This window comes from Paraburkholderia sediminicola (assembly GCF_046030555.1).
In the GTDB taxonomy this organism is placed as follows: Bacteria; Pseudomonadota; Gammaproteobacteria; order Burkholderiales; family Burkholderiaceae; genus Paraburkholderia; species Paraburkholderia sediminicola_E.
Map to the genome: position 1 here is coordinate 114812 of NZ_JAQQCH010000010.1, position 56467 is coordinate 171278.

At 62.4% G+C, this 56467-nt stretch carries 54 protein-coding genes (2 of these 54 cut by a window edge); 29 read left to right on the top strand and 25 right to left on the bottom strand.

The window, feature by feature from the left end; genetic code table 11:
* A protein-coding gene (tssB, locus tag PQQ52_RS16275) for a type VI secretion system contractile sheath small subunit (RefSeq protein ID WP_408213068.1) crosses the window boundary here: on the bottom strand, positions 1 to 146 show its beginning. 403 nt of this gene lie to the left of the window's left edge; the window shows 146 of its 549 coding nt (coding positions 1-146); its start codon is at positions 144 to 146; its stop codon lies beyond the left edge, outside the window.
* Positions 147 to 181: 35 nt separating this feature from the next.
* The gene (locus PQQ52_RS16280; protein WP_408213071.1) at positions 182 to 868 is read right to left on the bottom strand and encodes a tetratricopeptide repeat protein; all 687 of its coding nucleotides are present in this window, start codon (positions 866 to 868) and stop codon (positions 182 to 184) included.
* A 364-nt stretch (positions 869 to 1232) separates the two neighbouring features.
* On the opposite strand from PQQ52_RS16280, the gene tssJ reads away from it, so the two are divergent.
* The 3 genes from tssJ to icmH all read left to right on the top strand — a co-directional run bounded on the left by tssJ (position 1233) and on the right by icmH (position 4090).
* Complete coding sequence (gene tssJ / locus PQQ52_RS16285; RefSeq protein WP_408213387.1) at positions 1233 to 1859, top strand: type VI secretion system lipoprotein TssJ; 627 nt, start codon at positions 1233 to 1235, stop codon at positions 1857 to 1859.
* A gap of 108 nt (positions 1860 to 1967) precedes the next feature.
* Positions 1968 to 3314 (top strand): type VI secretion system baseplate subunit TssK, encoded by a 1347-nt coding sequence (tssK, locus tag PQQ52_RS16290; RefSeq protein ID WP_408213074.1) that lies wholly within the window; start codon positions 1968 to 1970, stop codon positions 3312 to 3314.
* A complete protein-coding gene (gene icmH, locus PQQ52_RS16295; RefSeq protein WP_325045182.1) occupies positions 3311 to 4090 on the top strand; it encodes a type IVB secretion system protein IcmH/DotU in 780 nt (259 codons plus the stop codon). The genes tssK and icmH overlap by 4 nt, the downstream gene beginning before the upstream one ends.
* 120 nt (positions 4091 to 4210) lie before the next feature.
* Here the strand turns inward: icmH and zwf are convergent, their stop codons facing one another.
* From zwf to PQQ52_RS16320, 5 genes are all read right to left on the bottom strand, one after another.
* Positions 4211 to 5698, bottom strand: a complete 1488-nt coding sequence (zwf, locus tag PQQ52_RS16300) for a glucose-6-phosphate dehydrogenase (RefSeq protein WP_408213078.1) — start codon at positions 5696 to 5698, stop codon at positions 4211 to 4213.
* Positions 5699 to 5899: 201 nt separating this feature from the next.
* Complete coding sequence (gene lhpI, locus PQQ52_RS16305; protein WP_408213081.1) at positions 5900 to 6835, bottom strand: bifunctional Delta(1)-pyrroline-2-carboxylate/Delta(1)-piperideine-2-carboxylate reductase; 936 nt, start codon at positions 6833 to 6835, stop codon at positions 5900 to 5902.
* Between the two features lie 189 nt (positions 6836 to 7024).
* The gene (locus PQQ52_RS16310; protein WP_408213084.1) at positions 7025 to 8128 is read right to left on the bottom strand and encodes a potassium channel family protein; all 1104 of its coding nucleotides are present in this window, start codon (positions 8126 to 8128) and stop codon (positions 7025 to 7027) included.
* Positions 8129 to 8310: 182 nt separating this feature from the next.
* Positions 8311 to 8562 (bottom strand): hypothetical protein, encoded by a 252-nt coding sequence (locus PQQ52_RS16315; RefSeq protein ID WP_408213086.1) that lies wholly within the window; start codon positions 8560 to 8562, stop codon positions 8311 to 8313.
* Positions 8563 to 8658: 96 nt separating this feature from the next.
* Entirely contained in the window at positions 8659 to 9291 is a 633-nt protein-coding gene (locus PQQ52_RS16320; RefSeq protein WP_408213089.1) for a cysteine peptidase family C39 domain-containing protein, read from the bottom strand.
* A 207-nt stretch (positions 9292 to 9498) separates the two neighbouring features.
* Between PQQ52_RS16320 and PQQ52_RS16325 the strand changes: the two genes are divergently transcribed.
* The 3 genes from PQQ52_RS16325 (at position 9499) to PQQ52_RS16335 (ending at position 12235) form a co-directional block, all read left to right on the top strand.
* Positions 9499 to 9753, top strand: a complete 255-nt coding sequence (locus PQQ52_RS16325) for a helix-turn-helix domain-containing protein (RefSeq protein ID WP_408213092.1) — start codon at positions 9499 to 9501, stop codon at positions 9751 to 9753.
* A 2-nt stretch (positions 9754 to 9755) separates the two neighbouring features.
* The gene (locus tag PQQ52_RS16330) at positions 9756 to 11096 is read left to right on the top strand and encodes a type II toxin-antitoxin system HipA family toxin (protein WP_408213095.1); all 1341 of its coding nucleotides are present in this window, start codon (positions 9756 to 9758) and stop codon (positions 11094 to 11096) included.
* Positions 11097 to 11380: 284 nt separating this feature from the next.
* Positions 11381 to 12235 (top strand): helix-turn-helix domain-containing protein, encoded by an 855-nt coding sequence (locus tag PQQ52_RS16335; protein WP_408213097.1) that lies wholly within the window; start codon positions 11381 to 11383, stop codon positions 12233 to 12235.
* Positions 12236 to 12306: 71 nt separating this feature from the next.
* On the opposite strand, the gene PQQ52_RS16340 is transcribed toward PQQ52_RS16335, so the two are convergent.
* Positions 12307 to 14166: an ATP-binding response regulator gene (locus PQQ52_RS16340; protein WP_408213100.1), complete on the bottom strand. Its 1860-nt coding sequence runs from the start codon at positions 14164 to 14166 to the stop codon at positions 12307 to 12309.
* The gene (locus PQQ52_RS16345; protein ID WP_408213103.1) at positions 14136 to 14678 is read right to left on the bottom strand and encodes a putative pterin-binding protein; all 543 of its coding nucleotides are present in this window, start codon (positions 14676 to 14678) and stop codon (positions 14136 to 14138) included. The genes PQQ52_RS16340 and PQQ52_RS16345 overlap by 31 nt, the downstream gene beginning before the upstream one ends.
* A gap of 288 nt (positions 14679 to 14966) precedes the next feature.
* On the opposite strand from PQQ52_RS16345, the gene PQQ52_RS16350 reads away from it, so the two are divergent.
* Positions 14967 to 15914: a phosphoribosyltransferase gene (locus PQQ52_RS16350; RefSeq protein WP_408213106.1), complete on the top strand. Its 948-nt coding sequence runs from the start codon at positions 14967 to 14969 to the stop codon at positions 15912 to 15914.
* Between the two features lie 7 nt (positions 15915 to 15921).
* Here the strand turns inward: PQQ52_RS16350 and PQQ52_RS16355 are convergent, their stop codons facing one another.
* Entirely contained in the window at positions 15922 to 17628 is a 1707-nt protein-coding gene (locus PQQ52_RS16355) for an ATP-binding domain-containing protein (protein ID WP_408213109.1), read from the bottom strand.
* A gap of 153 nt (positions 17629 to 17781) precedes the next feature.
* Between PQQ52_RS16355 and PQQ52_RS16360 the strand changes: the two genes are divergently transcribed.
* Together PQQ52_RS16360 and PQQ52_RS16365 are read left to right on the top strand one after the other, a co-directional pair.
* On the top strand, positions 17782 to 18408 hold the full coding sequence (locus PQQ52_RS16360) for a glutathione S-transferase family protein (protein WP_408213112.1): 627 nt from the start codon (positions 17782 to 17784) through the stop codon (positions 18406 to 18408).
* Between the two features lie 135 nt (positions 18409 to 18543).
* Entirely contained in the window at positions 18544 to 19122 is a 579-nt protein-coding gene (locus PQQ52_RS16365) for a Fur family transcriptional regulator (protein ID WP_408213114.1), read from the top strand.
* Between the two features lie 101 nt (positions 19123 to 19223).
* Here PQQ52_RS16365 and PQQ52_RS16370 read toward each other — a convergent pair whose 3' ends face one another.
* Positions 19224 to 19736, bottom strand: a complete 513-nt coding sequence (locus PQQ52_RS16370) for a response regulator (RefSeq protein WP_408213117.1) — start codon at positions 19734 to 19736, stop codon at positions 19224 to 19226.
* A 418-nt stretch (positions 19737 to 20154) separates the two neighbouring features.
* Entirely contained in the window at positions 20155 to 20931 is a 777-nt protein-coding gene (locus PQQ52_RS16375; protein ID WP_408213120.1) for a TetR/AcrR family transcriptional regulator, read from the bottom strand.
* A 111-nt stretch (positions 20932 to 21042) separates the two neighbouring features.
* On the opposite strand from PQQ52_RS16375, the gene PQQ52_RS16380 reads away from it, so the two are divergent.
* From PQQ52_RS16380 to PQQ52_RS16390, 3 genes are all read left to right on the top strand, one after another.
* Positions 21043 to 22542 (top strand): MDR family MFS transporter, encoded by a 1500-nt coding sequence (locus PQQ52_RS16380; protein WP_408213390.1) that lies wholly within the window; start codon positions 21043 to 21045, stop codon positions 22540 to 22542.
* Positions 22543 to 22970: 428 nt separating this feature from the next.
* Positions 22971 to 24041 carry a hypothetical protein gene (locus PQQ52_RS16385; protein WP_408213122.1) on the top strand — a complete coding sequence of 357 codons (1071 nt, stop codon included), beginning with the start codon at positions 22971 to 22973 and terminating at the stop codon, positions 24039 to 24041.
* Between the two features lie 189 nt (positions 24042 to 24230).
* A complete protein-coding gene (locus PQQ52_RS16390) occupies positions 24231 to 25310 on the top strand; it encodes a TAXI family TRAP transporter solute-binding subunit (RefSeq protein WP_408213124.1) in 1080 nt (359 codons plus the stop codon).
* 24 nt (positions 25311 to 25334) lie between these two features.
* Here PQQ52_RS16390 and PQQ52_RS16395 read toward each other — a convergent pair whose 3' ends face one another.
* Positions 25335 to 26774, bottom strand: a complete 1440-nt coding sequence (locus PQQ52_RS16395; RefSeq protein ID WP_408213127.1) for an aminotransferase-like domain-containing protein — start codon at positions 26772 to 26774, stop codon at positions 25335 to 25337.
* A gap of 116 nt (positions 26775 to 26890) precedes the next feature.
* Between PQQ52_RS16395 and PQQ52_RS16400 the strand changes: the two genes are divergently transcribed.
* On the top strand, positions 26891 to 27778 hold the full coding sequence (locus PQQ52_RS16400) for a DMT family transporter (protein ID WP_408213129.1): 888 nt from the start codon (positions 26891 to 26893) through the stop codon (positions 27776 to 27778).
* Positions 27779 to 27896: 118 nt separating this feature from the next.
* Positions 27897 to 28802 carry a sap1 transcriptional regulator SapR gene (gene sapR / locus PQQ52_RS16405; RefSeq protein WP_408213131.1) on the top strand — a complete coding sequence of 302 codons (906 nt, stop codon included), beginning with the start codon at positions 27897 to 27899 and terminating at the stop codon, positions 28800 to 28802.
* Between the two features lie 158 nt (positions 28803 to 28960).
* Here sapR and PQQ52_RS16410 read toward each other — a convergent pair whose 3' ends face one another.
* From PQQ52_RS16410 to PQQ52_RS16425, 4 genes are all read right to left on the bottom strand, one after another.
* Positions 28961 to 29701 (bottom strand): ABC transporter ATP-binding protein, encoded by a 741-nt coding sequence (locus PQQ52_RS16410; RefSeq protein WP_408213134.1) that lies wholly within the window; start codon positions 29699 to 29701, stop codon positions 28961 to 28963.
* Positions 29702 to 29719: 18 nt separating this feature from the next.
* Entirely contained in the window at positions 29720 to 30562 is an 843-nt protein-coding gene (locus PQQ52_RS16415) for an ABC transporter ATP-binding protein (protein WP_408213135.1), read from the bottom strand.
* A gap of 10 nt (positions 30563 to 30572) precedes the next feature.
* Positions 30573 to 32396, bottom strand: a complete 1824-nt coding sequence (locus tag PQQ52_RS16420) for an ABC transporter permease (RefSeq protein WP_408213136.1) — start codon at positions 32394 to 32396, stop codon at positions 30573 to 30575.
* Positions 32397 to 32465: 69 nt separating this feature from the next.
* Positions 32466 to 33662: an ABC transporter substrate-binding protein gene (locus PQQ52_RS16425; RefSeq protein WP_408213139.1), complete on the bottom strand. Its 1197-nt coding sequence runs from the start codon at positions 33660 to 33662 to the stop codon at positions 32466 to 32468.
* Between the two features lie 350 nt (positions 33663 to 34012).
* On the opposite strand from PQQ52_RS16425, the gene PQQ52_RS16430 reads away from it, so the two are divergent.
* The 12 genes from PQQ52_RS16430 (at position 34013) to PQQ52_RS16485 (ending at position 45694) form a co-directional block, all read left to right on the top strand.
* Positions 34013 to 34999 carry a LysR family transcriptional regulator gene (locus PQQ52_RS16430; protein WP_408213142.1) on the top strand — a complete coding sequence of 329 codons (987 nt, stop codon included), beginning with the start codon at positions 34013 to 34015 and terminating at the stop codon, positions 34997 to 34999.
* Positions 34996 to 36474, top strand: coding sequence for an NAD(P)-binding domain-containing protein (locus PQQ52_RS16435; RefSeq protein ID WP_408213145.1), 1479 nt, complete (start codon positions 34996 to 34998; stop codon positions 36472 to 36474). The genes PQQ52_RS16430 and PQQ52_RS16435 overlap by 4 nt, the downstream gene beginning before the upstream one ends.
* A gap of 15 nt (positions 36475 to 36489) precedes the next feature.
* Positions 36490 to 37050: a CMD domain protein gene (locus PQQ52_RS16440; RefSeq protein WP_408213147.1), complete on the top strand. Its 561-nt coding sequence runs from the start codon at positions 36490 to 36492 to the stop codon at positions 37048 to 37050.
* The gene (locus PQQ52_RS16445; protein WP_408213150.1) at positions 37047 to 37661 is read left to right on the top strand and encodes a peroxidase-related enzyme; all 615 of its coding nucleotides are present in this window, start codon (positions 37047 to 37049) and stop codon (positions 37659 to 37661) included. The genes PQQ52_RS16440 and PQQ52_RS16445 overlap by 4 nt, the downstream gene beginning before the upstream one ends.
* A 155-nt stretch (positions 37662 to 37816) precedes the next feature.
* Entirely contained in the window at positions 37817 to 38110 is a 294-nt protein-coding gene (locus PQQ52_RS16450; RefSeq protein WP_408213152.1) for a hypothetical protein, read from the top strand.
* 241 nt (positions 38111 to 38351) lie between these two features.
* Positions 38352 to 38963, top strand: a complete 612-nt coding sequence (locus tag PQQ52_RS16455; protein WP_408213154.1) for a GNAT family N-acetyltransferase — start codon at positions 38352 to 38354, stop codon at positions 38961 to 38963.
* 29 nt (positions 38964 to 38992) lie between these two features.
* Positions 38993 to 39859, top strand: coding sequence for a MerR family transcriptional regulator (locus PQQ52_RS16460; RefSeq protein ID WP_408213157.1), 867 nt, complete (start codon positions 38993 to 38995; stop codon positions 39857 to 39859).
* A gap of 99 nt (positions 39860 to 39958) precedes the next feature.
* Complete coding sequence (locus tag PQQ52_RS16465; RefSeq protein ID WP_408213160.1) at positions 39959 to 40960, top strand: sulfonate ABC transporter substrate-binding protein; 1002 nt, start codon at positions 39959 to 39961, stop codon at positions 40958 to 40960.
* Positions 40961 to 41180: 220 nt separating this feature from the next.
* Positions 41181 to 42785: a flavin-containing monooxygenase gene (locus tag PQQ52_RS16470; protein WP_408213163.1), complete on the top strand. Its 1605-nt coding sequence runs from the start codon at positions 41181 to 41183 to the stop codon at positions 42783 to 42785.
* 62 nt (positions 42786 to 42847) lie between these two features.
* Positions 42848 to 43756, top strand: coding sequence for an SDR family NAD(P)-dependent oxidoreductase (locus PQQ52_RS16475; protein ID WP_408213166.1), 909 nt, complete (start codon positions 42848 to 42850; stop codon positions 43754 to 43756).
* Between the two features lie 82 nt (positions 43757 to 43838).
* Positions 43839 to 44720 (top strand): metal-dependent hydrolase, encoded by an 882-nt coding sequence (locus tag PQQ52_RS16480; protein ID WP_408213169.1) that lies wholly within the window; start codon positions 43839 to 43841, stop codon positions 44718 to 44720.
* Positions 44717 to 45694 carry an alpha/beta fold hydrolase gene (locus PQQ52_RS16485; RefSeq protein ID WP_408213171.1) on the top strand — a complete coding sequence of 326 codons (978 nt, stop codon included), beginning with the start codon at positions 44717 to 44719 and terminating at the stop codon, positions 45692 to 45694. Before PQQ52_RS16480 ends, PQQ52_RS16485 begins: the two co-directional genes overlap by 4 nt.
* Here PQQ52_RS16485 and PQQ52_RS16490 read toward each other — a convergent pair.
* Positions 45669 to 46223, bottom strand: a complete 555-nt coding sequence (locus PQQ52_RS16490; protein ID WP_408213174.1) for a putative glycolipid-binding domain-containing protein — start codon at positions 46221 to 46223, stop codon at positions 45669 to 45671. The genes PQQ52_RS16485 and PQQ52_RS16490 overlap by 26 nt on opposite strands.
* A 285-nt stretch (positions 46224 to 46508) precedes the next feature.
* Between PQQ52_RS16490 and PQQ52_RS16495 the strand changes: the two genes are divergently transcribed.
* Genes PQQ52_RS16495 through PQQ52_RS16505 form a run of 3 tightly spaced genes read left to right on the top strand, consistent with a single transcriptional unit; the run spans position 46509 to position 48405 of the window.
* Positions 46509 to 47516: an urea transporter gene (locus PQQ52_RS16495; RefSeq protein WP_408213177.1), complete on the top strand. Its 1008-nt coding sequence runs from the start codon at positions 46509 to 46511 to the stop codon at positions 47514 to 47516.
* Complete coding sequence (locus tag PQQ52_RS16500; protein ID WP_408213179.1) at positions 47401 to 48177, top strand: class II aldolase/adducin family protein; 777 nt, start codon at positions 47401 to 47403, stop codon at positions 48175 to 48177. The genes PQQ52_RS16495 and PQQ52_RS16500 overlap by 116 nt, the downstream gene beginning before the upstream one ends.
* 3 nt (positions 48178 to 48180) lie before the next feature.
* Complete coding sequence (locus tag PQQ52_RS16505) at positions 48181 to 48405, top strand: 4-oxalocrotonate tautomerase (protein ID WP_408213392.1); 225 nt, start codon at positions 48181 to 48183, stop codon at positions 48403 to 48405.
* A 143-nt stretch (positions 48406 to 48548) separates the two neighbouring features.
* Here the strand turns inward: PQQ52_RS16505 and PQQ52_RS16510 are convergent, their stop codons facing one another.
* From PQQ52_RS16510 to garD, 7 genes are all read right to left on the bottom strand, one after another.
* Positions 48549 to 49748: a porin gene (locus PQQ52_RS16510; RefSeq protein WP_408213181.1), complete on the bottom strand. Its 1200-nt coding sequence runs from the start codon at positions 49746 to 49748 to the stop codon at positions 48549 to 48551.
* Between the two features lie 73 nt (positions 49749 to 49821).
* Complete coding sequence (locus PQQ52_RS16515; RefSeq protein ID WP_408213184.1) at positions 49822 to 51174, bottom strand: TRAP transporter large permease; 1353 nt, start codon at positions 51172 to 51174, stop codon at positions 49822 to 49824.
* 7 nt (positions 51175 to 51181) lie between these two features.
* A complete protein-coding gene (locus PQQ52_RS16520; protein ID WP_408213187.1) occupies positions 51182 to 51661 on the bottom strand; it encodes a TRAP transporter small permease in 480 nt (159 codons plus the stop codon).
* Between the two features lie 139 nt (positions 51662 to 51800).
* Entirely contained in the window at positions 51801 to 52793 is a 993-nt protein-coding gene (locus tag PQQ52_RS16525; protein WP_408213190.1) for a TRAP transporter substrate-binding protein, read from the bottom strand.
* Positions 52794 to 53429: 636 nt separating this feature from the next.
* Positions 53430 to 54350, bottom strand: a complete 921-nt coding sequence (locus PQQ52_RS16530) for an SMP-30/gluconolactonase/LRE family protein (protein ID WP_408213192.1) — start codon at positions 54348 to 54350, stop codon at positions 53430 to 53432.
* 5 nt (positions 54351 to 54355) lie between these two features.
* On the bottom strand, positions 54356 to 55198 hold the full coding sequence (locus tag PQQ52_RS16535) for an NAD-dependent epimerase/dehydratase family protein (RefSeq protein WP_408213195.1): 843 nt from the start codon (positions 55196 to 55198) through the stop codon (positions 54356 to 54358).
* A 52-nt stretch (positions 55199 to 55250) separates the two neighbouring features.
* A protein-coding gene (gene garD, locus PQQ52_RS16540; protein ID WP_408213197.1) for a galactarate dehydratase crosses the window boundary here: on the bottom strand, positions 55251 to 56467 show its 3' portion. Its footprint extends 373 nt past the window's final position; 1217 of the gene's 1590 nt are visible here — the last part of the coding sequence; its start codon lies off the right edge, out of view — the gene reads right to left on this strand; it ends in the stop codon at positions 55251 to 55253.

Sequence of the window (56467 nt, forward strand, 5' to 3'; positions counted from 1 at the left end):
TGCCCTGCCAGATCGGCAACCACACCGACGACGAACGGCAGCTCCTTGATCTCGATTGCATCGCCACGCTCAACTTCGTACGTCAGTTGAACGCGTGGCGGTCGCACTTTTTGCAAACGTTTTTGAATACTTTCTTTCTTCGCCATCGTCGGCTCCCGGATGCAGATGAATCAGGCCTGAATTAGCGCAGCGCGCTGAACGGATCGGACGCGCCGCCGCTTTGTGCGGCTTTGGCGGGTGCTGCAGGCGCCGGCGCGGGTGCCGCAGGAGCAGCAGCCGGCGTAGCGGCCGGAGCTGCGGCGCTGGTGGTTGCGTCCGGCGTTTCCGCAGCCTTGCCCTTGGCGACATGGCGAATAATGCGCTTCTTCTTCACGACGGGCTTGTCGTTCGGATCAGGCGGGAACAACGTGGCTTCGCCGAGCGTGTCACGCAACTGTTTGGCGAGCGCTTGCGCGTCCGACTTCGCATCGCCCGCGAGCGACGCGTCCTGACGCAGTTCGCCCAGCGATTGCGTGGCCACACGCAGACCGGCTACAGCCAGCACGCTCTTTGCCTGACGATCCGTCTGGTCGCGCTGCAGCGCTTCTTGCGCAGCGACAATGGCCTGACCGTAATGACCCTGCGTGAACTGGATCTGCGCAATGCGCGACCACGGTTCTTCGCGGGTCGGATCGGATTTTGACAATTGCTGATAAAGCGAGATCGCGCGATCCTGATCACCGCCCTTGGCGACGGTATCCGCGTCCGCGAGTTGCTTATTAAAAGCCTCCGGTGTGGTCGCTGTGTTGTTGCCCTGTGTCGCGCAACCGGCAATCACGCCGCATGCCAACACTACCCCAGATAGTTTTACTAACAGACGCTCATTCATCGTTTTTCACCGACGTGCGATTTTTTTAATTCAAGGGAAAACCGGAGTTTTGCTTTGCTTCAACTGCGCGGGTATAGTACAGGCCAATTTTCGATAATTCAACTTTCGTGTGAAGAAGGGTTGCACAAAAAAAAATGCATGTGGATGATTTAAACGAAACATGCAGAAATTGTTTCCTGGTGCAATAGCCACAATGCGGAGAGCGGAAAAAATTTCCGCCTGCCAGGGAGCAAACAGGTAAGTGTCGGAGAGCAATGCGCTTTGCATAAAGCGGCATTACGCGGCATAGCGTTGCTGAAAATTTGCCTGATTGATTTCGTTATTGATGTTTTGACGGGGGACGGCGCTGAGCCGGTCGATGTATATGAATTTGCGTCTTGTTCGCTATGCATCGCTATTGATTGCAAACGCCGCCGTGTGCGCGCTTCTGGGCGGCTGCGCGGCCGCCGTGCCGGTGCTGGGAGCCGCTGCCAACGCGGTTTTGCAGGCGAGCGGCCTCGGCAAGCCCGACGTGCCCGACGCGCAAAAACCACCACGCAATGTCGGCCTCACGTTATACGCTGCACCGAATCTCAATGCCGCCAATGATCAGCGCCCATTGGCACTGGTGGTAAGGCTTTACGTGCTGAAAGACCCCACTTCATTCCAGCAGGCGCCATTCGATGCCTTTACCGATCCGGCCAAGGAAAAGACCGTACTCGGCGGCGATCTGCTGGGTGTGCGCGAAGTGACGCTGATCCCCGGTCAACGTTACACCGTTACCGAAAAAGTCTCGCGTGAAGCGCAGGCATTCGGTATCGTCGCTCTATTCCGCGACCCGGCCATGCAGCGTTGGAAATTCGCCTTCGACCCGGCGAAGTCGGAGAAATCCGGCATAATGATCGGCCTGCATAACTGCGCAATGACGGTGACCAATGGCACTGTGATCCCGCCTGAACAGGGACTGCCCGCCCAGCCGCTGAATATGCTTTCTTCGGTAAGCTGCGGTTAAAGATGCCGGTCAAATACGATTTAACAGTTTTTAGAGAATTAACAATACGGCGTTCGAATCGGTTATCTCCGGGCGCGCCACACGCTGAACGTATATAACAGGTTTGAGATGAGTTATTCGGCAAAAGTGCTCTGGGGGGAAGGCCTGTTTTTGAGGCCACAGCATTTTCAGCGTCAGGACGCCTATCATGAGGCGCGCCTGTTCGAATCGATCCAGGCGATCCAGCCATACAACTGGGGCGTGCGTTCGGCACGCCTGGATCGCGACGCGCTCGGCAGCAATGTCCTGCGCGTGAGCGAGCTCTCGCTGGTGTTTCCGGATGGCGCGCTGTACTCCGCGCCGCAAGCCGACGAGCTGCCGCCGCCGATCGCGCTCGACACGCTGCCCGACGGCATTAACGAGTTCACGTTTTATCTGGCGCTGCATCCGCTGCGAGAGGCCGGCGCGAACTATTCGCAAGACAGCAACGCGGGCTTCGTGTCGCGTTATGTCAGCGAACAGACGCCGGTGGCCGATCATTTCACGGACGCCGCCGAAGCCGACATCACCTTCCTGAAGACCAGCGTCAAACTCATTGCGCATAGCGAACCGCGCGACCAGTTGCTGTCGGTGCCGCTCGTGCGCGTGCGCCGCACCGCCACGTCGGGTTTTGAAATCGACGACACTTTCGTGCCGCCCTGCCTCGCGATCGACGCGTCGCCGATCCTGCATCAACGGCTGCGCCAACTGATCGACGCGCTGCAGGCCAAGGTCAACGCGCTATATGGTTTTCACCGCGAGCCAACCAAGAACATCATCGAATTCCGTTCGGGTGACATCGCATCGTTCTGGCTGTTGCACACCGCGAGTGCCGCGTTTGCCTCGCTTGCGCATCTGTATCAGCATTCGGCGCTGCACCCGGAACGTCTGTTTCAGGAATTGCTGCGTCTCGCCGGCCAGTTGATGACGTTTTCGAAGGGCTATGCGCTGTCCGACCTGCCGGCTTACCGGCATGACGATCCAGGCCCCGGTTTTGCGCGCCTCGACACGATCCTGCGCGACTTGCTCGAAACCGTGATCTCGACGCGCTACTTCGCGATCGCGCTCGAAGAAGTGCGTCCGTCGTTCCATGCGGGCCGCCTCGACTCGGGCAAGATCGACGACAAGACCATGTTCTACATCGCCGTCTCCGCGGACATGCCGACCGCGGAGCTCGTCGAAGCCGTACCCGCCCGCTTCAAGGTCGGCGCGCCGGACGACGTCGACAAGCTGGTGCTCTCGGCCATGCCGGGCGTGCGCCTCGTTTACACGCCGCAGGTCCCGCCCGCCATTCCGGTGCGGCCGGGCGCGTGCTACTTCTCCTGCGAATCGCGCGGCGCATTGTATGACCGTATGTTGCAGGCCCAATCGGCAATGATCTACGCGCCGTCGGGCATCAACGATCTTCAACTCGAACTGATCGCCGTCACATCATGAGCTACGCGCCCTCCCTGTTTGGCGGCAGCACGCCTGCCGCGACGCCCGCCCCCATGAGCGAGCCGACCTACCAGGTCCGCTCGCTGCTCGATCTGCTGTACGACGGCTTCTTCATGCTGTTCTTGTTGAAGAACGGACGCGAGCCCGGCGACGCGAACGAATTCAGCCAGCGCATCCAGCAGTTTCTCGGCGACTTCGAGCGTGGTGCGAAAAAACTCAACGCGTCGGCGGAAGACGTCTACGCGTCGAAGTTTGCGTTCTGCGCGGCCATCGACGAATCGGTGTTGTCGTCGACGTTCAAGATTCGCACTGAATGGGAGCGCCGGCCGCTGCAACTGGTGCTGTTCGGCGAGCAACTGGCAGGCGAGAAGTTCTTCCAGTATCTGGAGGAATGCCGCGCACAAGGCGCCGCGCGTCTGCAGTCGCTCGAAGTGTTCCACATGTGCCTGCTGCTCGGCTTTCAGGGCAAGTATCTGCTCGAAGGACCGGAGAAGCTCGCCTATCTGACCGCGCGGATCGGCGATGAAATCGCCCATATGAAGGGCAAGCGCGCACCGTTCGCCCCGCATTGGCCGCTGCCTGACCAGGTCGCTCACCGGCTTAAGCGCGAGGTGCCGTTGTGGTCGATCGGCGCGGTGTTCGCGTTGGTCGGGCTGCTCGCGTATCTCGGCCTGAACACCTATCTGCGCGATCAGACGTTGCGCACGCTCGCGCCGTATTCGCAGGTGGTCAAGCTCGGGCCGCAATCGGCCACGCTGACGATTTCGTTGCCGTAGACCAGCACGGCTCACACGTAACAAAAAAGCGGCCCGCAAAAACGGGCCGCTTTTTTTTGTTATGCGAGACGGACGCTTCAGCGCGCCGACGCGCAGCCGACGCCCGGCTGCCGGCTCTGCTTACTGCGATTCTTCTGCCCACACGGCGTTTTCCCGCGCCATCAGCGCCGTCGACGCAGCTGGCCCAAACGTGCCCGACGTATAGCCACGCGGCTTGTCGCCCGACTTGCTCCAGCCCTCGAGAATCGGTTCGGCCCACGCCCATGCCGCTTCGAGTTCGTCGCGACGCATGAAGTGCGTGAGGCGTCCGCGAATCACGTCGATCAGCAAACGCTCGTACGCTTCCGCGCGACGCTCGGTGAAAGCCTGCTGCAAGTCGAGGTTCAAATTCACCGGCAGCATATGCATGCCGCTGCCCGGTTCTTTCGCAAGCACCTGCAACTGGATCGACTCTTCAGGCTGCAACTGGATCACGAGCCGGTTGCCATAGTTGCGCCCGCTATTGCCGTTCGGAATGATCGAGAAAGGCAACTCGGAAAACTCGATGACGATCTCCGACACCTTCTTCTGCATCCGCTTGCCGGTGCGCAGGAAAAACGGCACGTGGGCCCAGCGCCAGTTGTTGATATGCGCGCGCAACGCGACGAAAGTCTCGGCACGACTACCCGGCGGCACGTTGTCTTCCTCCTGATAGCCCTTCACTGCCTCGCCGTCCACGGCGCCCGCGGTGTACTGGCCACGCACCGTATCGCGCGCGATGTCCTCGGGCGTCATGGGCCGCAGTGAACGCAGCACCTTGAGCTTTTCGTCGCGCACCGCATCCGGGTCGAGCGACACCGGCGGCTCCATCGCAACGATGCACAGCAATTGCAGCAAGTGGTTCTGCACCATGTCGCGCAGCGCGCCGGTTTTGTCGTAGAAGCCCGCGCGGCTGCCTACGCCGACCGTTTCCGCCACCGTAATCTGCACGCTCTTGATATACGGTGCCTGCCACAGCGGGCCGAAAATCGGATTGCCGAAGCGCAGCACCATCAGGTTCTGCACAGTTTCCTTGCCGAGGTAGTGGTCGATCCGGTAGATCTGTGCTTCGCTGAAATGTTTGCCGACCGCCGTGTTGATCTCTTGCGCGGACGCCAGATCGTGGCCCAGCGGTTTCTCGAGCACGACCCGCGAATTCTCGTCGACCAGTCCCGCCGCCGACAGGTTGTCGCAAATGTTCGTGAACAGATCCGGCGAGGTCGCGAGATAGAACACGCGCCGCACGCCGTCACGCGACGCCTCCTTCAGACGCTGGTAGTCCTCGACCGAATCGACATCCATCCGAACGTACTCGAACAGCGCCAGGAATTTGTCCCACGCGGCAGCATCGAACGCTTTCTTTTCGATGAAGGGCTTCGCCTTCGCTTCCATGAATTCGTTGATGTACTCCTCACGCGACCACGGCTTGCGCCCGATCGTGAGAATGCGGGTGTCCGGCGGCAGATTGCAGTGCAGATGCGCCATGTACAGCGCGGGCAGCAGCTTGCGAAACGACAGGTCGCCGGTGCCGCCGAAGATGATCATGTCGAGCGGCAGGTCGGGAGTGGCAGAAGCGTGGTGGGTCGTCATAGCGCGGTCGCAGCGTCGTGATAGGCGTCGTCAAAGGACAAAGGGCAAAAAAACGCCGGCGGACCGGCGCTTTTTTCTGGCAAACGCCTATGGTGCAACGTTTTGAGATTGTTTGCACGGCAACATGTGCCGCAGGTTGGCGCAAGATGCCAACCTGGGCTCGCGAGCCGTCATGCGCAAAGCGCTGCAAACGGTCCGCGATCAGCCGCCTGACAAGGCTTCGCGCGCCACGCGGCAGGCCGCCAGATCCCAGGCCGCACAACCCACGCTTTTAAAAACAATCGGTTTCCCCTGTGGCAACAAGGTAGCGTTTTCCACCACTGCGGCAATTCCGCCGACCCGCGTCCAATCGACGCCGGCCTGGATGAAATCACCGGCTTCATGCCTCGCGCCGGCTTCGTCGTCGACGAACAACGCGCTGCCTGCGATCGTGTGCGCGCCGATCTCGACCATGGCCGGCGTGAACGCGCCAACGCCGATCAGGAGCCGGTCCGCGCGCGCCGCTTCGTCGTAGACCGCCTGCTTGCTGGTGGTCAATGCGATCACCACGTCGATCGAGCCGGGAAGCGCGGCGTCGGGGTGCGGCAGCGCTTGCAGGTCGTGCGCCTTGCCGCGATGCCCAGTACAAAACGCTTCGGCCCGCGCGGGCGCACTGCCCTTCACCCACACGCGTGCATCGGGGAACAGTTCGCCGATTGCTTCCAGATGGTTCACCGCCTGCGTGCCCGTGCCAATCAGCAGAAACTCGCGCGGCGGCGCAGGCGCGAAAGTGCGTACGCCGAGCATCGACATCGCCGCCGTGCGCCGCCCGGTCACCGTCGGGCCGTCGAGAATGAAGAGCGTCTCACCGGTGTCGGCATCAAAGGCCATCACCTTGCCGTGGATCGTTGGGATGCCGCGCGGTTTATTGCTGGCGCACACGTTGACCAGTTTGTGTATTGCGAGATCGGGCGCGGTGGCCGGCATCGACAGCATGATGCCGCCTTCGTTGAGCGGCACGACAAGCCGTTCAGGACTCGTGATGCGTTGCTGCGCGTAGTCGATGCTCGCGCGCTTCAATGCGTCGACGAGCCTCGCGTACGGGGTCAGCCGCGCGGTGGCGGTGTCGTCGAAGATCTGCGTGGTCGGGTGGGTCATAAGCGGGCTTGTCCTGTCCTTGCGAGATGAGGCGTTCGATTCAGCGCACCAGAAAACCGTAAGTCAAAGTCAATGGATCGCGTTCGTCGGCGATCCAGTTTACAAAACCATAAACATGCACGTCGTCTTCAATCGGCGGGATCGCCGTCTTGAAGCGACCAGCCCCCGTCGCGCGCCTCGCAGTGCGCACTAGCCGCCGGACGCGTCGCTCGCATGGCGCGACGATTGGATCACCATCAGCAGATCGTCTGGCTCGATCGGACACGGCGCGTCTTCATAGAACGACAGCATGCGCCCCGCGCGTATCAGCCCGACCACCACTGCGCCCGGCAGCGCATTGCTCCAGCGGCCGACTTCCAGCGCCGTAGCCGGACGTTCCACCAGATTGACGCGGCCGCGCGCCGACAGCAGGTCGTTGATGAACGGCACGATGTAGTTGCTGTCCACCGCGTCGGCGAGCAGCAGGCCGCCGATCTTGGTCGACGAAACGATCACGTCCGCGCCCGCCTGGCGCAACTGGCGCTGATAGGTCTGCTCCTGAATCCGCACGACGATCTTCGTGTCGGGCGCGACGCTGCGCACGGTCAGCGTGAGCAGGATCGCGACGGCATCGTCGCTGACGGCGATGATCACGGCTTTGGCGATGCGCACCTGCGCCTGCTGCAACAGCTCCTCACGCGACGGATCGCCGAGCAGGCCCGCCACGCCCAATGCCGTGGCCGCTTCGAGCGCCTCCTGCTGCGAATCGATGACGACGATCGACGCCGCGGCAAAGCCGCTTTCGAGCAACTCGCGCACCGCGACCGAACCGCTCAATCCGTAGCCGCACACCACGACGTGATCGCGCAGTTGTTTTTGCAGGCGTTTCATGCGGAATTCCTCGATGACGCGTTGAATAACGAACTGATAAGCGGTGCCCAGAAACACGAACCAGATGACGATACGGATCGGCACGATGAAGAAGGCGTCGATGAGCCGCGCGCGGGCGGTAACCGGCACGATGTCGCCATAGCCGACGGTGGCGACGGTGACCATCGTGAAGTACATCAGATCGACGATGCCGAGCACCTTGCGGTTGGCGTCGCGCAGACCGTCGCGGTCGAGATAGAGCACGGCGAACGCGAGCACGCACAGGCCGAGCACGAGATAGATCCGCTGCAGCAACACGCGCTGCGGCGACGCCGCGGGGCGCGTGAAAAGTGTGCGGGCGCGCGGCGCCTGCCAGGGCGTGCGGGCCCGGCGCGGCAGGCGAAAGCGCGGCGGGCGTGGCTGCGGGTGTGGCTGATCAGACACGCGACTACTCCGGGAATCGGGAACAAGCGATTCTACGACGGGCGACGCGCCGTGGGGCCGGATCGCGGGAATGCGGCAACGGCAACGGCTGCGGCTGCGGCTGCGGCTGCGGCTGCGGCTGCGGCTGCGCAAGGGTTAGCGTGTTTCACCGAAAAAAAAGCAACGGTGCGCCGCCGCCACGTTCACTGCGAAGCAGCTTTGGCATCGCCTTTCTTGCCGCCCTTGAACATCGCGCGGCACGCTGGACTGAGTTCGTCGAGGTGCTGCTTCATGCAGGCGGTGATTTTTTCCTTGTTCGGAATGTCGGCGGAGCAGAAATGCATCGCGTCGCCGCGGCAGGCCTTGGCCTGGTCGTCCTCGGTGACGGCATTCGCTGCAGTGACGGCGCTGAGCGCAACAAGACCCGCGGCAAGCAAGGCATAGGTTCGATTCATGTCGGGTTTCCGGTATCGCAAAGAACGGTGGGAAACTTTCCAGCAGAAAACGGGCCCGATCATTGCACCCGCCGGACGGCTTGTGTGCTGCCGCCCCTAGCCCGCGATACGGGTAAGCGTCATGCCACGCCCCGCGTAGAAACGCGCCATCGTTGCGAACGGCAAATACGCATCCGCCTGGTGAGGCGCAATGCCCGACGGATTATGAAACCATACGCCATCGCGATCGCGCCCGTGCAGCAGGATCAGATGTCCGCCCTGGCGCTGATTCGGCCGCTCCGGATAGCGGATCTCGGGACTCACGGAGACAATCGCCAGCGTGTCGCTGTCAATGCGCACGGCGATCTCTTCGAGCGATACCTGCGGCAGCACCTCGACCCGCATGCCGAATGCCTCGCCGACCCAATCGGCAAACGGCTTGTAGATCAAACCATCGACGCCGCCGTCGTCGCGCAGCCGGTACACGCCGTGACGCAGCGCTTCATCGAGCAGCGCGGCGCGCGGCGCGTGTTCGATGCGCCAATAGTCGAGCGCGGATTCGAGGCAGGTCAGGCCGCACAGGCGTTTGGCCCAGAAGCGGTAACGCTCCGGATCGGCAAAACCGCTGCGCTGCCAGGATGGGTCGTCACACGGATCACCCTGTTGTTCGACGATGTGGCGCACCCAGTCGGGGCTGCCCCATTGCGTGTAGTACGGCACGTCGGCATGGCGTAGCGTCGGTGGATTCATGAGTCGGTGGAGTCGGCAGAAAATATTTTCACCGCATGCTACACGGCCATCCTGCCAGGAACACAACTGAACGGAATTTATTCGTAACAGAGATATTTTCCGTTTATTCGCCAGACAGATATTTTGCAGAATATGTGTAATGCGGATATTTGACAAATATTCGTGAGACGCATAAAGTACATTTATTCGTCCCGCGGATAATTTGCCATGATCCACCTCGTCGCCACGCCGGACCAGATCGCCCGACTGCTGGCTGCCGGCCGGCGCCAGGCCGGTCTTACCCAAGCCGAAGCCGCCGCGCGCATCGGCGTCAGCCAGAGCCGCATCTCGGCACTGGAAACCGACGCCACGGCCCTCACCCTCGCACAATTGCTGGCGCTGTGCGGCGCCTACGGTTTGCAATTGCAGGTACGCGACAAGAACCAGCCGGTGCCTGAGCCGGCGCCTTTGATCGAGTGGTAAGCATGGCCCGTCAAACTCATTCGCGGGCGCTTTCTGTGTGGGCCAACGGCGAGCGCGTCGGCGTCTGGCGCCTGCCCACCCGCGGCCCCATGGAGTTCGCTTACGACCCCGCGTGGGTCGCCTCGCCCGCGGGCCGGCCGCTTTCGCTCTCGCTGCCATTCACGCCGAGCAATGAGGCCCACAAAGGGCCGCGGGTGCTCAACTATTTCGACAATCTGCTGCCCGACAGCGAGGCGATCAGAAAGCGCATCGCGCAGCGCTACCAGACCGATACGCTCGATGCGTTCGACCTGCTGCAAGCCATCGGCCGCGATTGCGTGGGCGCTGTCCAGTTACTGGCCGAAGACGCTGCACCGGCCGGCGTCGAACACATCGACGGCACGCCGCTCTCCGACAGTGAGATCGAAGCCACGCTGGCGCGCACCGTCAGCAGCCCTGCCTTGGGCGCGCGCGACGAAGCGGACGATTTCCGCATCTCGCTCGCCGGCGCGCAGGAGAAAACCGCCCTGCTGTGGCACGACGGCAAGTGGCAGCGTCCGCATGGCGCCACCCCCACCACGCATATTTTCAAGCTGCCGCTCGGGCTGGTCGGCAACAAGCTCGCCGACCTCAGCACTTCGGTCGAAAACGAATGGCTGTGTCTGCAAATCCTGCGCGCTTATGGCCTGCCGGTGGCCAATGCCGAGATCATGACGTTCGGCAAGCAGCGGGTGCTGAGCGTCGAACGCTTCGACCGGCAACTGCATTCAAGCGGGCAATGGCTGCTGCGCCTGCCGCAGGAAGACTTCTGCCAGGTGTACGGCGTGCCCTCGCATCGCAAGTACGAAAACGAAGGCGGCCCGGGCGTGCTGGACCTCGCGCGGATTCTTCAGCAATCGGTGTCGGCGCAACAGGACATCGAGACGCTGCTGGCAAGCCAGATCCTGTTCTGGATGCTGGCGGCGCCGGACGGCCACGCCAAGAACTTCAGCATTCGCCTGCTGGCGGGCGGCCAGTACCGTCTCACGCCGCTTTACGACGTGATGTCGATCTGGCCCGTGGAGGGCAACGGCCCGAACCAATGGTCGTGGTTCAAGGCCAGGCTCGCCATGGCGATGTGGTCGCGCAGCAAACACGACGCCTTCCGCGACGTGCAGCGGCGCCACTTCAACACCATGGCGCTGCGATGTTCGTACGGCGCGAACGCCGAGCCATTGATCCAGCGGCTGATCGAACAAACGCCGGCGGTCATCGCGCGGGTCTCGGCCGAATTACCCGAGCGGTTTCCGGGCAAGGTCGCCGAGCGGATTTTCAAGGGCCTGAAACGCTCGGCGGCCACGCTCGACAAGATGCCGCCGGCATAACGGCAGTTGAAGAAAAATTCAATCGGAATTACTTACAGATTCCGCCCGGTTTAATCGGTAAAATGAATTCGATGCCAAAAGCATAAATCGACCGCTGAGTTTGTCCGTTCGCCCCTCGCATCGACAGACTCGGCGGCAGCCATACCAAAACACAGACCGTGAGACTTTTTACGGTACATTTGCTGTCCCCCGCGTCGTCATGTCAACGCATCCAATGTGCATGGCCGCGCGTACCGTATCGCATGCTCCCAGCCACCCTTCAAGAAGGCAGATCCTCACGCAGTATGACCAACGAAACACACTCACCTGACTCCATCGCAGTCGCCGAGCGCGTGCGCGAGTTGATGAGCCGGCATGGAATCGGCAAACGCCAGCAAACCACTGAGCTGTGCCGCATCCTCGATCTGAGTTTTTCGCAGGGGCACCGCAAGCTGCGTGGCAACAGCCCGTGGACACTCTCGCAGATCAAAAAGGTCGCCGAGGTGTTCGGCGAACCTGCCGCTCAGTTATTCGGCGCACAGTCGCTCGATCCGGGCATGGTCGGCGCAATCGCCCAGGAGGCGGTGTTCAGCATCGGCGCGATCGAGTTGAGCTGCACCGCATGGGTCGGCGCCGCGCTCGAACCGGGCAGCCGCCCTGAATTTGTCGCGTACTCGAAGCTCGGCCAATGGCGCGTTGCACGTCATGACGGCACGCTTTACCAAAGCGCATACGAAGTCCACAAGATCGAGATCTATCCGCGCCGCGCTGAAACCGACAAGCCGACCATCGCCGTGGTCGACGACGATCAGGCCTCCGCTGACAATCTGCGCGACTATCTCGAGCGCAGCGGCTTCACGGCGGTAGCGATCTACGGCCTCGCGGGGTTCGCCGAACAACTGCAAACGCAGATCTTCGACGGCGTCGTGATCGACTGGCTGTTTGGTTCGCAGACCTCGGCGGCGGCGATCCGCGCGGTGCGGGCGTCGGAAAATCCGGACGCGCCGATTTTCGTGCTGACCGGCGAATTGCTGACCGGCAAGGCCAGCGAATCGGAGATCAGCCAGGTCATCCGCAATTACGACGTCGCGTGTTATGAAAAGCCCGCACGTATGGCGATCCTGGTCGCCGATCTGTCCAAGCGCCTCAACCGGCCCTGACGAGCCGGCAAGCGGTTGAAGGTGTGTGCTCAGGTTGAGCCCTCCTCCATCTGCGTCTTCCAGGCGTCACATCACACCGTATGTCGCGAAGTCAAAGCACGCTGCAACGCGTTGCGCAGTTCCTCGTAATGTACTGGCTTTAATAACGCTTCAAAAAACGGCTGCAAGCCGGCCTCTCCCTCTTTCCCCGCCGCACCGCCTTCAGTAGCCGCCTCCGGCGCATACGCACTCACCACGATCACCGGGACACCCGACGACGGCCCCTCGCGCGCCGCGAAATCCGCGAGGAACGTATAACCGTCGCGATCCGGCATATGCAGATCGAGCAACACCACGTCACAGCGATGCGCGTCGAGCCACGCGAGCGCATCGTCGGCATTGGAGACAGCGTGCGCGTCGAAATCCATGTGCGCGATCATTTCGCTGAGCGACTCGCGAATCAACCGGTTGTCGTCGACGATCAGGACGCACGGGCGCGCGCCACCCGGATCGGCATGCGCTGCCACGTCGGCGGGCGCGGTTGCCGCGACCGGCGTGACGGGGATCGTCACCGTAAAAGTCGTGCCCTTACCCACCGTGCTCGCCACCTCGACGCTGCCGCCGAACAGCCTGACCAGTCCTTGCACGATCGTGAGCCCCATGCCTGCACCCTCGAAGCGGCGTGTGCGCGACGCGTCCAGCTGCGTGAACTCCTGGAAGATCAGCGGAATCTGCGCATGCGGCACGCCCGGCCCCGTATCACTGACGACGAAAATCAGCACCGCCGGCCGCTGCCTCAATTGCACGCGCACCGTGCCGGTTTCGGTATAACGGATCGCGTTGGTGACCAGGTTGTTGACGATCTGGCGGATGCGGTGCGGATCGGAATCGACGAGTCCGCTCATGCCGCTCGCCTCGCTTTCCAGCCTGAGGCCACGCGCGGCGGCAGACATCGCATGTTCATCGACGATCGACGCCAGCAGTTCGCGTGGCTCGAAATGCTCGTGACGCAATTCGAGCTTGCCGGCGCCGAGGCGCGCATAGTCGGTCAGGTCTTTCATCTGCGCTTCCAGATGCCGCCCCGCGGTTTCGAGCCGCTGGATGACCTTGCGGTCAGCCTCCGAGTGATAGTTGAAACCCAGCAATTCGATCGACGACACGATCGCGTGCAACGGCGTGCGCAGCTCGTGGCTGATCATGCCGAGAAAAGCGTCTTTCGCGAGACTCGCCTCGCGCGCGGCGCGGCTCGCCTGATGCTCCGCTTCGAGCGCCGCGTGCTGCTGATGCATCAGGCGCGTGCGGCGCCGGCCGTTGAGCACCAGCAGCGTGGTCGCGGCCGCGGACAACAACAGCAGCAACAGGCCGCCCGCGAACAGCATGCGGCGCTTGTCGATGAAATCACGGTTCATCGCCTCACGGTCGGCCACGTCGGCGAAACGGCGGCTCAGCGCCAGATCGTTGACCTCATTCCAATGCTGCCGCAACGCCTCGACGATCTGATTGGCGCGGCCGCGGTCCTTCTGCAAGGCATCGACCTCTGGCTCAATCCCGTCCAGCAGATGATCGATCGACTGGATTTCGTCCAGTTGCCGTTGCAGCAGCGCGAGCTGCGTGGTCAGCCGGCGCGTCGAACCGGCCATCACATGCAGCTTCGATTGCAGCAGCTGATAGCGCAACATGAGCCGCGGATAGTCGTCGTCGACGCCGGATTGATACAGCAGCAACTGATTCTCGAAACGCGCGTAGGCGATCTGCAGTTGCGCGGCGTCCCAATAGAAGCCGTCATATTGACCCGTGAGCGGTTCGGTGGCGCGCGGATTGAGCAGGTTCGCGTACAACAGATAGCCGATTGCGCCGGCCGGCGCCGCAAGCGCGGTCAGCCAGATCAGTACATACAGGACACGACGCCAGGGGCGGCGCGTTATTTGACGATGAGTGCCTTGATCTGCCATACGAATTTCGAGTCGCCCGCCGCGCCCATGAGTTCATCGGGAAACGCGTCGCGCGGATAAATAAGAAACAGCGGCCCGAAGTCGCTGATCTTCAGGCGCCGGCCGTTCATGCTGTATGCAACGACCACGCCGTAGCGATCGCAGTCCGACACCGGAATGGTGTAGGTATAGTCGTCGAGCGTATGGATCTCGACTGCGCTGCCGGATGCGCCGACTGCCGTCAGGATATCCGCGAGCAGTGGTCCTGTGAAGGTGGAACGCGGCGTCCAGGTGGTGGCGGTCGTAATTGAATGGGCCGGCAGCGCGAGCAGCTGTGCCTCGGTGAAGTGATACAGATGGTGGGCCGCGTCGTTGGTCTTGCTGATTTTGCCCTTCACGTCGAGCGACAACGGCAACGACTCTGCCTGCGCCTGCACGCTCCACGCGGCGAGCGCGAGGATGAGACCGAGCCCCCACCATGCGCCCCTGCCCACGCCTTTCCTGCCATCGATCGCTGCGCTCATCTTGGTCATTTGCCTGGCTTATTCCATCGTTTGTTATTTTTGTGGGCAGCTCCACGGTACGCTGGCTCAACCTGCCAGCGAACCTGCAGCGCCCTTTCTCCGCCGGTGCCGCCGCGCTTTGCGGCGCGTCCCGTCCGGCGACGCGCGTCACCCCGACGCGCGATCTTTGAACCGCATGCATAATATCGCCAAAAAACTTTGTCTCAAAAACGAGGATCTGCCGCCGCGCTGCGCCGCGCGCCGCTCTCCGCCTACAGGACACCTGCCCTGCGTGCTCCACGCGATGCCAAAAGAGTCATGAACAAGCCCGTTTTGCCCCTGACGTACGAACAACTCGATCACTGGATCGAATCGTTGCAACCCGCGTTGCTGGCGGAGCGATTCACGATGGCAATCGGCATTCTGCGTGGCGGCGCGCCGCTTGCGCTGATGGTTTCGCATGCGGCCGGCACGCCGGTCGCCTTCCTACGTTACGACCGCCAGTCGCGCACGGTCGCCTGGGATTCGACGCTGCCGATCCCACCCGCGGGCTCGAAGGTGCTCCTGTGCGAGGACATCGCGGGACGCGGCTTTACCTTGACCGACTGCATCGCATTCCTTCAGCAGCATGGCCTCGAAGTCAGGACGCTGACCGCCGCGGTCGACGACCTGAGCCGCACGCAACCCGACTACGCGATCGATGCCCGCGGCTATTTCGCGCTGTTTCCGTGGGAACGCCAGGCCTACACCGAGCGGTATCGCGAGGACTGGGAGCGCGTGCAAGCGGGCGCCGCGCCCGCCATGGCCGACGATCACGAATACGCCACCTACGCGATCGACCTCGACGGCATTCTGCTACCCGACGTGCCGCTCGCGCGCTACGACGAGGATCTGGCCACGGCGCTCGCCGAACGCGACGCGTTGCTGCCGTTCGAGATGCTGCCGGACATCGATCTGCAACGCGTTCGTACCATCATCACCGGCCGGCCGGAACTGGATCGCACGCGCACTGAAGCGTGGCTCGCGCGGCACGGCTTCGGTCATATGCAACTGGTGATGCGCACGCCCGGCACGCACGATGAAAGCCCCGCCGGCGCTGCCGCTCACAAGGCTGCTGCGGCATTGCGCGGCGGCGTCACACATTTTGTCGAGAGCGATCCTGTGCAGGCGCTGCTGATCGCGCAGCAGGCGCCGCTCTTGCGCGTGATCTGGTGGGACGCGGCTACGCAAAGCGGGATACTGGTGGGGGCGCGCGCGTGGACCTGAGCGGCTGCTAGGCTTCTTTCGCCTCTCTGCTGAGCTCTCCGGTTTCTCCGACCTCTTTACCCTCACGCAGACGCAGATGCCCCGCGACCCGCTGCGAGGCGACGATGATCAGCTTCATCGTCGCACGCGTGGCGCCGACGAACAGCTTGCGCGCAATGCGTTCATCGAACGACTCGAAGTCGACTTCAGTGAGAATCACACACGGCGCAGCCTGCCCCTTGAAGCGATAGATCGACTCGAACAGCACATCCCCTTCGCGATACTCCGGGTTGCCGAACAGATCGTACTTCCCCGTAAAACTGCGCAAGCGATGCGGACCGAGATGATCTTGCGCGGTCATCGCCGAACCTTCACGGCCGCGAAACGAGAGCACGGCGATGTCCTGTTTGCGAAAGCCGAGCGATAACGCCTGCGTGATCGCCCGCTTGGTCGCCTCGATGCTGCCTTCGGCGGCATTCGTTTCGTCGTAGACGGAGAGCGAAACATCGGAGCCGTCGAACGGACTGCCCGACGCAAAACCCGCCGCGACCGGCACCGAAGCGCCGACCACGTCGCGCACGTAGTCGAGAATGTCGCGCGGACTACGATAGTTGGTGGTCTCTTTCAGCGTGGTCCAGCCGGGCAGTTCGACCGGCTCGCGCATATACAGATTCTGCAGTGGGTCTTCGAGCCACCACCACGCGGCGCCCGGCCTCAAAAGACGCGCGAGTGTCGCCACCCATGGCTGCTGGAAATCCTGCCCTTCGTCGACGATCAGCACATCAAATTGCCAGCGCGCGTCGATCGGCGTTTCGGCAAAAATCGTTTCAAGCTGATTGAAGACGTCGCCGGACTGAAAATCCGGCTCGCGGCCCGCGTCGCGCGCGATCCAGTCGCATAGCTGGTGATAGTTCGCCACCTTCGCCTCAGATGGCGCGACCCGCGCGATGTGATCCGCGAGCGGCCGGTTGAAACACACGTACAACGGCCGCTGCCCGCGCGCCACCGCATCTTTCATCACCTGCACCGCCAGTTGCGTTTTACCGGAGCCGGCCGTGCCGATCACGCGCAGCCGGAACGGTGAAAACGCCAGCCGCCGCGCCCAGGTGGCGAGGCCGCCCGCGAGGCGCGTGACAAGCGTGCCGGCCTGGCCGACCAGCGCGCTGGTGTCGGGCGTGAGCGCGAGTTCGTCGGCGAGAAAGTGGTGGATTTTTGGCGCGCAGGCGAGACGCGATCCGTCGGCCGGCAAGGCTTCGCGAATGATCGCGGCCAGCCGGTCCTTACGCGTCGCGTCGACGATCCGTGCAGGATTTACACCGGCAATTGCCGCGTCCTTGACAACGTGGTCCGGGCAATACAGCAGTTCTTCGATGAAATACGTGCCCGCGCCGAACGCCGCGGTAAAGCGCCGGTGCAGCGTTTCGACGGTGTGCGCGAGCGCGATTGCCACATTGCGTTCCGTCTGAAGATAGACCTTGACGAGCCCCTTCGGCGTTTCGCGCAGGAAACCGGTTTTCTGTTCGACGATCATCACGCGCCCGGCCGGGCTGACGATCACGAAATCGGCTTCGCCGAACACCGAAAAGTTCTGATTCAGGCGGGTCCAGTGCACACCGTGATAAACGGTGTAGCCATCGGGAAGCGCCTCTTCCAGCAACGCGAGGGTTTCACGTTCGCGTGCCGCCGCGCCGGTCGCGGCGAGGCTCTTCCAGTCGTCGGGGACAATGCGGGCCATGCGGTGCCTCGTCGTATTCGGGTGCGCCCATTGTACGCAACGCCCGCGCGTCGGCGGCGCGCAAACCCACGTGCATCGTGTATCGTTACTGGCTGAACGCCGCGTACCTCACGCGGCTTGCCAACTGTAAGCATAAAGAAAAGGATTTGCGGGATGATCACGATCTGGGGACGCGCCAACTCGGTCAACGTACAGAAAGTCTTATGGTGTTGCGACGAACTGGTGCTGCCGTACGAACGCATCGACGCGGGTCTGCAATTCGGGCGCAACAACGAGCCCGACTACCTCGCGATGAACCCAACGGCCAAGATTCCGACGCTGGTCGACGACGACTTCGTGCTGTGGGAATCGAACTCGATCCTGCGCTATCTGGTGCTGCAATACGGCGAGTCGAGCCTCCTGTATCCCTCTGAGCCGAAACTGCGCTCCAGCATCGACCGCTGGCTCGACTGGTCGCTCACCACGCTGCAACCCGCGGAAAAACCTGTGTTCTGGGCGCTCGTGCGCACGCCGGCCGCTGAACGCGACGCCGCCAAGCTCGCCACCGACTTCGCCGCGGTTACGCTGCTGTGGCGCCTGCTGGACAACCATCTGCAGGGCCGCTTCTTCCTCGAAGGCGAGAATTTCACGCTCGCCGATATCGTGATTGGCTCGTACGCGAAACGCTGGTTCGGGCTGGACGGCGTGGAACGCCCACCGCTGCCGAATCTGGAACGCTGGTATTCGCGGATTGCGACGCGGTCGGGTTTCAAGAAATACGTCGATTTTCCGCTGACTTAAACCCTGACTTAAGCGCTGACCTGCGCTCTGACTTGAACCACCCGCGGCCTCATGCCTCGTCGCGGCGCCCAGCCGCGACCGGCAGGCGCGCCGCACGCCGGCACAGCGAAGCACGATGGCCTTTATAATCGACGCATGAAGACCGCCAAGCCCACCGCGACCACCGACAAAACCACCCCTGCCGCCTCCGCTCATCGTCATGAGCCGGGGCACTTGCACGGCGGGCACGGTGAATCGCAGGAAGCCGCACTGACCCTCGCGGAAGAATATTGCCGCGAACGCGGCGAAAAACTCACGCCGATCCGCCGCAAAGTGCTCGAATTGCTGCTGAATTCCGGGCGCGCCACCAAAGCTTATTCGTTGCTCGACGATATGCGCCAGATCCATCCCGGCTCGGCGCCGCCCACGGTTTACCGTGCGCTGGACTTTCTGCTCACAGCCGGGCTCGTGCACCGGATCGAATCAATTAACGCATTCACGGTCTGCCACGACCTGACGCAATGCCAGCACGGCATTCTGGTGGTTTGCCAGCAATGCGGCAACGTCACCGAATTGCATCAGCCCAAGCTGCGTCAGGCGCTCGTCGCGCAAATCGAAGACGCGGGCTACCGCCTTGCGAGCGACGAAATCGAATTAAAGGGATTGTGTTCCGCCTGCCAGACGGCGGAAGCGGCCAGCGCCGGTGCCGCGACACCGGTTGCCGCCGCCAAATGACGGCTGCGCCGGCAATCAGATTGGCAACCTGATTGCAGAAAAACAGTTTCTTGCCGCTGAAGCTACGACGGCAAAAGCCTGTCACCAGCCCGTAAGGCGGGTTAGCCCGCCGCGCGGGCTTCGATCGCGTCGCGCAACAACGTCACGAGGTCTTCCGGCAATGCCGGCTTGGTCATGAAATGCTGGAAGCCTTCGCCGATGCTGCGCAAGCGGTAAGCGTCGTCGGTATGGCCTGTGAGCGCCACGGCCACCGAAGGCGCGTGGTCGCCGCGAATCTCGTGATCGCGCAGCCGCTGGATCAGATAAAAGCCGTCCATGGCCGGCAATTCGAGGTCGCACACCACGGCGTCAGGTAATAGCCGCAGCGCCGCTTCGACGCCTTCTTCCGCATCCGCCACAGCGACGACATGCGCCCCTTCTGCCTCGAGTAACAAAGCCAGCGATTCCCGGCTATCCGGGTCGTCTTCGACGAGCACGATCGTGGCCTGATCGAGTCTCAATGCTCCATTCATGTTTCGTTGTTGCTCTAAAAAACCGGTTAGGCCGTCAGACGCGGCCAACGTATCGTCCTGCTGTTTGCCGCCGGTTTGCGCGGCTGCGGTCTTGCTGTTCATGGTTCCGACTCGATTTCATGCGTTGAGTTGCATGCAGGCCCACGATTGTAAAACATGGCCTGAGCGCAACGCGTGCGCACAGTAACGCGCCAAAATTGCACGCCAATGAAAAACCGGCCCTCGACGCCAATGCCCTGGCCGACAGATGCCGACACCCAACTCGCCGTGGCAGCCGGTGCAAACCCTTGTGCATCGCCTTGCCCGCCCGGCGTCTTCTCCGATATCCCTGTTCTTTTGCGACGCCGGCGCTGTTGCGTCTCTCGCTCGGCGTTCGCATCAACCGGTTAGGTAGCACGTTGCGTGCCTCGACGCTTTCGATCGGCTGTAGCGGCTTGGCACTGATCCGCCGAACGAAAAAACGAAGTCTGCGTATAAGGCGTGGCGGCAGAAACGTAATCTTGAGTGAGTCAGCGGCGAGTCAGTCCGCTTTACTGGGACCGATGCCCTGCACCAGCAAGGCCACCGCATGCCGGGCAATCTCTTCGCCGCCGATATTGCGCCGCATGGGATCGTTACGCCACAGCTTGGAGGTGGCCAGCGGCAGAATCGTCAGACCTAGCAGCGTGACAAACACCAGCGACGGCTCCAGCTCTGCATTCAGGCGCCCCTCCTTTTGCCAGCGCGCTATGGCTGACAGCGACGCCTTCTGATGCGCGTTGCCAAAGCGTTCCTGCATGCGCTGGCGCAGCAGACCACCGTCGCTAATCACTTCGCGCACCCACAGCGACGGAAACCACGGGTTGTCGCTCGCCACCTGCACCAAACGCCGTGCGAGTTGCGTGATGGCTGCCACCGGGTCGTCGGCATACTCCTGAAACGGCACGCCGAGCGCCGCGCGTAGCGGAGCGAAGCGCTCGTCGATCAGCACGTCGAGCAGTTGATCGCGCGTCTTGAAGTAGTAATGCATCATCGCCGGCGTAAAACCCGCCTCGCGGGCAATCTCCCCAAGTGTCGTATCGACGATGCCCTGCCGCGCGAACAAGGCGAGTGCGGCATCCAGCAGGCGGCTGCGCTGTTCCGGGCCGCGCGCCGAACCTGAAGGCCTGCCGGGGCGCCGTGCGGGAGCCGGCATTGCAACGTTCGCAGCATCTCCCACGGCGGCCGCCGCCGGCTTCGAAAGCCTTCTGGCCTTCACGGCAGCCGCGCTGGGCGGCGTGCGATTCACTTCCTGTTCATCTGACGGAATCCTTGCCATTGCATTCAATTTGACGAGTGACGCGATGTCGCATATATTAATCGCTGAATTAATTAATTTCAAGACCCCGGTGCCATGGATCAATCGACAACGACTCAACCCAACGAGCTGATGCAGCAAGACGCGCAGCCCGGCACGCAGGCAGCCGACCACCCGCCGATCCGCCTGCTGTTTCCGGCGTTGCTGCTGGTCATGCTGCTTGCCGCGCTCGATCAGACGATCGTCTCGACCGCGCTGCCGACCATCGTCGGCGAACTTGGCGGGCTCAACAATCTGTCATGGGTGGTGACCGCCTACCTGCTCAGCTCGACCATCGTCGTGCCGCTGTACGGCAAATTCGGTGATCTGTTCGGCCGCAAGATCGTGCTGCAGACGGCAATCGTCGTGTTCCTCGTCGGCTCAGCGCTGTGCGGCGTCGCGCAGAACATGACCCAGCTGATCGTGCTGCGCGCGCTGCAAGGGCTTGGCGGCGGTGGTCTGCTAGTCGTGACCATGGCCGCTATCGCGGACGTGATCCCACCGGCCGAGCGCGGCCGCTACCAGGGCGTATTCGGCGGCGTGTTCGGTCTCGCGACCGTGGTCGGGCCGCTGCTCGGCGGTTTTCTCGTCGAGCACCTGTCATGGCGCTGGATTTTCTACATCAACCTGCCGCTCGGCATCATCTCGCTGGCCGTGATCGGCGCGGTCTTCAAACCGCACGTGCGGCATGTAAAGCACACCATCGACTACATGGGCGCCGCGTTTCTCGCCGGCGCCCTCACCTGCATCATCCTGTTCACGAGCCAGGGCGGCACGATCCTGCCGTGGTCGTCGCCGCAGTTGTGGTTCACGCTGGGGATGGGGCTGGTGGCGATCTGGGGTTTCATCCACGAAGAACGCACTGCCGTCGAACCGATCATGCCGCTCGAGCTCTTCAAACAGCGCACGTTTTTGCTGAGCAGCCTGATCGGCTTCATCATCGGTGTGTCGCTGTTCGGCTCGGTTACTTTCCTGCCGCTCTATTTGCAAGTGGTCAAAGGCTCGACGCCGACGGAGGCCGGCATGCAGATGTTGCCGATGATGGGCGGCCTGTTCGTGATGTCGATGGTAACCGGCCGCTTGATCAGCAAGATCGGCAAGTACCGCATGTTCCCGATCGCCGGTACGTTCCTCGTGGCCGTGGCGATGGTATTGCTCGCGCGCCTGCAGATCAGCACGCCGATTCATGTGATGTATATCGACATGGGCATTCTCGGCTGCGGCCTCGGCATGGTGATGCAGGTGCTGATTCTTGCCGTGCAGAATACGGTCGAGTTCAGGCACATGGGCGTCGCCACGTCGGGTGCGACGCTGTTCCGTTCGATTGGCGGCTCGATCGGCGTGGCCGCTTTTGGTGCGGTGTTTTCGAACGGCCTCGCCGCGCGCCTGGAAAAGCTGATTCCGCCCGACACCGAATTGCCGCACGCGCTCGGACCTGCGGCCATCCACCAGTTGCCTGAAGCATTGCGTAGCGATTATCTGCAGGCGTTTGCCGGTGCGTTGCACCTGGTGTATCTCTCGGCAGCTTGCGTGGTGGTGCTCGCGTTCGCACTCGCGTGGCTACTGAAGGATCATCCGCTGCGCAAGCACTAATCCCGCATCACGTTTTCTACGAGCGTTTTCTACAAACGCTTGACGACGAGGTCGAACGCCACGCGCTTCGACCTCGTTTCTTTTCATCGCCGCCATGCCGCTCTGCCGATTCCGCCATCACTTCATCATTTGCGTATCGCGACTGCGCTGGCGGTATGAAAAAAACCATCCGTCTATTCGTTCTGCCGACATATGCAGTGTTTCGTCGTACCTACAAATGTGTTCTACCGCACATAAAGTAGGTGAGAACGTCGATTGACGTTCTCATCGAAACGCCACATATTGCAAACAGCGACACCGCAAGCGAGGACTTGCGTCCCAAGGCTCTCCAGTGCATGTGGATCGTGGTTTCCGCGGACATTACTCCTGCCTCAACACGATCTGGAGCATGCCTTAACGGCATTGTTTTACACAGGTGGGTCCACAGTATGTCCACCCAGACAATACTCGGCCATAGTTTCCCGACGCCCTGCAAACGCTGCGGCGGTGCCCTCTACCGGCAAGTCGACTATTGCCCGTATTGCGGCGCCGCGCATCCGCTCGACGCTGACCCGCACAAGCGCATCGTGATTCCCGGCAGCCGCGCCAGCGCCACGAGCAGGACGCCGCAGAAAAACGGCGTCGATCCGGTACATCTGAGCGAAACCGACCTCGCCGCGCAGGCCGCATTGACCGGCGACGCTGCCCCTGCGGAGACGCCGATGCAAGCGCCAACGCAAACGCCAATGCAAGCGCCGATGCTCGCGCCACAAGATGCGCCCATCCCCCCGCTCGCCGATCTGCCCCATTCTGGCGGCCTCCGCGCGCTCCCCGTGCGCCGTGTTTTACTCGCGATCGTGGCTATTGGCGCAATCGGACTAGCCTATGTCGCCTACGCACTATTCGGCGATAACCACGAATCGCAGAACGGCAACGCCGAGCAGAACGCTGACAACGTTCAGGATGCCAGAACGGCAACCGGCACAATTGCGCTGTACGCGCCGGCTCAATCGACGAACCAGGCTGCCGCGGCGAAACCCGCTGTTCCTGCCAATCCCGCCAGGGCGGCACCGGCAATGCAGATCACCCCCATCACGCCGCCGGTGGCCGCAGCACCTGTAAAACCCGCGCCGCCGCAATTCCGCGATGCCGCGCAAGCACTGCAGGCAGCGCATCTGGCCTTCCGCGCCAACGATCTGTCTGCGGCACAAGCGGCGCTTGGCGCGGCGCAAACACTGCAGCCCGGCAATACCGACGCGCAAAGTCTGCTGACCGAATTGAGGCCACTCGCCGCGCATCGCGACGCCGCGTTGCAGGCAGCGCAAGTGTGTGTTTCTCAGCAGTCGTGGAACTGCGCGCGCCAGCACGCCAACGAGGCGCTCACGATCGACACCGGCAACGACACCGCGAAGACGATTCTCGAACGCGTGATTCACGAGACAGGTTGGGTGCCGCTCAACCCGCATGCAGCGAAAGACAATCCAGTTAGCGATCAATCGTTTGGATACCGAATTTCATAGCCGCTTGCGCGACAGACGGATTGAAACATGGCACGCCCGATTGCACGCGCGATCACGTGCCCTCTGAGCGGCAACAGACGGACATGACACGCGCAACGGATTGAACATGAGACGGCATGCCGGCTCGCCGACGCTTCACGCGCACCGACGCGAGAGGCCGTTCAACCCTGACCAATAGGTAGATAGACCATGCTGAAGAAACTTCTGGCGGGATGGCTGGGGCTGGCGCTGATGGTCATGTCTTCGTTTGCTTGCGCGGAGCCTGCGCACTATAAAATCGTCACCGGTCCGGAACGGGGCACCTATATTCAATTCGGCCAGGATCTGTCGAAATGGGTGGCACAGCCGGCGGGCATCGACCTGGAAGTGATGGCGTCGAAGGGCTCCGCTGAAAACGTGCAGCGCATGCGCTTCGAGCCAGGCGTAAAGCTCGCGCTGGTGCAATCCGACGTGTATCAGGCTTATATCGACATGGCCAACGCGGGCAATGCCGATGCAGGCACGGCGATCCGGCCGCTACGGCTCATCATGCCGCTCTACGACGAGGAGATTAACGTCGTGGTGCGCGCGGATTCGCCGATGAAAACCTTCGCCGACATCAAGGACAAGAGCATCAGCGTGGGCCTGATCGGCAGCGGCACCGCTCAATCGGCCACGACGCTCTATCACCTGATGTTCGGACAGGCAATTCCCGAGCAGAACATCCAGCATCTGAGTAACGAAGACGCGTTGGCCGCGTTGATCGTCAAGAAGGTGGACGTTGCGATCATCGTGGTCGGGCAGCCGGCGAAACTGTTCAACGACATGAACCCCGAACTGTTGCAGCAGATCCGCCCGCTGAGGGTCGATCCCAACGCACCCGAAACCGCCCGTGCGAAACAGACGTATTTTCCCGCGACGCTTCGCGCGACCAGCTATCCGAACTGGTTGAAAGAGGACGTCCCCACATTGACGGTGAAGGCCTTTCTCGTCACCTACGATTACGGTCTGCGCGATACCGTCGGCAATCTGAATCACTTTGCCGACTCACTGTGCGCCAACTTCGACAATCTGCAGGAGCACGGGCATCCGAAATGGAAGCAGGTGAAACTCGAATTGCCGGCGCTCGTGCATGGATGGAAATACTACGGCCCGGTGGAGAAACATTTGCGCGCTTGTCTTGCGAACAAGAGTGCGGCAATCAGTGCGACGGCGGCGGCCGCGCAAGCCGTGCAGAAACCGCGCTCCTCCTGCACGGATCAGGAGCGTTTGCTTTTGTTGTGCAAGTAATGTCGCGCGGCGGGGGGCGCGCGCTCAGGCGTGCTCTTTCGATGCGGCCGACACCTCCATCGCGCGCTGCAGCACCTCGTACACCTTCGGCCGATTGCATTGCGACACGTTAAAGCGCAGGAAGCCGGTCGCCGATTGCGACGCGCTGAACACATTGCCCGGCGCGAACACCACACTCTCGGCTAACGCGTGACGCGCGATGTCGGCGGCGTCGAGCGCATCCGGCAGACGTGCCCACACGAAAATGCCGGCGCGCGGCCGCGTCCACACGTCAAGACCTGCATAGCCCAGCCGCCTGATCGTCTCGCCCATGGCGTCCGCGAGTTTGGCGCGCATCGATTCCAGATGCCGCCGGTACGTGCCGTCCACCAGCAGACGATGCACGACGCTCGCCGCGAGCTGGCCGTTGCCGAACGAGGTGGCCAGCTTCAGATCGACCAGCGGCTCGATCCATTCACTGCGCGCCGCAATGTAGCCGCAGCGCACCGCCGCAGATAAGGTCTTCGAAAAGCTGCCGATCGAGACCACCCGCGCAAGACCGTCGAACGCCGCAAGACGCGGCGCGGGTTCGTCTTCGAAGTCGGCGAAGATTTCGTCCTCGACGATCAGCAGATTGTGCTCGCCCGCCAGCTTCAGCAGCCGGTGCGCAACGGCCGGCGCAAGCGTGGCGCCGGTCGGATTGTGGATCGCGGAATTGGTCACGTAGAGCCGCGGACGGTGCTCGATCAGCGCCCGCTCGAAAGCCGCCAGATCGGGGCCGGACGGCGTATAAGGCACACCGACAACGCGAGCGCGATGCGCGCGCAGCAGCGCCTGAAAGTTGAAGTAACACGGATCGTCGATCAGGACCGTGTCGCCCGGTTCGAGCAGGAATCGGCAAACCAGATCGAGCGCGTGCGTATCGCTGTCGGTCAGCACGATCTGCTCGGGCGGCGCTTCGACGCCGTGCTGCGCGAGCCGCCACGCGAGTTGCTGACGCAGCGCGGGCAGACCGCTGGGGCTGGAGTATTCGGCAAGCGGCGACTGCGGATCACGCGCCACGGCACGCAACGCGCGGCGCACGCCGTCTTCCGGCAACCATGAAGGCGGCATCCATCCGCAGCCGGGCTTGAGCACCTTCGCACCGGCGTCCAGCGACTGCCGCGTGAGCCACAGTGGATCAACCTCGCGATCCAGACGCGGCCCGAGATCGGCAAGCGCGAGCGGCGGCGCATGACCGGACACGAAAAAGCCGGAACCGCGCCGCGCCACGATCACGCCTTCCGCGACCAGCCGGTCGTACGCTTCAACCACGGTCGACTTCGACACGTCAAGGGTCTCGGTCATCGCGCGGATCGACGGCACGCGCGCACCGGGCGTCAGCGAACGGCTCGCGATGCGTTCACGCAAACTGTCCATTACCGTGCCGACACGCGTGCCGGCTTGCAGGCCCGGCGCCCCCCGGTTGCTATTGCTTTCCGCCATCTGTACTGCTCCATGTTTGGTACAGTTTGTGCGAATTGTACTGATTCGTAGCTTACCCTTTGCGTCCCGAAAGCGCATGCTGCAGGTTCCATTTTCAATGCGCATGGATTCTTTCGATGGACAAGACAACGAACGGCTGGGTGAGCGGCATGGTGGGCGTGTTGATTTTCAGCGGCTCGCTCCCCGCCACGCGTATCGCCGTACAAGGTCTCGATCCGGTGTTTCTGACGGTGGCCCGCGCGACCATCGCGGGCACGCTGGGTCTGTTGCTCCTGCTCGTGTTTCGCCAGGCCCGGCCTGTCAGGCGCGACCTCATCCCGCTGGTGGTGGTCGCGCTCGGTGTGGTGGTCGGCTTTCCACTCCTGACCGCCCTCGCGCTACGCCACGTCAACGCCGCGCACGCCGTGGTGTTCGTCGGGCTCCTGCCGCTGTCCACTGCGATCTTCGGCGTGTTGCGCGGCGGCGAGCGCCCGCAGCCGGCGTTCTGGCTGTTCTCGGCGCTCGGCAGCGGCGCGGTGGTCGCGTTCGCGTTGCGCCACGGCATCAACGCGTCGCCGATCGGCGATGCGCTGATGCTGGCGGCAATCGTCGCCTGTGGCCTGGGTTATGCCGAAGGCGCGCGGCTGTCGCGCCATCTCGGCGGCTGGCAGGTAATTTCATGGGCGTTGGTGCTATCGCTGCCGGTCATGCTGCCGCTCGCGTGGTGGACGCGGCCGGTATCGTTTGAACGCGTGAGCCACGCCGCGCTGTGGGGGCTCGCGTACGTGTCGCTTTTCAGCATGCTGATCGGCTTCGTGTTCTGGTATCGCGGACTGGCGCTTGGCGGCATCGCCGGTGTCGGGCAACTGCAGTTGCTGCAGCCTTTCTTCGGCCTGCTGCTCGCCGGTTTGCTACTGCACGAAGAGGTGCCACCCGCAATGATCCTCGTGACCGTTGTAGTGGTGGCGTGTGTGGCGGGCGCGCGGCGTTTTTCGCGAACGGCGCCGGTACGGCCAGCGGCCTGAACAGCGTCTCGTCCGCACGGGTGCGCTCTCATTTTTAAGACGGCGCGGGGTCGGCCCGCGGTCGACTATGTCATCATCTCGCTGATCGATCCACCACTCGCTCCGCGCCGCAACCACGATGCCGACCGCTTTTGCACAAACCGTCGAAGCCCGCTTTGCCGAACTCACGCCCACCTCCAAGCGTGTCGCCAGTTACATGCTGGCGAATCTCGACCGGCTTGGCCTCGAAAACGCCGATCAGATCGCCCAGCAAGCCGGCACCAGCGGCATCTCGGTGGGCCGGTTCTTGCGCAGCATCGGCTATCAGAACCTGGACGACCTGAAGCGGGAACTGCGCGGCGCGCAGGAACGCCCGTGGCTGATCACCGACCGGCTCGACGCATTTCGCCGCGCCTCCGGCCAGCACGACGAAGCCGCACCCATCGCAAGCGGGCCTGACGCTTCCAATCCCGCCCCCAACCCGGCTCTTGCCCACTCGCTCGAACTCGAAATTGGCGCAATCCAGCATGTCTACCAGCTTGCGCAATCGCCGGTGTTCGCCCGCGTGGCCGAACGCATCTCGAATGCGGACGCCGTCTATATCCTCGGCATTCAGTCCACGCGCGGCATCAGCAACGCGTTTTACAGCTACCTTGAATACATCCGCCCGCGCGTGTTCTATTCCGACGGCATGTCGGGCTCATATGTCGATTCGCTGAACTCCGAGTTCAAGTCGCCGTATCTGATCATCACCGATACGCGCGCCTACTCGATGGTTGCGCGCCGCTATTGCGAAGCCGCCACGCGCCGCGGCTTGCCCTTCTCGCTCGTCACCGATATTTACTGTCCGTGGGCGCGCGAATTCGACGGCGATCTTCTTCAGGTGAAGACCGATGTCGGTCAGTTCTGGGATTCGCTGGCGCCGCTCACGTGCCTGTTCAACCTGCTGATGTCGGCGATTGTCGAACGGCTCGGCCCGGGCATCGACGAACGCGTTGCCCGCAATCGCGAACTGCAAAGCGAATTCGACCAGTTCGACCTTTGAAGCCGCTTTCGCGATAGGCCACGTGATTGACGATCGGCTCTCCGGGGCGCGCCGCGCCATGCATGGCAAGCGCATGTTGCTATGCGGCCAATGCACGGGGGACCAGATCGGCAACTGCATAAACCACCCGCTACGCTTGATGTCGTGCGTTGATCGCGTCAGGCTGCTGTCGTCGCGGCCGCTTCGCCGCCGAGATACGCGTCGCGGATCCGTTCATCGCCGAGTAGAGAATCAGCCGTGCCTTCGAGCACGACGCGGCCAGTCTGCAGCACATAGCCATAATGCGCGATCTCCAGCGCGAGACTGGCGTTCTGTTCGACCATGAAGAACGTCACGCCTTGCCGGTTAATCGTGTCGATCAACTCCAGCACCTTATCGACATACAGCGGCGACAAACCCATAGTAGGTTCGTCCATGCAGATCAGCTTCGGCCTGCTCATCAGCGCGCGTGCCATGGCCAGCATTTGCTGCTCGCCGCCGGAAAGCGTGCCGGCCTTCTGCGCCAGACGCTCCTTCACGCGCGGGAAAAGACCCAGCACGCGCTCGTAATCTCCGTCGATAGCAATGCGGTCGCGCCGCGTATAGGCGCCCATCAGCAGATTTTCACGCACCGTCATGTCGCCGAACAGCCGCCGCGCTTCAGGCACCGAGCCGACGCCGCGCCGCACGATCTGCGGCGTGCTGAGGCCGGTGATCGCCTCGCCTTCGAACGTGATGCTGCCGGCGCGCGGCTTGTGCAGACCGAGAATCAGCTTCATCGTGGTCGATTTGCCGCTCGCATTGCCGCCGAGCAAACTAACGATCTGGCCACGACGCACCTGCAAGTTGACGTCGAAATGCACCTGCACGGGGCCGTAAAACGTTTCGATATGTTCGAGTTTCAGAAGAGCGTCGCTCATCGTCGATGTTCCAGAAGTTCAGGCCGCGACGCGCACGGTCGCCGCGCCGCCGACATTGCGATGGCCAAGATACGCTTCGATCACACGCGGATCGTTGCGCACGTCGCGCGGCAGCCCTTCAGCGATTTTCCCGCCGTTGTCGAGCACGATCACGCGATCCGAGAGCCGCATCACCATGTCGAGCTTGTGTTCGATCAGCAGGATGGTCAGCCCGCGCGCTTTCAGTTGCTGAATCAGCACCAGCATTTCGGCGGTTTCGGATTCGTTCATGCCGGCCGTCGGCTCGTCGAGCAACAGAATGCGTGGATGCAAGGCGAGCGCACGCGCAATCTCGACACGCCGCCGGTTTGCATACGACAAGCTATGCGCCGGATGATCGATCCGCGGCGTCAAGCGCTCGCCAAACCCCGCAATGATCTCGCGCACTTCGTCACGCAACGCCGCGTCTTCACGACGGATCGAAGCCGGCCCGATGAGCGCGCGCGCCACTTCGGCAATCGCGCCGACGATCGGCCAACCCGTGCGCGTGGCGCGCAAACGCGCATGCGCCCCGATCAACACGTTGTCGAGCACACTCAGGTTGCCAAACACCCGGCCATGCTGAAACGTCCGCGCAAGTCCGAGCGCGGCGAGTTTTTCCGGCCGCACGCCGGTAATGTCGCGGCCGTCGAATTGCACGCTGCCCGCGTCCGGCGTGTCGAGCCCGGTGATCAGGTTGAACAGCGTCGACTTGCCCGCGCCGTTCGGCCCGATCACACTCACGAGTTCGCCCTCCGAGATCGAAAGATCGACCCCGTTCACCGCGGTCAGTCCGCCGAAGCGCCGCGTCACGCCGCGCACGTCGAGAAGAATCTGTGTCATGTGCGCTCCGTCATACCGTGCCCAGCAAACCCTGCGGCCGGAACCGCACCAGCAGCAGCAACACCAGGCCATAGATCAGCATCCGATACTCGGCGGCCCAGCGGAAAATCTCCGGCAAGCCGATCAGCGCAACCGCGCCGACGATCCCACCCAGCACGTTGCCAAGGCCCCCGAGGATCACCATCGTCAACGCGAGGATGGACACTTGCGAGTCGAAGGTCTGGTTGTTGATGTAGCTATACAGATGCGCCGCGATCCCACCGCTGATACCGGCGGCCAGTCCACCGAACGCAAACGCGATCGCCTTGTAGCGGTTCGGACGAATACCGTGCGAGCGCGCGGCGACCTCGTCTTCGCGAATCGCTCGCAGCGTGCGGCCCAGATGCGAGCCCAGCAGCCGCGTTTGCAACAACGCCAGCACGATCAGCACGCCCAGCGCGAACCAGTAGATCGCACGCGCGCTGTCCGGCGTCCAGCCGAATACCGACAGCGGCGCAATGCCCGCGATGCCCAGCGGGCCACGTGTCAGACTGTCCCAGTTGAGGATCACGAGGCTCACTACTTCGCCAATACCGAGCGTCGCTATCGACACATAGTGCCCGCGCAAACGAAACGCTGGATAGACCAGCAACGTGCCGAGCGCGGCGGTGATCAGACCGGCGCAAAAGATCGTCACGACCGGTGACCAACCGAGATTCATCGACAGCAACGCAGATGCGTACGCACCGATCACCAGCAACGCGGCATGGCCAAGCGAAATCTGTCCAACGGTGCCCGCCACCAGCGTGAGACTCAATGCCAACATTCCGTACAGCCAGGCATTGGTGAGTGTTTGCAGGAGATAAGACGAACCGGCAACGAATGGCAGTGCCACCGCAGCCAGCGTCAGTGCGATCACCACGGCGCGCGGCACCTTCACCGCTTTTCCGGCGGACAGGAACGTGCCGGTCATAGGCTCGGGCGGCAAACGGCGGCTGCCGCTAAAAAGTCCGTTGGGACGCCACACCAGAAACAGCAACAGCAGCACGAACGCAAACAGATCGCGATAACTGGTGCCGAAAATCGCCACGCCATAGCTCTCGACGAGACCCAGCAGCAGGCTGCCGACAATCGCGCCCGGCACATTGCCCAGACCGCCGATCAGCAACGCCACCACGCCCTTGAGCGTGGCCTGGAAGCCCATCGCCGGATCGATGCTGTTGTAGTACATGCCGACCAGCAAGCCGCTCACGCCGCCAAGCGCGCACGCGATCGCAAACACAGCCTGATTCACACCGTTGACGTTCACGCCCATCTGCTGCGCCGCGTCCCGGTCCTGCGCGGTTGCGCGCACTGCCCAACCGAGGCGGGTGAAACGCAAAAACACATAGAGCACGGCAGCAGCCGTCACGCCAATGCCGGCGATCAGCAGATCCAGCGAGCCGATCGTCGCGCCGCCAAGACGGAAGTGCCAATCGGGCAGCGTGCTCGGCACAGCCCGCGGATCGGCACCGAACAGCAGTTGCGCGCATTGATCGAGCACGAAGCTGATACCGATCGTCGCGAGCAATGGGGCGATGCGCGCCGCGCCCTGCAGCGGCCGTAAGCCGATACGCTCGATTGCGATGCCCAGCAGCCCGCAGCCGAGCACCACCGCGAGCAAGGCCAGCGGCAACGGCAACCCGAGCCGCGTCAGGCACAGCCAGCCGATAAAGCTGCCGATCATATACACCGAGCCGTGCGCGAAGTTGATCAGATGCGACACGCCGAAAATCAGCGCGAGGCCAACCGCCAGCAATGCATAGATATTGCCGACGATCAGTCCGTTGATCGTGTAGTCGAGCCATGAAGCCATAGCAATCAGATCCGGTGAGAAGCAGACACGTGAGCGTTGCTTAGGTGTTGCGTGTGCATTGCCGAGGTGCTATTTGGACGCGACCAGCGGCTTCGCACCGTCCCATTGCGTGAACTGGTTGTCCTTGACGACCAGGTACACGCTACGCGCGCCGGCCACACGGCGCGTTTGCGGATCGAACTGCACCTTGCCGAAGATCAGGCTCGGCACATCCTTGATCTGCTTCAGACCGTCATGTACAGCCTGACGGGATACGCCGTAGCGGCGCATGACTTCAGCCGAAACGATCATCGCGTCGTACGCGCGCGCGGCGAAGGTATCGGGCTCGCCGTTGTACTTCGCGCGATAACGCTGCACGAAGTCCTGCACTTCAGGCCGCTTGTCGCCGGGGAAGAAATTCGATTCGGTGAATACGCCGTTCACGGCCTCGCCGCCCAGTTCGAGAAACTTCGGCGAATAGATGGAGCCCACCGCCGCAATCGGTTGCGTCAAACCTGACGAACGCGCCTGGCGCACGATCTGCGCACCGTCCGCGTAGTACGAAATCAGCACGAGCGAGTCGGGTTTCGCTTCGTTGACACGCACCAGCGTCGCGCGGAAGTCTTTCTCAGTCGGCTGATAGCCCTCCGCCGCGACGACCTGCGCGCCATCCTGCGCGGCGGCTTTCGAGAAAATGTCCTTGCTGGTGCGGCCCCAGTCGGTATTCAGATAGAGCACGGCAATGCGCTTGAAGCCGAGTTCTTTCGTCGCGTAATGCGCGAGCAGCGGCTGCTCTTCGGCTTGACTCAGTGCCGTGCTCCACATGTAATCGCCACCTTTAGTGAAATCAGGGTGCGAATTCGTGAAGCCGAATTGCACGAGTTGTCCGCGCTGATAAATCGGCGAGGCCGCCATCGACGTTGTGCTCGACAGATCGCCCAACTCCAGCAGAATGTGCGGATCGCCGACGAACTTCTGCGCGATCGAAACGGCCTGGCGTGGATCGCCACGGCTGTCCTCGAAGTCGTAAGCGAGCGGGCGGCCCTTGATGCCGCCCTGACTGTTGATCTGCTCCAGCGCGAGATCGAAGCCGCGCTTCCACTGCGTGCCGTATTGCGCGTCCTGTCCGGTAAGCGGCCCACTCACGCCAATCAGATACGGCTCGCCCGCTGCGGCACCGGCATACGCCGGCGAGGTTGCCGCGATGCTCACCACGGCGGCGAGCGCCGGCAGCGTTTTCAGCCAGCGTGACCAGCTGGCCCGCGATGATTTGGATACGTGCTTCATGTTTGCCCCGACTCTCATCTTCAAAGTGGGGCCATGTAACCACGGTGAATTCCGGCGAACCAACGAAGTTTTGGGAATATGGTTATCACGTTGGAGCGCATACCTTCGCTCGCGCAAGCCAACGCCATGAACCCATGTTCACGCTCATCCACCGACATGCCAACGCATCTCGTTGACGCAATTGATTTTTCTCTCTTTCGAAACGTATCGCATGGAACAAAACCTGAGATGCCATGTGCTCGTCCGCCCATCCGCTTCGCATTTTTTCGGCTGTCGATATCGGAATTGATTATATAAATCCCGCATTCAGACGACCCTACAATGCGCAGACCGAATTGCCAGGGCGAGCCATGGAGCTGCATCAACTCGAAGCGTTTTCGGCGGTCATGTCCGCCGGCAGCATCACCGGTGCGGGACGTTTGCTCGAACGTTCGCAACCGGCCGTCACGCGTCAGATTCAGGAGCTCGAAGCGGATCTCGGCTATGCCCTCTTCAATCGCAATGGCCCGCGTGTCACGCCGACGCACCGCGCGTTTCTGCTTTACGAAGAAGTCGAGCGTTCGCTGATCGGACTGAAGACCATCGAGCAACGGGCGCGCGCCATCGGCCTTGGTGAAGCGGAACCGCTGCGCGTGGCGGCCACGCCCGCGCTGGCGGCGTCGATCGTGCCGCCCGCCATCGCCTCGCTGCCGCCGCTCGGTCACGCGCCACAATTCCAGTTACGCAGTTTGTCGGCCGAACATGTCGTGCATGAAGTGCTGACCCGTACCGCGGACATCGGTCTGGTCACGTTGCCGATCGGCCATGCGGGACTCGATATCCACTGGATCGCCGAGGCGCCCTGCGTGGCGCTCGTACAGAACGGCGACCCGCTCGCCACGCAGCCGCTTATCGCGCTGCGCGATCTGGCGAACCGGCGCATCGTCACCGTGGCAAACCGGTTTCGGCTGCGTCATCGGATCGACGCGGCGTTTGCGGCCGCGCGCATATCCGCCGAGGTGTTCCTCGAAACCAACGCATCGTTGAATGCGGTGATGGCCGCCCGGGCGGGCGCCGGTGTCGCGATCGTGGATCCCGCAACAGGTCTTGGCCTTTCGATCGAAGGCGTGACGGCGCGGCCGCTCGACTGCGCGATTCCGTTCTTCTTCGGCGTTGTAACGCCGGCGGGCAAACCGCGCCGCGCCGCCGCCGACGCATTGCTGCAAGCCATCGAACACACGACGCGCGAATTGCTCGAAGGCGTCGTGCTGCATCCCGCCCAGGAACACGATGCGCTGCTGCAGCGCGAAACGCGCGTCTCCCGTGCGCGCACCAAACATCTGGAACACACCGCATGAACCGCCTTACCGCACTCGAAGCCCGCTTGCGTGAAGATCTGCGCTGGCTGGAATTGCCCGCGCCCTCGTGGGTCCCGCCGCGTTTCGCGGATGCCGAACGCGTACTCGATGTCGCGGTGATCGGCGGCGGCATGGCGGGACTTGCCGCGGCGGCGGAACTGCGCTGGCTCGGCATCGACAATCTGCGGGTGTTCGACCGCGCGCCATCCGGACATGAAGGCCCGTGGGTATCGTTCGCGCGAATGGAAACGCTGCGCTCGCCCAAGCAACTCACAGGGCCCGCCTTGCGCATGCCGGCCCTCACGTTTCGCGCGTGGTACGAAGCACAATTCGGCGGCGCCGCGTGGGATGCGCTCTACAAGATCCCGCGAACCCAGTGGATGGACTATTTGCGCTGGTATCGCCACGTGCTCGAGCTGCCGGTGCATAACGACGCCACGTTGACGTCACTGCGTCCGCGCGACGACGGCCTGCTTGCGCTCGACCTCACTGAAGCAGGCGCGCGGCGCACGGTGCTCGCACGGCATGTCGTGCTCGCCACCGGACGCGACGGTTTGGGCGGTCCCTTTGTCCCGGCTATCGCTAACACGATTGCACGCCACTACTGGGCGCACTCCGCGGATGCAATCGATTTCACAGCGTTGGCCGGCAAGCGTGTCGGTGTCGTCGGCGCGGGTGCCTCCGCCTTCGACAATGCCGCCACCGCGCTCGAAGCGGGCGCGGCCGGTGTCGATCTGTTTATCCGCCGTGACGATATTCCGCGCGTGAACAAGCTGACGGGCATCGGCAGTCCGGGCCTCGTGCACGGTTTCGCCGATCTCGACGACGCGTCCAGATGGCGTTTCCTGCACTACGCGCAGACTGAGCAAACACCGCCGCCGCGCGACAGCGTGCTGCGTGTTTCCCGCCATGACAGTGCGCGCTTTCATGTCGGCAGCCCGATCGTTGCGCTCGAGGAACTCGACGATGCGCTCGCGGTCACGACACCGAAAGGCCGCTACGGGGTGGACTTTCTGATCTTCGCGACCGGCTTTCATTCAGATCTCTCCACACGTTCCGAATTCGCGCCGTTCGCACGATACGTGCGGCGCTGGAAAGACCGCTATCAAGCAGACCCGTCGCTCCCCTCGCACGAACTGGCCGAATCACCGGATCTCGGCGCCGCGTTCGCGTTTCAGGAACGCGAACGCGGCACGTGCGCGGCGCTGACGCAGATCCATTGCTTCAATCATGCAGCGAGCCTCAGCCATGGAAAGCTCTCCGGCGACATTCCGGCGATCAGCGACGGCGCACAGCGTCTTGCGCGCGGCATCGCGAGCCGTCTGTTCGACGCGGATCGCGAGCGGCATTACGCAGCACTCCTCGCCTTCAATACGGCGGAGTTGCAAGGCAATGAATGGACCGATGCGGATGCGTCGTCCGACACTTCGCGCGCGCCCCTGCAAGCAGAGGACACCGCTGAAAACACTGATTAACCCGCCGGAGCAGACATGACCGAACTCGCATCACCCAACCCGCCTTCCGCGCCCTCGGATGCGCGAGGCGTAGACATCATCGACACCGTCGACGCCCTTGCCGGCCTGCAAGCCGGCAGCCCGCTCGCCGCAATCCGTCATGCCCGCGATAAAGTCGCGCTGCACACGCAACGCAGCGACGACGCGTTGTTCGATCCCGCGCTGCCCGACCTGTCGTTGCAGGAGCGTTTGTTTGCAGCGTGGTATACCGCTCGCCTCTCACTGGCCGACGATCTCGCCGACGCCTACACCGCGAGGCTCATCGCCGCCGGCGCACAACCGGCCACGCTCGATGCAATCGAAGCGGGCACACTCGATCCCGCCGCCGACGCGCGCCTGATCGCGATTCTCTCGCACGTCAAGCTGCTGACACTCGCGCCTGTCGATGCACGCGCCGGGCATCTGCGGCCGCTGCAGCAGGCCGGCATCACGACGCGCGGCATCGTCGCGTTGTCGCAACTGATTGCGTTCGTCACCTATCAGTTGCGTGTCGTAGTGGGCCTGAAGGCATTGCGCGCCGCACAGGAGGCAGCATGAGTCATGTGAATCCCAATGCGTCGCCGGTTGACCGGTTCAACGGCTTCACCTTCGATACGCTCGGCTGGCGCGCATGGCTCGACACGGTCAGCCTCGCCGGCGCCACACTCGAGCAGATCTCCGTGCTTGAAGAGAGCCATCCTAAAGCCAAGACCTCCGACTACTACCTGCTGCTGGTCCAGCAGGCGGAAATCCTGCGGCAGCGCTCCGGGGTCTTCAACGCGATCATGTATGCGCCAGGCGGCCTGCCGCGCGCCGAGCGTGAGCTCGCCAGCACTGTGGTGTCGCGCGTGAACGGTTGCGTCTATTGCGCTTCGGTGCATGCGCAACGATTCGGCCAGCTCGCGAGGCGGACCGACGCGATCGAGCAGGTTTTCGAAGAACCGCTAACCGCAGGCACCACCGAGCGCGAACGCGCGATTATCCGCTACGCGATCGAACTGACCGAACACCCCGAAAAGGTCGACGACGCCGCCATCAAACGGCTCGAAGCACATGGCCTGACGCACGCGGAAATTCTCGACCTGACTCACGCGATCGCGATCTTCGCGTGGGCCAATCGGCTGATGCTCACACTTGGCGAGCCCGTGTTTCCTGCAGCGGACGCCTGATCCTGAAGCTCGCCGGTCGATGTGTCCGGCGACTCCCGCCAGGTATTCGAACGTGACGAATCCGTGCTTGCGGCCATGGCCACCTGAGCACGCCGGGGGAGCAACAAGCCGCATTGCGGTATTCTCACCGGCTCGCCAAGAAGGAGGATGGACTCATGAAGTTTTCGATTTGCCTCGCAGTTGCCGCCCTGACGCTGTCCGCTGGTGCTTACGCGCAAACCTCGCAGACCTTTCGTTTCGGCGAAGGCCAAAGCGCACTGCCGTCCGGCAATGCCCATCCGGCACCCGCACCGGACGCACAGGCCCAGCCGCAGCAGTCACCCCAGGGTCAGCCGGAAGCCCAGCCCGCCGGGCACGCGCCGGCCAAGGCCAAACCGAAGCACAAGAGCAAGCATCACCGGCATTACCGCGGACACGTGACGCAACCGGATACGTACTCGCATAACTGATCGCCGGAACGCCCGCCACGGGTATGCGCCCTGGCGACGAAAATCCGTAGCGCCCGGCCCCGTCGCATGGGCCGGTGCTCCACGCCAGGCCTGGCGTGCGCCTGTCACCTGTCACCTGTCACCTGTCGACGCGCTGATACTGCTTATAGAACATGGCGATTTTTGACTCGCTTCAAATTCGCGCGTGCGGCGGGCATAGTAAAACGTATTCTCAGACCCACCGGCCACGACAGGAACACGTATGAGCACCACCCGCCCCGCGCCCTCCACGCCCCATTCAGCCGATTCAGCCGCCACCGCGCCGCGCACCGCGCCCATCATCCGCGATGCCGCCGAAGCCGATCTGCCCGCGATTCAGGCGATCTACGCGCACCACGTGCTGACCGGGGTCGCTTCGTTCGAAGAAATCCCGCCTTCCGTCGACGACCTGCGCACGCGCCTCGCGTCAGTGCGCAGCCACGGGCTGCCGTACATGGTGGCGGAGATTGACGGCGAAGTCGCCGGCTATTGTTACGCGACGCCCTACCGGCCGCGCGCTGCCTATCGCAACACGATCGAGGATTCGATCTACATCAGCGACGCGTATCGCGGGCGCGGCCTCGGGCGCGTGCTATTGCAGGCGTTGATCGAACGCTGCGAAACCGGACCCTGGCGTCAGATGGTCGCCGTCATCGCCGACGGCGGCAGCGGCGGTTCACTGTCGCTGCATACGCAACTGGGTTTCGAATTGACCGGCACATTGAAGGCAGTCGGCTTCAAGCACGGCCGGTGGCTCGACACCACGCTAATGCAGCGGGCCTTGGGCGTAGGCGATTCATCCTTACCGGACGATGTGGCGCAGGGACACGACTGAAGCGCTGCGCGGCGCGTTAAAATCCCCCCATGCCCAAACCGCCGCCCCCCATTTCGCCCGTGCCCGACGACTCGAACGCCCCGGCCAGCGCCGTGCCGCGCAATGAATACACCGTCGACGAACTCGCGCGGGTCACTGACACCACCGTGCGCAACGTGCGCGCCTATCAGGACCGCGGCCTGCTCGAGCCGCCGGAAAAGCGTGGCCGCGTCGGCGTGTATGACGACACGCACGTGTCGCGCCTCAAGCTGATCAACCACCTGCTGACGCGCGGCTATACGCTCGCGAACATCCAGGACCTGATCATGGCCGTCGACGAAGGCCACGATCTGCGTTCCATCCTCGGCCTTGAAACCGCAATCGGCGGCCGCTGGTCGCGCGAACGGCCGAAAAAATACTCGCTGATCGAGCTGCTCCAATTGTTCGGCAACAAAGCCTCACCGAGCGCCCTCGGCAAAGCCGTCGATCTCGGTTTGCTGGAGCGCGACGGCCTTTCGTTCGTGTCGGGCAACCCTACGGCGTTGACCGCCGGCGCCGCCCTGGCGAAGGAAGGCATTCCACTCACCGACCTGCTCGATGCCGTGGGTACCGCAAGGCCGCACTTCAATGCGGTCGCCAAGGCGCTGGTCGATCTGGTGGTCCGTCAACTGGACCGCTACGACGCCGACGCCCTGCCACCGCCTGCCGACGTGCCCGCCCTGGTCGAAGCAATCTGGCGTGTGCGACCGCTGGCAATGGTGCTGGTCGAAAGCGAAATGAACCGCGCGCTTGAAGAAGCCTCCGGCGATTATCTCGGCGACCGCGTCGCGGCGATCATGGAAAAGAAGCTGGGCCATCCGCCTGAAGGCGCAGTGGCGGAGCGCGCCGCGGCAAAGAAAGACAAACCTAAAAAATAGCGCTACGCGCGTCATATTCAAATCTGCATTGCTTCGTTTGCCCGGCGGGACGTCCGTGCGACGATCTTCGACCAATCGAACGCAATGGAGATTCGCCGGATGGCCCGTCACACCCCTTTTTCGCTTTCAATCGCCGCCGCATTGCTGGCGGCATTCACGACATTAGGCGCAAGCGCTCAAAGCAGCGGCACGGGCACCGCCCAGGCGCCGGCTAAGGTACTGCGCATCGGCTATCAGAAATCAGGCTTGCTCGCGATCCTGAAAGCGCAAGGCTCGCTCGACGACAAGCTCAAACCGCTCGGCTACAGCATCAAATGGTTCGAATTTCCGGCCGGCCCACAACTGCTTGAAGCACTGAATGCGAATAGCGTCGACTTCGGCTACACCGGTGCGCCGCCGCCGGTATTCGCGCAGGCCGGCGGCGTGCGCTTCGTGTACGTCGGCGCGGAGCCGTCCGGGCGTCATGCCGAAGCCATTCTGGTCCGAGGCGATTCTGCGCTGCGTAGCGTGGCGGAACTGAAGGGCAAACGTGTCGCGCTGCAGAAGGGTTCGAGCTCGAACTATCTGCTGCTTGAAGCGCTGAAAAAAGCCGGCGTGCGTTACGAAGACATTCAGCCGGTGTACCTGGCGCCCGCCGATGCGCGTGCCGCCTTCGAAAGCGGCACCGTCGACGCATGGGTAATCTGGGACCCGTACTACGCCTCCGCGCAACAGGCGCTGAAGGCGCGCACGCTGGTCGATTATTCGGACCTCAACGCACCCTATAACTTCTATGAGGCCACACGCGACTTCGCCCAGCAGCATCCTGACGTGATCGGCGCGATTCTCAGCCAGTTGCGCACTACGGGCCTGTGGGTGAACGATCATCCGGTGGAAACCGCCGCACTGATTGCGCCGAAGGTCGGTCTGGATCAGAAGCTGGTCGAAACCTGGGTGCGCCGCTATCCGTACGGCACCACCACCGTGACCGACGAGATCGTACGCTCGCAGCAGGTGGTCGCCGATGCGTTTTACGGCGCCCATCTGATTCCGCAGAAAGTGACCGTGAAGGACAACGTCTGGCAAAACCACGAGGTGGCAGCGGCGCTGGCGGCGAAATGAAGCGGCAATGAATGAACCGCCAGAGGGGCGAAGAACGGCGGACCTGCGGGTCCGCTTTTTTATGCCTGACGCCGACAGTCAATTTTCACATAGTGAAAAATCATGAAGCCATTCCTAGAGCGGAGGGTCTAACGGCTCGCTTGCGTCATCCGTTGACAGCCTCTATTGTTACATCAACCAATGTAACAGTTAAGAACGAACAAAAAAGGAGACGGATCGGATGAACGCACGCATGATGCCCCTCGACGACGCGGCGCCCAACGCATCCGCGCCTATCGATACCGATATCGCCATCATCGGCTCCGGCTTTGCCGGCCTCGGGATGGCGATCCGCCTGCGGCAGGCCGGCATGACCGACTTCATCATTGCCGAAAAGGCCGAGTCGGTGGGCGGCACCTGGCGCGACAACCACTACCCCGGTTGTGCCTGCGACGTGCAATCGCACGTCTATTCGTTCTCCTTTGCCCCGAATCCGCGCTGGACCCGCATGTTCGCGCGCCAGCCGGAAATTCGCGCTTATCTGGAAGAGTGCACGCAGCGCTTCGGCGTTCAGCGTCATCTGCGCTTCGGCCATGAACTGGCGAGCGCGATCTACGACGAAACGCGCCACCGCTGGCAACTGACGTTCGCAAACGGCCAGCAATGGTCGGCGCGCGTGCTGATCTCGGGGATGGGCGGGCTGTCGCGCGCGGCGATGCCGAACATTCCTGGCATCGAGAAATTCAAGGGCAAAGCGTTCCACTCGCAGCACTGGGATCACACGTATTCGCTCGAAGGCAAACGCGTCGCGGTGATCGGCACCGGTGCGAGCGCGATTCAGTTCGTCCCGCAGATCGCGCCGCGCGTCTCACAGTTGAACCTGTTCCAGCGCACGCCGCCGTGGATCATGCCGAAGGCCGACCGCGCGGTGAAGCCCTTCGAACAGTGGCTGTTCAAGCATCTGCCGTTCACGCAGAAGATCATGCGTTCGGCGCTCTACTGCATGCTCGAATCACGCGCCCTCGGTTTCGCGGTTCATCCTTCGCTCATGAAAACCGCGCAGAAAGTCGCGGAGCGTCATCTGCGCCGCCAGGTGCCCGACCCGCAACTGCGCGCCACGCTCACGCCGAACTACACGATGGGCTGCAAGCGCATCCTGATCTCGAACGACTACTTCCCCGCGCTGTCACGCGAGAACGTGTCGGTGACGACCACCGGCATCGCCCGCGTGGAAGAAGACGCCGTGATCACGACCGACGGCGCGCGCCATCCGGCCGACTGCCTGATCTTCGGCACCGGCTTCCAGGTGGCCGACCCCTTCCCGGCGGGCGTGGTACGCGGGCGTGGCGGCGTCGATATCGTCGATACGTGGCGAGATGGTGCGCATGCGTATCTCGGTACGACACTGCCCGGTTATCCGAACTTCTTCATGATCGTCGGCCCGAATACCGGCCTCGGTCATAACTCGATGGTGTTCATGATCGAATCGCAGGTCGAATACGTCCTGCGCGCATTGAAGACGATGAAGGCCGAACGCGCCGACGCGATCGAAGTGCGCCCGCAGGTAGAGCGCGCCTACAACGAACAGATCCAGCAGAAACTCGGCCGTGCGATCTGGTCGACGGGCGGTTGCAAGAGCTGGTATCTCGATCCGAAGACCGGCAAGAACACCACGCTGTGGCCAGGATTCGCCTACAAATTCCGCCAGGCTACCAACACCTTCAGCATGGACGATTACCTCGCGTATTCGCCCGCCGTGCAGCCGCTGAGCGGGCATGCGGGCTCGCAGCCGCAGCCTGCCCATGCTCACGGCAACGCGGCCACGACGTCCGCGGAAGCAACCTGAAAAAGCACCATCAAAAAGAGCACAACGACAAGGCACCGTTCAGAGAGGACAGGAGATAAGCCATGAAAAACTTCACCGACAGAGTGGCCGCGATCACCGGCGCAGGCTCGGGCATGGGCCGTTCACTCGCGATCCGGCTCGCGCGCGAAGGCTGCCACCTCGCGCTCGCCGACCGCAATGCCACAAGCCTCGAAGAAACCGCGCAACTCGCGCAGGCGGCCGCGCCGCATATCGTCGGCTCGCCGTTGCGTATTACCACGTGCGTGCTCGACGTGTCGGACCGTGCCGCGATGTTCGACTGGGCCGCCGAAACGGCCGCGCAGCATCAGCGTGTGAACCTCGTGTTCAACAACGCAGGCGTCGCGCTGTCGAGCACCATCGAAGGAATGGAGTACGCCGACCTGGAGTGGATCGTCGGCATCAATTTCTGGGGCGTGGTGCACGGCACGAAGGCGTTTCTGCCGTATATCAAGGCCTCCGGTGCGGGACACATCATCAATACGTCGAGCGTGTTCGGCCTGTTCTCGCAGCCCGGTATGAGCGGCTACAACGCGACCAAATTCGCCGTGCGCGGCTTTACCGAAGCGTTGCGCCAGGAACTCGATCTGATGAAGTGCGGTGTATCAGCGACCTGCGTGCATCCGGGCGGCATTCGCACGAGCATCGCGCAGTCGAGCCGGATCTCGTCGAACATGGTCGGCTTCATGCTGGAAAACGAACAGCAAGGCAAGGACGACTTCGAGAAATTTTTCATCACCACCGCCGACGAAGCCGCACGCGTGATTCTCGACGGCGTGCGCAAGAACAAGCGGCGCGTGTTGATCGGCCGCGACGCACGCGCCGCCGACTGGATGGCGCGTACGTTGCCGGCGGCCTATCAGGCGCTGGTGGTAATGCAGACGCGCCGCATGAAGCGTATTGCGGAAAAGCGCGCGCGCCGCGCCGCGCAAATGGACGGCCGTCGCGCATGATGCGCGGACCGACAGCGAACGCAATGCAAAACACGCAATCAGCACGATTAGCAGCACATAAAAGATCACAAGGAGAAAGGCCATGATGCCGGTTCGCCGCGACCTCCGTTTCAACTTGCCGCCCGAACGTGCCGCCGATTGGCACGTGCAGGGCTCGCACGTGACACACTTTTTCAACGCGCTTTCGCTGCTTTTTCCCGCCGGCGAGCGTTTTTTCATGGACAGCGTGCGCAACTACCGCGACCAGGTTGACGACCCTGTGTTGAAGAAGCAGGTGCTTGGCTTCATCGGTCAGGAAGCGATGCATACGCGCGAGCACATCGAATACAACGATCTGTTGCAGGAAGCCGGTTTGCCCGCGCACAAGCTCGACAAGCGGCTGTGGGCGATTCTCAACTTCGGCCGCAAGATCCTGCCGCATTCTTATCAACTCGCGGTCACGGTCTGCCTCGAGCATTACACGGCGATGCTGGCGGGCCTGCTGCTGGAGGACGCATCGCGTATCGGCGGTTCAGTCGAAGGCTATACGCAGATGTGGACGTGGCATGCGCTCGAAGAAACCGAACATAAATCGGTTTCGTACGACGTGTGGAATACGGTGCTGAAGCCCGGCCTCGGACGCTATCTACTGCGCACCGGTACGATGCTCGCCACTACGCTGACCTTCTGGCTGATCGTGTTCGACTTCCACGTGCGTCTGCTAATCGCTGATCGCAAACGCGGCGGCCATATCCGTGGCATGTGGCGCGTCGTGAAGTATCTGTACGGCCCGCGTCATGGCGTGTTTCCGCGTATCGCCGGCGAATGGCTAAGCTTTTTCCGGCCGGGCTTCCATCCATGGGATCACGATAATCGCGCGCAACTGTCGCGCATTGACGGTCTCATCGCTGCGGTCGACGCCACCAACGCGGCCACGCCAAGCGCACGCAAAGCCGCGCGACGCGGTGTGCGGGCGGCCGCGTGATACGCGACACGCTGTCGGTCGAGGCCGGCGACGTGCGGCTCGCGGTCTACGTGAGTGGACCGCGCGACGCGCCACCGATCGTGCTGGTGCACGGTTATCCGGATTCGGCGGCAGTGTGGGAACCGGTGCGCGCGCAACTCGACGCGCGCTATCGCGTGATCAGTTATGACGTGCGTGGCGCGGGGGCATCCGGCGCGCCAGCGTCACGTGCGGCTTACCGGCTCGAACGCTTGGCCGCCGATCTCGCCGCGGTCGCCGATGCAACGTGCGGCACCCGGCCCTTTCACCTGGTCGGCCACGACTGGGGTTCGATTCAAAGCTGGGAAGCAGTCACCGATCCGGCCTTCAAAGGCCGCATTGCGTCGTACACGTCGATCTCCGGGCCGTGCCTCGATCACGCGTCGTTCGGCTTACGTGGCGGCGCTGGCGCCGCTGGTGCTGATCCTGCGGAACAGCCCGAACCACATCAGGCAGCAAAGCGCCCGTTCGGCAGCGGTCTGCGGCAAACGCTCAAATCCTGGTACATCTTCTTCTTTCACCTGCCGTTGCTGCCGGAGTTCGTGTGGCGAGCAGGCGGTGCGCGCATGTGGCCGTTTTGGCTGCGCCTGACCGAACGAGTGCGCCCTGAACGCGATCCCGCGCAAACGCGCAACGCGATCAATGGCCTGAATCTCTATCGCGCCAATTTCATCGACAAGTTGCTGCACCCGCGCGCACGCCTTGCGCATACGCCGGTGCAGTTCATCGTGCCGCTGCGCGATCGCTACGTCGGGCCCGAGCTTTCCATTGGGCTCGAAGGCTGGCTCGGCGCATATAGCCGCACCGAAATCGATGCTGGCCATTGGGTCGTATTGTGCGAACCGGAGCGTATCGCGACAGCCATCGAGGGCTTTGTCGAGCAGCACCGGCAGCTGCCGGCAGGCAACGGCGGCCCCGGCACCTCGACGATCAACGCCCGCGCGGCAGGCGCGTGAACAGCGTCGGATAGTCGATCACGAGGCCGTCTTCATCCACCGTCAGGTTGGCGGTGAAATTGCGGAAGATGCCCTCGTAGCGATACACGCGATTCAACTCGATGCACGAATACGCCTGCTCGGCGCGCGTGACCTGCAAATCCGGGGTTGAAATATAGGCCACGGAAATCGGCTGGCGCGCGCCTTCGGCCAGTTGCAAACGGCGGATCGGCAACGTGTTCGTGTAGGGCGTCGCGGCGATATCGATATCGATACAGCCTTCAATCGCGCTCAGGACGCGGCCGTGGCCATCGTGCCAATGGCCGGCGCCGTCGCCGTGCAATTCCAGCTCACCGCCGCCGACGATCTTCAGCCACGCATACGTGGTGCGCCATTGCGCGTCGCAGCGCACCTTATAGTGCAGGCCATACGCTTTGCCGTAGCGCTGTCCGACCAGGGCGCTCTCCACCGCAAAGCCATCCGCGCGCGCGTCGAACGCCAGATGTTCGATGCCGTCATCCTCTTCCGATGCCCATCGTAATTCACGCATCAGCCTGTCTCCTTGTGAAATGGCACGGCAAGCGCGCCGGGTTCCTATCGTAGCGCGAAAGTTTTCGGTTCGCCGACACGTTGCGCTTCGGCTTTTCGGCTCGTTGCTCTGCGGCTCGTGGCCCCATGGTGCGCGTGTGTCGCAAATAGCCACTATCAACGCCCGGCAATGCCTGGCCCGGGGCAAGTGGCCTATGCTCGCGGTTCACACTCAACCTGACCCGCCGCGCGCGCCTGGCTTGCACGCGGCAACGTCGCGCCGCATCGAATTCGCCGTCCCTAAACCATGCCCGTCGCCGCAACCGAAACACAATCCGCCGCCTTGCGCACCTTGTTGCGCAGCCTCGGCCAGATTGTGCTGCAATCGAACGCCTTCACCGGCGCGTGCCTGCTCGCCGCATGGCTGCTATGCGACCCGCGCCTCGCATGCGCGGCGCTGATGGGCGCGATCGCGGCCAACGTGAGCGCTGTATTGGCGGGCTATCGCGAGGATGACACGCGCGCCGGTTTGCATGGCTTTAACGGCGCGCTGGCCGGTCTCGCTGCGTTCAGCTTCATCGCCGACAATGCGACGGCCGCCGCCGTGGCGATTCTGGCCGCGACCGGCACTGCGTGGCTGCTGGAACCGTGGTTGCGCTGGCTACGTGCGCGAAAGCTCGGCTGTTTCTCGAGCCCCTGTCTGATCGTCACGTGGCTTTGGTTGCCGCTGGCGACGCGCGTCGCTCAACAAGCAAGCTTCACCGCTGGGCGCACGCTCGATGCGGTGCAATTGAGCAGCGGCTTGCTCGCCGGGTTCGCACAAACCGGTTTTGCGTCCGGCGCGTTGCCGGGTTTGCTCGTCCTGATTGGAATCGCCGCGGCGTCACGGCGGCACGCGCTGTGGGCGTCGATCGGCGCTGGCCTCGCGAGCGCCGTGCACCTGCTGTTCGGCGCTAACGCAAACTCATTCGAGGCAGGCCTGTTAGGATTCAACGGTGCGCTGACCGCAATCGCGCTGGCCGATTGCGGTATCGCGGCGACGCTCGGCGGTGTTGTACTTTCCGTCGTGTTGCAAATGGCGGCCACTTACTATGCGTTGCCGGCTATGACTGCGCCGTTCGTACTCGCGACATGGAGCATGCAGTGGCTCACTCGCCGTTTTACGCATGGTGCGGACCAGACAATTTCAGGAGACAGACATGTCGTTCACCCACACGCCCTCCGGCCGTGTCGCCGAGGCGGGGCCGATGTCCGACGCCGAACAACAGACCCGCGTCGATCTGGCCGCCGCCTATCGCCTCGCGGCGCTCAATGACTGGGACGACCTGGTCTACACACATATCTCAGCCAGCGTTCCCGGTGAACCCGGCCACTTCCTGATCAATCCGTTCGGTCTCGCGTTCGACGAAGTGTGCGCGTCGAATCTGGTAAAGATCGATATCGAAGGCAACATAGTCGGCACGAGCGAGCATCCCGTCAACGCGACCGGTTTCGCGCTGCACGCCGCCGTGCATGCGGCACGCCCCGATGCCTTCTGCGTGATGCATTTGCACAATACGGCGGGCGTGGCGGTTTCCGCTCAACCGGCCGGCTTGCTGCCGGCCTCGCAACATGCGCTGCGCTTTTACGGCCACCTCGCGTATCACGATTACGAAGGCCTCGCCTTTACGCCGACCGAAGGCGAGCGCCTCGTCGCGCATCTTGCCGGCAAACCGGCCATGCTGTTGCGCAACCATGGCACGCTGACTGCCGGCCGCACTGTCGCCGAAGCCTATGTGCTCATGGCCACGCTGATCAAGGCCTGCGAAATCCAGTTACAGGCGCAAGCATGTGGCAGCGAGCTCGTCGTGCCAGGCGATGCCATCGCCGCACGCACGGCCGATCAGTTGTACGACGGTGGTGCAATCGAAGGCGCGCTGGAATGGCCCGCGTTGCTGCGCACGCTCGATCGGCTCGATCGCACGTACCGCGATTAGTTTATTTATCAACGTCACCCATCACGGAGTCATGCAATGCCCACGTTTCATATCGAACTCTTCGAAGGCCGCTCGCTGGAACAGAAACGCCAGTTTGTCGAAGCCATCACTAAAGCGACTTGCGAATCGCTCGGCGTCGAACCGAACTCGGTAGACGTTATCCTCACCGACGTCAAACGCGAAAACTGGGCAACAGGTGGGCGTTTGTGGTCTGAAGCGCAGGCCTGAACGCCGGCGCGCGCGATGCTCGAAAACTGTGCATCGCCAGAAAAACTGCGCGCATTGCGCGCGCAGCCGGTACTTCCGAGCGACGCGTATCTGATACGCGCCGCCGTGGCGGCATCGACAGACGCCGCCACTCCGCTACACAATCAGAACTTGTGGATGATGCCCACACCCGCAGCAAACTGGCTGCGTGACGAAGACGGCGCGCCGTTCTGGCCGTCGCCGATATCGGCCGTTGCATTGATGATGCTCGTGCCGTTCGTTCCCAGCGTCTGACCACCCGCACGTTGATATGCCTCGAGCGCATACAGACCCGTACGCTTGGAGAGGCTGTAGTACTGCGAGAGATTGAACTGCTGATAGCGAGCCGAGCTCGAGATGCCGTTCGACTGCGTGGCGCGCGTGTAGCTATAACCCGCAGCCAGGTCCAGCGCGGTCAGCGGCTTGAAGTGCAGCACGGCACCGGCCGTGTTGAAGATCGCCTGGTTGTGGAACTTCGAGTTCACACCCGGGATGTATTGCACGTTCGAGTACGAGAACGAGACGTCCCATTGCGACGTGAACGCGTAGCCGCCCGTCACCGCAACGCGCTGCTGCGCCTGCGCCGTCTGATAGCCGTTGTTAATGCCCGACACAGCCGTCTGCGCGCCGGCATTCGACGTGGTGGAATCAGCACCCCACGCACCGCCGCCAGGCGTCGAGTTATTGATACGCTGGTAGCCCGCTGCGATGCCAAACGGACCGTTCAGGTACTGAACCGCCGCGCTATACGTCGAACCGGCATTGGTGCTGCCAGCCACGCCGCCCAGCGAATACGAACCGCTCACCGTCAGACCGTACATGCTCGGCGACGTATACACCAGCGAGTTATTCGCGCGGTACAGCGTATCCAGCGAATCGATATCGCCCGGGTGTGCGCCGTACGCGCCCGTCAGCCACGTGGTCGGGCTATAGGGCGACAGCAACGTGTAGTACGACGTGTACTGGCGGCCTGCGGTCAGCGAGCCGTAGGTGGCATTGGCCACGCCGACATACGCTTGCCGATTGAACGCCAGGCCGGAAACGGACTGCGCGCCGGTTGCGCTGTTAAAGCCCTCTTCCAACTGGAAGATCGCCTTCGTGCCACCGCCCAGGTCCTCAGCGCCCTTCAGGCCGAAGCGGCTGCCCGCCCAGATGCCGTTGACCATCTTGACGGCCGAGCGGCCACCGGTGGTCGAACCGAGTGACGTCGAGCTGCTTTGATAGCCGATCCCCGTATCGACGATACCGTACAACGTCACGCTGGTCTGAGCGTGCGCGCCGAGGGCGGCCAACCCAAGGGCCGAGGTTGCTAGTGCCTTTTTCATTTTTGCTCCTCTGTAAAAAAATTTATCTTTGTGTCTGGCAATGCCTCACCGGCGCCGCCTTGTGGTCAAGCGTTCAAAACACCGGGTGGCCATTGATCAGGCTCGGCAACCACGTCGAAAACATCGGTACGTACGTCACAATGTTGATCGCGCTGAAGATAGCCAGGTAATAAGGCCATGCCACCTTGGTAGTTTCACCGATCGACACATTGCCAATCGCGCAGCCGATGAATTGCACCGAACCGATCGGCGGATGCACCAGACCCAATGCACAGTTCAGCAAAATCATGATCCCGAACTGCACCGGGCCAACGCCCGCATGCATCGCCATCGGCAGGAACAATGGCGTGGTGATCAGGATATGCGCGGCCATGTCGACGAACGTGCCGAGGAAAATCTGCAGGACGTTGATGTAAAGCAGCATCAACCAGGCGTGACTCGTTGCACCGTCGAGCATGTGTTCGATTGCGTCGGGAATCTCCAGATAGGCCATCTGGTAGCGCAGCATGTTCGACACACCAATCAGGAGCAGCACCACGCCAGTGGTTTTCGCCGCCTTGGACAGCGCATGAGAGAGCTTCTTCATCGTCATCGTGCGATAGACGACGATGGTCAATACCAGCGAATAAGCCACGGCAATAGCAGCCGCTTCCGTCGCTGTAGCGATACCTCTCGCCACGCAGACCAGAATGATCGCGATTACCATCAAGCCCGGCAATGCGCCAAGGAACGTGCGGGCCACGGCGAACCAGCCAGGAAAGCGCTGCAATTCGGTCGAGCCGTCGGGGCGGCGCGGGTAGCCGTACTTCACGGCCTGCCAGTACGCTGCGATGAGCACGAAACCCATCACCCACAGAACCGGCAACAGCCCCGAAAACAACAGATCGCCAATCGACACGCCACTCAGTTGCTGACCGTTCAACGTTCCGGTAATGCCTTGGGCCGCGAACGCATAGATGATCATGTTCGTCGACGTGGGCATCAACGCGCCCGCCAGCGACGAATGGGTCGTCACGTTGACCGCATAGGCCGCGCTGTAGCCTTCGCGCTTCATCAGCGGAATGACGACGCCGCCCATGGCAGAAGTGTCCGCCGTCGGCGAACCGGACACGCCGCCGAACAACGTACACGCAACCACGTTAGCCATGCCGAGCCCACCGCGGAAATGACCCACCGTGGCCTGCGCGAAACGCAGGATGCGGTCGGCGATACCGCCGTGCAGCATCAACTCGCCGGAGAAAATGAAGAACGGAACTGCAAGGAACGAAAACGCGTTCATTCCGGAAATCATCGACTGCATGGCGGTGGCCGCCGGCAGACCTTCATACAGATAAGTCAGGACGCACGAGAGTCCCAGCGCAAACGAAACAGGAACCCCGAATACGAGGAAAACGAGGAAACTAACTGAGAGGATGGCAAGTTCCATGATTCTTCTATTTTTGTTTCTGTGCGAAAAGCCCCAGCAGGTTCTCGAACGAGAACAGCGCGATGCAGGTGCTAGCAATAATCGGAATCAGATAACGAAGCGCTTCCGGAAGGCCCAGGATCGGGATCTTGTCATCCATCGTCGTCTCCGCCATCTGCAAGCAGCCGAAGAAAATTGCCACAGCCAGCACGATCAGGCAGATATGCTGGAATGCATGGGCGGCCACCTGGCCTTTCGGCGGCAGCTTCTTGACTAGCGAGTCAAGCCCGATATGGCCGCCTTCGCGAACTTTGAGCGCAGCGCCGAACATGGCGATCACAATCACCAGCAAGAGGGCAATGGGCTCGACGAAATCCGGTGCATCGCTGAATACATAGCGCATCACGACGCTATAAATCACCAACAGGCACAGCGTGGCAAGACTCGCCGACGCCACGACCACCAGCACACGGAAGAGAAAATCATTTGGGCGCTTCATGAATCTCATTGACCCCATCCTTGCCTACAGCGGACTTGTATTTAATCTTCAGGAATCCTGCTAACCAGCATTGGCTCAGGAAACCGCGCGGCGGGAAAAACCTTCAGCGCTTGCTGCAAGGCTTTTCGCCACCGCGTTACTGCCGGACTTATTTGACTGCCTGGATTTCGTCGACGAGCTGCTTCATTTGCGGCGTCTTCTCGTACTTCGCCCAGACCGGCTGCATCGCCTTCACGAAGGCTGCACGGTCGATCTGCGACGCGGCGACGATCGTCGCGCCACCCTTCGTGACCGTCTTTGCCGCGTCGGCTTCGCGCGCGGTCCACAGCTTCTCGTAGTAAGGCACCGAGTCAGCCGCAGCCTTTTTGATGATGTCCTGCTCTTGCGGCGTCAGCGTGTCCCAAACCTTCTTGGAGAACACCAGGACTTCCGGCGTCATCGAATGCTGGGTTTCCGAATAAACCTGCGCGACTTCGAAGTGCTTGGTCTCTTCGTACGACGGCAAGTTGTTTTCCGCGCCATCCACCAGACCCGTCTTCAGGCCCGTATAGACTTCGGCGAACGGCATCGGCGTCGGCGTGCCGCCCATCGCCTTGATTTCGTCGACCATCAGATCCGATGGCTGCACGCGCACCTTGAGACCCTTCATGTCGGCGGGCGAATGGATCGCCTTTTTCGCGTACATCGAGCGCGCACCGCTCTCATAGAACGTCAGCGCGATCATGCCCTTCGCCTTGAAGGCGTCGAGAATCTTCTGGCCTTCCGGGCCGTACATCACCTTGCGGAAATGGTCGATGTCGCGAAACAGGAATGGCAGCGACGGAATCATCGATTCAGGCACGATCTCGTTGAACGCCGCGCCGTTGGCGCGCGCCATGTCCAGCGCGCCGATGCGCACCTGATCGATCGTGTCGTTTTCGGAACCCAGCGCGCTGTTGCCAAAGACCTTCACGGAATCCTTGCCACCGGTTGCCTTGCTGATTTCTTCACCCATGTACTTCACGGCCATATTGGTCGGATAAGTATCGCCATGCACGTCCGACACACGGAACACGCGGGCGTGTGCCGACACGGTGCTGAACGCCAGCACGGAGGCCGCGACAATCATCGAAACACGGGAAGAGGCAAACTTCTTGTTCATCGTGACATTCCTTGAAAAATAGATCACCCAATCGATTGCGGAGGGCCGCTCGTGAATGACCGTTTGCGGCGAACCGCTTTGGGATGCGACATGGTTTTGATACGTCTCCCGGCTCTACGCGCGCCACCCATACGGGTAAGCAAGCGCTTTGCCGTGCTGGCCTGTGTTGACGTCCCCGGCACAGATGCTCAGCACTCCTGTCAGACAACTCGACTTCTCTACTTCGGCTGCATCGGCATCAATCTCGCGTGAAGTTGGTCAACACGCGCAGAGAACGCTGCCCTCTTTGTCCAGCGGCCCAAAAGCTATCTCGAAAGCAATTTGTTTGGACTCATATGTTGTACGACGACATATGAAGTCTATAAAACGTGGTATGAGTTGTACAGCCGGTATTTACCCGCACGACGGCAGGTTGGGCGTAAGAGTTTCCGGATTGATTTCAGGCTTAAAAGCCAAGCCAGAAAAGGAAACGAGCGAAATCTTCACCTCGCGGATTTATGTTTTTCGTAGCGAGGGAGATGACCCGAAAGTGGCATTTATGCCACTATGTTGTACGACGAGTGATGAATAAAAAGCTGCGACTGTTGGGCGTCGACGTACTAATAACTCGACGCCCGTCTCATGCACCGCGCGTTTTCAGAGTTTGCCCGCGTATTCCGGCTCGGGGAGGCCGCCCACGCCGGGGCGAACGGCAAAGAGATGGCCGTCGTGTTCGCTCGCGCCAGTCGCGGGACGAATCGACGTCACGAACAGCGTATCCAGATTGCTGCCGCCGAACGCGCACATTGCCGGCTTCACGGCCGGCACGGCGATCTGGCGATCGAGCTTGCCTTGCGGCGTGAAGCGCAGCAACAGGCCTGCGTCGTTCGCGCAGATCCAGTAGCAGCCATCGGCATCCACGGCGGCGCCGTCCGGCCGACCGGCATAGTGATGCAGATCGGCGAATACGCGCCGATTACGGGGCTCGCCCGCGTCGATGTCGTAATCGAATGCCCAGATTTGCCGGCGCAGAGGATGCGAGTCCGACAGATACATCGTGGTCCCATCGGGCGACCACGCCAGGCCGTTTTGCGTGATCAACGCGTCGACGACCGGCTCCGACAATACGCCGCGCTCATCGAAGCGATAGAGCGCACCCGCGGGATTGGCGGCCGCCATGTCCTGCACCATCGTGCCGGACCAGAAGCGCCCTTGCCGATCGCAACGGCCGTCGTTGAAGCGCATATCGTCGAATGCGAAGACCGGTGCGGCGAGCTTTCGGCCCGTCACCTTCACCGGTTCACCACCGGGCGCACCTTCAGTCAGCGTGACCGCGAAGAGTCCCGTCTCACAGCCCGCCAACACCGTGCCGTGTTGATCGAAAGCGATGCACGCCACCTTCTCAGGCAATTGCCACTCGGCGCGCTCTCCCGAATCGAGCCGCAGCCGCACGATCTTTTGGGCCGGAATATCCACCCAGTAGAGCGCCTGTTCCGCAGCACGCCATACGGGACTCTCGCCGACCGATGCAGGTGTCTGCCCTGCCGCCTCAAGGCGTTCCGCCTGCGGGTTCGCCATGACGCTCACCGCTTCGGTTCCATCGGACCGGCCAGCACAAACGGGCCGCCCTGGAAATGCTGCGTCGGATCGGCGAGATCGGCGGTGGGCGCCGTGACCGGGAAGAGATGCTCGAATTCGATGGAGCTGTCTTGCGGGCGAAACCCGAGAAACGCCGCCTTGGTGTTATCGATCCACTTGGTCCGGTTATCCGACACGCCATAGACGATCGCGTGCCCGACCCGGTTGGTGAACAGCGAGCAGCGCACCAGTTCGATGAAGTCGCGAAAGCTCAGATAGGTGACGAGCATGCGCGGATTCTTCGGCTGCTCGAACGACGAGCCGATCCGCAGGCACACTGTCTCGAGACCGAAGCGGTCGAAGTAATAGCGCGACAGCGATTCGCCGAAGCATTTCGTCACGCCATACAGGCTGTCAGGACGCAGCGGCGCGTCGATATCGAGCACCGATGTCGTCGGATGAAAACCCACGGCATGATTCGAGCTCGCATATACGATGCGCTTCACGCCCTGCTTCTGCGCAGCCGAATAGAGGTTGTACAGGCCACGGATATTCGCTTCGAGCAGATCTTCGAACGGCGCCTCGACGGAAATACCGCCCAGGTGAACGACCGCATCCACGCCTTCGAGCAGTGTGCGAACGGCGGCTTCATCAGCGAGATCCACGATCGATGCTTCTTCGTGCGCCGCCACTTCGCCCAGCGGCGCGATATCGGTGACGCGCACCGCATCGGCCCACGCAGCGAGCGCACCGCGCAACTGCTGGCCGAGGTTGCCGGCAGCGCCGGTGAGCAAAAGACGGCGGAAAGGTTTCTGCGCCGCCGGGCGGTCAAGGTTCGAGTCAGTCATATCTCAGTCTTTGTCGTGATGGCTACCACTGCGATCGGGTCGGTCGGATCTGTCAGGTCACCGGCGCCGGATTGAACAGCGTCAACGCATTATGGAGTTTGAGTTTTTCCGCGCAGGTCTCTTTGCGTCCGCTTGCGACCTCGAGCATCAGGCGGAACAACTCCCAACCCACGTCTTCGATCGTCGCCGCGCCGGTCGCAATGGTACCGGCATTGATATCCATCAGATCATGCCAGCGGCGTGCGAGATCGGAGCGCGTCGCGACCTTGATGACGGGCACTTCCGCGAGGCTGTACGGCGTGCCACGGCCGGTCGTAAACACATGCAGGTTGATGCCTGCTGCGACTTGCAGCGTGCCGCAGATGAAATCGCTGGCCGGCGTGGCCGCGTAAATCAGGCCCTTCTGCCTGACCTTTTCACCAGGCGACAGCACGCCGGAGATGGCCGAGTTGCCCGACTTGATGATCGAACCCATCGCCTTTTCAACGATGTTCGACAAACCGCCCTTCTTGTTGCCCGGCGTGGTGTTGGCACTACGGTCCGCGCCGCCGCGCTTCAGATAATCGTCGTACCACTGCATCTCGCGGATGATTGCAGCCGCCACCTCCGCGTTGGCCGCGCGCGCCGTCAGTTGATCGACGCCGTCGCGCACTTCGGTGACTTCGGAGAACATCACCGTCGCACCGGCGCGCACCAGCAGATCGGTGGCAAAGCCCACCGCGGGATTCGCCGTCAGCCCGGAAAATGCATCGCTGCCGCCGCACTGCACGCCGATCACCAGATCGGAGGCCGGGCAGGTCTCGCGGCGGCGATTGTTCAGCCGCTTCAGATGGCCCTCGGCCATTCTCATGATCGACTCGATCATCGACTGGAAGCCGACATGCGCTTCGTCCTGAAGCACCACCACGTCGCCGTTCAGATCGGCCTCGACGTCGCCGATGTCGGCCACTTCGGCGACATTCGCAGCAGCGGCAATCGGAATCGTGCCCGGCGGCATCAGGCGTTCAGGCTGCAGCTTCTCGCAACCGAGGCTGACCATCATCACTTCGCCGCCAAAATTCGGATTCAGACTGATGTTGCGCACGGTGCGGATCGGCACCATCGCGTCCGGCGCGTCGATTGCGACGCCGCAACCATAGGTATGCCCAAGGCTCACCACATCGTCGACATTGGGGTAGTGCGGCAGCAACTCGGCCTTGATGCGCGTGACCGCGTGCTGAACCACGTCGGCGACGCATTGCACCGTGGTCGTGATCGCCAGAATATTGC

Excerpts from the sequence above, each read along its gene's own strand:
- PQQ52_RS16315 (WP_408213086.1), bottom strand. The coding sequence starts at position 8,562 with ATGAATCGAACCTATGCCTTGCTTGCCGCGGGTCTTGTTGCGCTCAGC.
- PQQ52_RS16535 (WP_408213195.1), bottom strand. The coding sequence starts at position 55,198 with ATGACTGACTCGAACCTTGACCGCCCGGCGGCGCAGAAACCTTTCCGC.
- PQQ52_RS16385 (WP_408213122.1), top strand. The coding sequence starts at position 22,971 with ATGTCCACCCAGACAATACTCGGCCATAGTTTCCCGACGCCCTGCAAA.
- PQQ52_RS16370 (WP_408213117.1), bottom strand. The coding sequence starts at position 19,736 with ATGAACAGCAAGACCGCAGCCGCGCAAACCGGCGGCAAACAGCAGGAC.
- PQQ52_RS16415 (WP_408213135.1), bottom strand. The coding sequence starts at position 30,562 with ATGACACAGATTCTTCTCGACGTGCGCGGCGTGACGCGGCGCTTCGGC.
- PQQ52_RS16445 (WP_408213150.1), top strand. The coding sequence starts at position 37,047 with ATGAGTCATGTGAATCCCAATGCGTCGCCGGTTGACCGGTTCAACGGC.
- PQQ52_RS16460 (WP_408213157.1), top strand. The coding sequence starts at position 38,993 with ATGCCCAAACCGCCGCCCCCCATTTCGCCCGTGCCCGACGACTCGAAC.
- tssK (WP_408213074.1), top strand. The coding sequence starts at position 1,968 with ATGAGTTATTCGGCAAAAGTGCTCTGGGGGGAAGGCCTGTTTTTGAGG.
- PQQ52_RS16525 (WP_408213190.1), bottom strand. The coding sequence starts at position 52,793 with ATGAACAAGAAGTTTGCCTCTTCCCGTGTTTCGATGATTGTCGCGGCC.
- PQQ52_RS16345 (WP_408213103.1), bottom strand. The coding sequence starts at position 14,678 with ATGACCAAGATGAGCGCAGCGATCGATGGCAGGAAAGGCGTGGGCAGG.
- PQQ52_RS16420 (WP_408213136.1), bottom strand. The coding sequence starts at position 32,396 with ATGGCTTCATGGCTCGACTACACGATCAACGGACTGATCGTCGGCAAT.
- PQQ52_RS16280 (WP_408213071.1), bottom strand. The coding sequence starts at position 868 with ATGAATGAGCGTCTGTTAGTAAAACTATCTGGGGTAGTGTTGGCATGC.
- PQQ52_RS16455 (WP_408213154.1), top strand. The coding sequence starts at position 38,352 with ATGAGCACCACCCGCCCCGCGCCCTCCACGCCCCATTCAGCCGATTCA.
- PQQ52_RS16400 (WP_408213129.1), top strand. The coding sequence starts at position 26,891 with ATGGACAAGACAACGAACGGCTGGGTGAGCGGCATGGTGGGCGTGTTG.
- PQQ52_RS16470 (WP_408213163.1), top strand. The coding sequence starts at position 41,181 with ATGAACGCACGCATGATGCCCCTCGACGACGCGGCGCCCAACGCATCC.
- PQQ52_RS16365 (WP_408213114.1), top strand. The coding sequence starts at position 18,544 with ATGAAGACCGCCAAGCCCACCGCGACCACCGACAAAACCACCCCTGCC.
- lhpI (WP_408213081.1), bottom strand. The coding sequence starts at position 6,835 with ATGACCCACCCGACCACGCAGATCTTCGACGACACCGCCACCGCGCGG.
- PQQ52_RS16335 (WP_408213097.1), top strand. The coding sequence starts at position 11,381 with ATGACCAACGAAACACACTCACCTGACTCCATCGCAGTCGCCGAGCGC.
- PQQ52_RS16500 (WP_408213179.1), top strand. The coding sequence starts at position 47,401 with ATGTCGTTCACCCACACGCCCTCCGGCCGTGTCGCCGAGGCGGGGCCG.
- PQQ52_RS16530 (WP_408213192.1), bottom strand. The coding sequence starts at position 54,350 with ATGGCGAACCCGCAGGCGGAACGCCTTGAGGCGGCAGGGCAGACACCT.
- PQQ52_RS16355 (WP_408213109.1), bottom strand. The coding sequence starts at position 17,628 with ATGGCCCGCATTGTCCCCGACGACTGGAAGAGCCTCGCCGCGACCGGC.
- zwf (WP_408213078.1), bottom strand. The coding sequence starts at position 5,698 with ATGACGACCCACCACGCTTCTGCCACTCCCGACCTGCCGCTCGACATG.
- PQQ52_RS16360 (WP_408213112.1), top strand. The coding sequence starts at position 17,782 with ATGATCACGATCTGGGGACGCGCCAACTCGGTCAACGTACAGAAAGTC.
- PQQ52_RS16490 (WP_408213174.1), bottom strand. The coding sequence starts at position 46,223 with ATGCGTGAATTACGATGGGCATCGGAAGAGGATGACGGCATCGAACAT.
- sapR (WP_408213131.1), top strand. The coding sequence starts at position 27,897 with ATGCCGACCGCTTTTGCACAAACCGTCGAAGCCCGCTTTGCCGAACTC.
- PQQ52_RS16390 (WP_408213124.1), top strand. The coding sequence starts at position 24,231 with ATGCTGAAGAAACTTCTGGCGGGATGGCTGGGGCTGGCGCTGATGGTC.
- PQQ52_RS16320 (WP_408213089.1), bottom strand. The coding sequence starts at position 9,291 with ATGAATCCACCGACGCTACGCCATGCCGACGTGCCGTACTACACGCAA.
- PQQ52_RS16410 (WP_408213134.1), bottom strand. The coding sequence starts at position 29,701 with ATGAGCGACGCTCTTCTGAAACTCGAACATATCGAAACGTTTTACGGC.
- PQQ52_RS16395 (WP_408213127.1), bottom strand. The coding sequence starts at position 26,774 with ATGGCGGAAAGCAATAGCAACCGGGGGGCGCCGGGCCTGCAAGCCGGC.
- PQQ52_RS16380 (WP_408213390.1), top strand. The coding sequence starts at position 21,043 with ATGCAGCAAGACGCGCAGCCCGGCACGCAGGCAGCCGACCACCCGCCG.
- PQQ52_RS16325 (WP_408213092.1), top strand. The coding sequence starts at position 9,499 with ATGATCCACCTCGTCGCCACGCCGGACCAGATCGCCCGACTGCTGGCT.
- PQQ52_RS16520 (WP_408213187.1), bottom strand. The coding sequence starts at position 51,661 with ATGAGATTCATGAAGCGCCCAAATGATTTTCTCTTCCGTGTGCTGGTG.
- PQQ52_RS16330 (WP_408213095.1), top strand. The coding sequence starts at position 9,756 with ATGGCCCGTCAAACTCATTCGCGGGCGCTTTCTGTGTGGGCCAACGGC.
- PQQ52_RS16375 (WP_408213120.1), bottom strand. The coding sequence starts at position 20,931 with ATGGCAAGGATTCCGTCAGATGAACAGGAAGTGAATCGCACGCCGCCC.
- tssJ (WP_408213387.1), top strand. The coding sequence starts at position 1,233 with ATGAATTTGCGTCTTGTTCGCTATGCATCGCTATTGATTGCAAACGCC.
- icmH (WP_325045182.1), top strand. The coding sequence starts at position 3,311 with ATGAGCTACGCGCCCTCCCTGTTTGGCGGCAGCACGCCTGCCGCGACG.
- PQQ52_RS16450 (WP_408213152.1), top strand. The coding sequence starts at position 37,817 with ATGAAGTTTTCGATTTGCCTCGCAGTTGCCGCCCTGACGCTGTCCGCT.
- PQQ52_RS16430 (WP_408213142.1), top strand. The coding sequence starts at position 34,013 with ATGGAGCTGCATCAACTCGAAGCGTTTTCGGCGGTCATGTCCGCCGGC.
- PQQ52_RS16435 (WP_408213145.1), top strand. The coding sequence starts at position 34,996 with ATGAACCGCCTTACCGCACTCGAAGCCCGCTTGCGTGAAGATCTGCGC.
- PQQ52_RS16510 (WP_408213181.1), bottom strand. The coding sequence starts at position 49,748 with ATGAAAAAGGCACTAGCAACCTCGGCCCTTGGGTTGGCCGCCCTCGGC.
- PQQ52_RS16465 (WP_408213160.1), top strand. The coding sequence starts at position 39,959 with ATGGCCCGTCACACCCCTTTTTCGCTTTCAATCGCCGCCGCATTGCTG.
- PQQ52_RS16480 (WP_408213169.1), top strand. The coding sequence starts at position 43,839 with ATGATGCCGGTTCGCCGCGACCTCCGTTTCAACTTGCCGCCCGAACGT.
- PQQ52_RS16350 (WP_408213106.1), top strand. The coding sequence starts at position 14,967 with ATGAACAAGCCCGTTTTGCCCCTGACGTACGAACAACTCGATCACTGG.
- PQQ52_RS16340 (WP_408213100.1), bottom strand. The coding sequence starts at position 14,166 with ATGGCAGATCAAGGCACTCATCGTCAAATAACGCGCCGCCCCTGGCGT.
- PQQ52_RS16425 (WP_408213139.1), bottom strand. The coding sequence starts at position 33,662 with ATGAAGCACGTATCCAAATCATCGCGGGCCAGCTGGTCACGCTGGCTG.
- PQQ52_RS16440 (WP_408213147.1), top strand. The coding sequence starts at position 36,490 with ATGACCGAACTCGCATCACCCAACCCGCCTTCCGCGCCCTCGGATGCG.
- PQQ52_RS16495 (WP_408213177.1), top strand. The coding sequence starts at position 46,509 with ATGCCCGTCGCCGCAACCGAAACACAATCCGCCGCCTTGCGCACCTTG.
- PQQ52_RS16515 (WP_408213184.1), bottom strand. The coding sequence starts at position 51,174 with ATGGAACTTGCCATCCTCTCAGTTAGTTTCCTCGTTTTCCTCGTATTC.
- PQQ52_RS16475 (WP_408213166.1), top strand. The coding sequence starts at position 42,848 with ATGAAAAACTTCACCGACAGAGTGGCCGCGATCACCGGCGCAGGCTCG.